The sequence below is a fragment of the Desulfitobacterium sp. PCE1 genome, from assembly GCF_000384015.1.
In the GTDB taxonomy this organism is placed as follows: domain Bacteria; phylum Bacillota; class Desulfitobacteriia; order Desulfitobacteriales; family Desulfitobacteriaceae; genus Desulfitobacterium; species Desulfitobacterium dehalogenans.
Genome location: NZ_KB913023.1, coordinates 2,262,010 through 2,319,680, shown reverse-complemented (window position 1 = coordinate 2,319,680; position 57,671 = coordinate 2,262,010). Strand labels below are relative to the sequence as shown.

Genomic DNA, 57,671 nt, shown 5'->3' with positions numbered 1-57,671 from the left:
CATAAAATCCATGCTGTGCTTAAGGTTTGCTTTGTGCTCATCCCAGGCTTTGACAGGGTCGTCTTGATCCGCTCGAACGGATCTGAAGATAGCATCCCAAAGCTTTTCCACGGCACCTTCCGGGCTGGCATCGGGGAAGACTTTTTGGGCCCAGGCCAGGGTTGGCACGGAAACCACACACCAAGCGTTTTGATTGCTCATAAGGCGCTCCCGGTGTTCTTTTAAAGCAATAGATTGGGCCCTTTGAGCTCTTACCATACGTTCGGGATCAACCTCTTTCATAAGCTCCGGATCGGATGCCGCGATACTTAAGAAAGCTGCTCCTTGCCGGGCATAATCGACGAAGAAGGTTTTCTGCCATTCGGGGAATTCATCAAAAATTTCATCCGGCCCATGGAGATAGCGAGTTTTAGAAGAGATCTCATCTCCCCAAAAAATAACCACATCCTTCGCACCTTCCTGATAAGCGATCTCAGAAATTTTGCGGGTGAATTCTGCACATTCAATAGGGGACTTAATAACCAGAATTTGCTTAGGTTGGAGATTGATGCCGGCTTTAATGACAAGGCGTGCGTATTTATCGAGAAATTGCTTATTCATGCAGGTTAGCTCCTTTCCAATCTCGTGGGAATAAATTACCTCTAGTGAAAGATTATAGCATATCCTCCTTATGGAAAAAACTCATAGCCAGTGAAGATGAGGAAATTTATTTACTGAAAGAGTTAAAACACTATTGACATATGGTCATGGTGACCGTATAATATAGTTAAACAGATTACATAACGAGCTAAGAAAGATGATGAAATAAGTTAATGAAGACGTTTGTAATCTGCTTTAAGATAAGTGTCGCGGTATATGGGAGAAGGATAGAAAAGGAGGTGACCAATTTATGAATTATCTGAAGGATATCATTGAAATAGCAAACCACTTTGAACCGAAGAAGAAAGCATTACCTTATCTGGAACTGGATTCTATGATGCTTTCACAGGTGGTGGAAGTAGCTCAACGAGTCAGTCAGAATGATATTAATAACACCCATATACAGAATTGGGTGAAGAGGAAGTATCTGCCTAATCCTCATAAGAAGAAATATACCCGAGAGCAGGTTGCCAACATTCTTTTAATCAACGATCTAAGAAATATCCTATCCCTCGAGGAAGCATCCCAATTATTGGGGTTTGTTAACCTCAACCTTGCTGATAATACCGATGACCGAATTAACCCTGCCAAGCTATACGGGTATTACAGCGAGATCTTTGATCTCTCCCAAAAGGATTGGGTTACTTCTCTTGAACAACTGCCCAAGGAAGTCAATCAAATTTTAGCAGGCGAAGATCTTAGCGTAGATGACAAAGATAAAGTGGCTGCGACCCTAGTCATTTTAAATCTTTTGGCCAGGGCAAATCTCTATAAGCAAATAGCTCAACAATGGTTGAAGAATATTTCTCCAACCAATATTCCACAAGAGCCCCAATAAAAAAATGATATACATTATAAAATCGAGAGGAGGGAAGAACTTATGGTGACTGGCGGGGTAGTGTCTTTAATTATTCTGGGTTTATGTTTCTTGTTTTTGGAGATTTTTATTCCTGGTGGAATCTTAGGGATAGCGGGGCTGGTTCTTTTATCGACAGGAATTTTCCTGACGGCAGAATCTGCTTTACATGGGGTGGCTTATGTCTGCAGTTTTTTGCTTGTCCTGGGAATTCTTATCGCTTTAAGCTTTCGATTTCCCCGCACGCGGCGGTTTTGGAAGCGATTTTCATTAAATGCCAAACAATCCAATAATGAGGGCTATGTCGCTCCTACTCCGGATCTGGAGAGCTATGTGGGTTATGAGGGCGTGGCACTCAGTCCCTTGCGTCCAGCTGGAACGGCAGATTTTAATGGCAAAAGATTGGATGTTGTTACGGAAGGAGGTTTCGTCGAAATTCACAGTAAAGTAAAAGTTATTGCAGTGGAAGGGACACGGGTTATCGTCCGGAAAATTTCTTAGTAGACTATAAAAATCGGAGGTGAAGCCCTTTTGGGCGAATGATATGACCATTGGAAGTTTAGTGCCAATCATTCTTTTAGCGTTAGCTTTTATTCTTATCAGTATCGTATTTACCTTTATTCCCGTAGGCCTTTGGATTTCAGCTTTGGCCGCAGGTGTTAATGTAGGGATCTTTACTTTAATCGGAATGCGATTAAGACGTGTTACTCCTTCTCGGATCGTCAATCCCTTAATTAAGGCCCATAAAGCCGGTTTACATGTGACCACCGCTCAGTTGGAAGCCCATTATCTGGCCGGCGGTAATGTGGATAAAGTCATCAATGCTCTGATTGCAGCGGAACGTGCAGCTATTCCTCTCCAATTTGAAAGAGCTGCCGCTATCGACCTGGCAGGCCGTGATGTATTAGAAGCAGTTCAAATGTCCGTTAACCCTAAAGTCATTGAAACGCCTATTGTCTCTGCTGTGGCTAAGAATGGAATCGAGCTTCGTGTCAAAGCCCGGGTAACAGTTCGTGCCAATATCGATCGTCTCGTCGGTGGAGCAGGAGAGGAAACCATTATCGCCCGTGTCGGAGAGGGAATTGTCACCAGTATCGGTTCTTCTCAGTCTCATGAGCAAGTTTTGGAAAACCCAGACATGGTATCTCGTACGGTTTTGGCCAAAGGCTTAGATTCAGGAACGGCCTTTGAGATTCTCTCTATTGATATTGCCGATGTGGATGTGGGTAAGAATATCGGCGCCCAACTGCAAACAGACCAAGCGGAGGCAGATAAGCGCATTGCCCAAGCTAAAGCTGAGGAGCGTAGAGCTATGGCGGTAGCCAAAGAGCAGGAAATGATTGCCTATGTTCAAGAAATGCGTGCAAAAGTTGTTGAGGCCGAATCTGAAGTGCCCAGAGCTTTAGCAGGAGCATTAAAAGAAGGCAAACTGGGAGTTATGGATTATTACAATATGCAAAATATTATGGCTGATACGAGTATGCGGGATAACATTGCTCGTTCCAGCAACCCTAACACTGACCCCAACCCGAAAAAGTAGGGTGGTGAAGATGGCATGGATCTATTCTCATGGTTACCTATTATAATTTTCATCTATGCAGTAGCTACAGTCTTCAGTTCGGATAAGAAAAAACCACAAAACCGACGTCCATCCAATACTGGACCTCAGGGACCACAACGCAGCCGTACTCCTTATTCACGGCAGGAAACAAAGTCTACCCGGCCAAGTTGGCGAGAGATGTTTGAGGAGCTGGAACGGGAATTGTTTCCTAAAGAAGAGCCTGTAGGCCAACCTTCTCGTCCATCTACTGTCAAAAGATATCCGAGTACCGCTCAGGACTATCGTGGAGAAGGCACTGAAAGAGTTAAGGGCTTCTCTACGGAAGGGTCTTGGGGAACTGAAGGAACCGTTGGTGTTGAAGGGAGCGCGGGCAGCGAAGGGGCTTTTGGAAGAGAAGGAGAAATAAGAAGGGAATCACTTGGGAAACCTGAGCGTAAACCGAGGAACACTTCTCCTAAGCCCATAGATCATGAAAGAGCTGCTTTCCCAGCATTGTCTGAAAATCCCCTTGTCCAAGGAGTTATTTGGGCAGAGGTGCTGGGTAAGCCTCGGGCTTACAGCAAATTCTCTGATAAAAGAAGAGGTTAATCTGGAGCAAAGCATAGGTTTGAACAATAGTAAAGGTTACTGATTAGTCGCCTGAGTGTAAAAACTTAGGCGATTTTTCATTGTGACTCCAAAGAAGCTTGATTTATTTTCCATTAAGCGTACAATTATTGTAGCTTAAAGATTGTGAGGTGTTGAATGATGGTAAATAAAGAGTCGGTCATTGTTTTACAGTTCAATCAGTTTTTCAACGTCACGAAAGGCCGTATTTTTAGTTGACACTCTCATCTAAAACGGGACTTCCGTGACTACTACACAAGTCAAGGAGGGCTCCCATCTGAATTGCAAATATGAACTTAAAGAACTGGGTTGGAATGACGCTTTGAGCAATTGTTTTCACCCCTATTTAGAGCGTGGTTTCTATCCGGGCCGCATATCAGCGGAGTATCGCAATCGATTTAAAGTATGGACGGAATTTGGCGAAGTTTGGGCCGTTATTTCAGGGAAAATGCGTTATGCAGCTTTAGAACGCAGCGATTTTCCCGCAGTAGGAGATTGGGTCGTTCTGGAGTATAGGGCGGAGAGCATGATGGATCATGAAGATCAGGATGCCGTCATTCAGAGCATATTGCCCAGAAAAAGCAAGTTTTCACGCAAAGTCGCCGGAAAAACCTCGGAGGAGCAGATTGTTGCCACAAACATTGACACAGTGTTTCTCGTCAATGCTCTGAATCTTGATTTTAATGTGCGAAGAATCGAGCGTTACCTTACCCTTGCTTGGGAGAGTGGGGCAAATCCTGTCATCGTTTTGAGTAAGACGGATCTTTGTGATGATGTTCAAGAGAAAATCGGGCAAGTTCAAAATGCCGCTCCCGGTGTGGATATCCTGCCCATAAGCTGTGCCACAGGAGATGGGATCAGTGCCGTAACGGCCTCTATTCGGCAGGGGCAAACCATCGCGCTGTTGGGATCATCAGGAGTAGGGAAGTCTACTTTAGTCAACTATCTCTTAGGTCAAACTATTCAGCTTACCTATGAAGTCCGAGATAAGGATAGTCGGGGCCGCCACACCACAACTGCTCGAGAGCTTTTTCTTCTACCTCAGGGAGGGGTTTTGATTGATACTCCGGGTATGCGGGAGATTCAACTTATTGGTAGCGGAGAGGGCTTAAATGAAGCCTTTGAAGATATCACAGCCTATGCCAGGAACTGCCGTTTCTCCGATTGTCAGCATGAAAGAGAGCCCGGCTGCGCAGTGCAAAAGGCTATCACTGAAGGAATTATCAGCGAAGAACGTTATGAAAGCTTTAAAAAGCTGCAACGGGAATCCCGATATATTTCCCGCAAGACGAATCTTCATGAACAGCTTGAAGAAAAGAAGAAGTGGAAAAAAATCAATCAGCAGCTCAAAGAGCACTATCAGACTAAACGATAGAGTCCAGCTTCAACTAAATTGTTCAATGGAATTTATTATAAAGGCTTTATGGAAATGGTCATTTGACCATTTCCATACCTATTCATGTGAACAGTACAACTTGAGCTCTAAGTGATATAAATGATTAAGGGGGATTTCCAGTGGGGAAAATTCTTCTTGTTATTCTCGCTATAATTCTTATTGTTTTCATAGTCTGTGCCGCTGTAACTGCAATTGCTAAAATTCGATTTAGCCAAATGGTTGCTAAAGAAGTTACGCAATTTTATAAAGGAATAGAAGGTGCTCAAGGAATCGTTCAACTTTCAGACCTCGAAGAACATCCCCCTTCTGTCCAAAAATGGCTTCTGCACTCTCAAGTTGTGGGGAAAGAGCGGATGATAGCCACGAGGACAAAACAGGATATAAACTTAAGATTAAAGGCAGATCAGTCTTGGATGAAGGGTCAGGTCGAACAGTATTTTCGCATGGCCGAACCTGGGTTTATATGGTATGCTGATATTCAAATGGCACCTTTATTACATATATCTGGCCGAGATAAGTATATTGATGGACATGGTCATATGCTGATTAAAGTACTGTCCATGGTCACTCTGGCCGATAGTCAAGGAAAGGAAATGGATCAGGGGGCTCTCTTACGCTATCTTGCTGAAATGATGTGGTCTCCCTCAGCGGCATTAAATGATTATATTCATTGGCAAGAAATAAATGATACATCAGCTGAAGCAACCATGAGTTATGAAGGCGTAACCGCTTCAGGAGTCTTCACCTTTAATGAGCAAGGTGAAGTGCTCAGCCTCGAAGCCGAACGCTACGGAGAATTTGATGGAGAATACCGTCTGGAGACATGGGCTTGTGTCATTCAAGAGTATCAAGAACTGAATGGAATTAATGTTCCTTCCCAAGGGGATATCATCTGGAAACTGGATACGGGTGATTTCCACTGGTATCATTTTAAAGTCAAGGAACTGGAGCACAACAAGCCTTTTCGATATGAGCTATAAGAATGCTGGATGCAGGGAAATATTGAAGGTTAAACAGATTAGGGTCTGGACTCCTAGTCTGTTTTTATTTGTAAAGGCAGGATATAATGAGCCATAGAGGAAAACAAAGGAGGAATTAGGTGGATAAGCGAGACATTACAGTTAAAAGCCCTGAGTTCATATCCCATATTCCAGTTATGCAAGATTTGATTGCAGCTCGGGAGACTTTCTGGATTAATCCTTACTATAGATCAGTTGAAAAACTCCATGGGCCTCGACGGGAAATTAATCTCTCCGACATCCTCGATGCTGATGAACGGCTGCGGCGTTTTGCTCATTACATAGTTAAAGCCTTTCCGGAGACACAGCCGGCTCAAGGTCTAATTGAATCACCTGTCATCCCCATTGAGAGCATGCACAGATATTTAGAATCCCATTATGGCGTTCAGATACCTGGAGATATCTGGTTGAAATGCGATAATTATCTGCCTGTTTCCGGTTCCATCAAAGCACGGGGTGGGATCTATGAGGTTCTCAAGCATGCTGAAGGAATTGGAATAAGTCAGGGCTTATTGACCACAGAAGACGATTATTCCATTTTAATAAATTCTTCATTTAGAGACATTTTCTCTCACTATAGAATTGCTGTGGGATCCACAGGAAATCTGGGGTTAAGCATCGGTGTGATGGGAGCCCAATTGGGCTTTAAAGTCACTGTCCATATGTCTGCTGATGCAAAAGAGTGGAAAAAGGCTCTTTTGCGCTCCAAAGGGGTGGAAGTAATTGAATACACATCTGATTATAGTAAAGCTGTAGAAGAAGGACGCAGACAAGCTGAGGGAGATCCCCACTGTCATTTTGTTGACGATGAGAATTCCAGGGATTTATTTTTGGGCTATGCTGTAGCTGGACTGAGACTTAAGGAGCAATTACTAGAGTTGAACCTGCGGGTAGATGCTGATCATCCACTTTTTGTTTATTTGCCCTGCGGGGTGGGAGGTGGACCGGGTGGAGTAGCCTTTGGTCTAAAGCAAGTTTTTAAAGATAATGTACACTGTTTCTTTGCTGAGCCAACTCATTCCCCTTGTATGTTATTAGGGTTGGCTACGGGGCTCCACGACAGAATTGCCGTTCAAGATATTGGACTGGATAACAAGACCGAAGCAGATGGGTTGGCAGTCGGCAGAGCGTCTAGCTTCGTAGGAAAGATCATGGAAGGTTTGTTGAGTGGAGCCTTCACAATTGAGGATGAAGAACTTTTCCGCTTGCTTCAGGCTCTCGATCGGACACAAGGGATACAATGCGAGCCCTCATCCTTGGCAGGAATGGCTGGTCCAGCACGGCTTCTAAGATGCCAAGAAGGTCTTCAATATCTTAGGAATCACCAGCTTGAAGACGCATTGGAGAAAGGAACCCATCTGGTTTGGGCAACCGGTGGCAGTCTCGTCCCTAAGGAAGTGATGAAGAACTATCTGTTTCGGAAAAAATAGAAGATAACTCCAGGTAATGCTATATGTTTTAATTTGCTCTTAAATTTTCTTTGGGAGGATGGTACCCATGTCTCGTCAAACCGTAAAGACCAAAATTGTGTTCTCTGATTCCTTTGACCCTTGGTATAATCTGGCCTTGGAAGAATTCCTTTTCCATAAGGTGGAGAAAAATCAGATCATCCTTTATCTTTGGCAAAATCAAAATACTGTTGTCATAGGAAGAAATCAAAATCCCTGGAAAGAATGCCGCTGCACCCTTCTTGAACAGGATGGGGGAAAACTTGCCCGCCGCCTTTCCGGAGGAGGGGCAGTTTTTCATGATTTAGGCAACCTCAATTTCACCTTTATTATGGATCGGGAGCTTTATGATTTGCATCGACAGCTCCAGGTCATCTTGGGGGGAGTGAACAGCTTAGGTATTCAAGCAGAATTTACCGGTCGCAATGATCTGACAGTGGATGGGAAAAAGTTTTCAGGGAATGCTTTTTACTTTGAAAAAGATAAGGCTTACCACCACGGTACGGTTCTTGTCCATGTAGATGGGGAAAAAGTAGGGAAGTACCTTCAAGTATCCAAGGAAAAAATGGCGGCCAAGGGAGTACAGTCGGTTCAATCCCGCATCACCAACCTCCGCAATTATTTACCGGATTTGTCCATTGAGGAGATGAAGGGGACCTTGATGGAAAGCTTTCAAAGCTTATACGGTGCGTGTTCGGACCCGATGCATATAACAGACGGGGATTATGATCTTAGTGGACTTTATGAAAAATATTCTTCCTGGGATTGGCGGTACGGTAAAACGCCGCAATTTGACCTTGTTCTGGAAACCCGTTTTCCTTGGGGCGGGATAGAATTAGGCTTCACTCTGCGCCAAGGCAAGATTATTGATTCAACTATCTATTCCGATGCTATGAATGCTCACCTCATCCAGGAGATTAGTGCTTCATTTCTTAACCGAACTCTGAATAGTGCTGAATTGCTCTTTGCCTTAGAGTCACTTCAGACTCAGGAAGAAGATCAGATGATTCTTCAAGATATGAAAGAATGGATTGATAAAAAGGTAAAAGACGTATAAGGGAGGAAGAGAGAGTGAACCATAAAAAAATCACCAAAGAAGTCCTCCTGCCCGACGGAACAAAACTGCCAAAACTTGGCCAAGGGACCTGGTACATGGGGGAGAAAAGCCGCTTATGGCAGCAAGAGGTCAAAGCCCTGGCTATGGGGATCGAATGGGGAATGACCTTGATCGATACGGCCGAGATGTATGGAGACGGAGCGGCTGAGGAGTTAGTAGGAGAAGCGATCAAGCCTTATCCTCGGGAAACCCTTCATATCGTCTCGAAAGTCTACCCTCACCATGCTGGGCGCAAGAATATTTTCAAGAGCTGTGAGGCTTCCCTAAGGCGTCTTGGCATAGACTATCTTGATCTGTATCTGCTCCACTGGCGGGGGAATATCCCTCTTGCGGAAACGGTGGAGTGCATGAACGAATTAGTAGCTCGGGGAAAGATTAATCATTGGGGCGTGTCCAACTTTGATACGGAAGATATGAAAGAGCTTTGGCAAATACCCGGAGGGGATCGGTGTTCAACAAATCAGGTGCTCTATCACTTAAATTCCCGGGGGACTGAATATGATTTACAGCCATGGCTCAAAGCGCATCAACTACCGATGATGGCCTATTGTCCCATAGCTCATAATCCGAGCACAAGGCAAAGAATAGCCCAAAGTCCATTAGTTCAGGAGATTGCTCAAAACTATGGCTTAACCGTAGAACAAATACTTCTTTACTTTGTCTTACGGCAGGAGAATGTCATGGCCATACCCAAGGCTTCTCAACTTAACCATGTCAAGGATAATGCCCAAGTTTACAATATCTCGATCCATGAGGAAGATTGGCATAGAATTGACAGCGCTTTTCCCGCCCCTCAACAAAAAACTTATTTAGATATATTATGAGTATCCCTTTAACGGAAGCACGCTGCCTCCGGTCTAGTGTTTGGTAATCTCTTGAGCGAAGCGGGCTATTCTCCCTTCTTATCCATCGAAATGATCATCGTGTAGCCGAAGAGTATGCCGCAGATGATCACACCATAGCTTTCATAAGCCCAAGGTTTTAATATCAAGGACAGATAGTTTCCCACAGATGAAAAAAATATAAAAAGAGAAAACGTAAAGAACAGGGACGGAAGCCCGACAATGAGCAATCTCTCCCATTGGATTCTCCATTTCCCGGGTTTCTTATATCTGCGGATAAATTCCGGAAGTCCAAGCAGCAAGCCGATGAATACCGACAGGGCGATGTAAAAAGTCCATGCGGGATACGGATTATACGGTGTACTGTTTAAAGACTTCAGTTCGAAGCTATAGGTTATTCCCAACTGGATAAGGATAATCAAAAAGACTGTATAGAGTAAATAAAGCAAAATTCTCTTTCGCATAGGCCCTCCTAAAACAAAAATGAATAGCTATAGTAATTACTTTCTCTATAGATCCTACTATGTCCTTCTTCACTTGGGCGTTCAGGGTTATTCATATATCGCTTAAGGAAATTAGAAAATCACTAGATTGACGAGCATTCCTGTTCCGAAGGCAAAGGCAATCGTAAAGGCCAGGTAGAGCAGAAAGTGTCTTATCCCCAGCACAATTTTCAAAGCACCAAGGTTTGTAATTAGCATAAATATGCTTGACATCCATTTTAGGCAAATGTATAATTTGAACATAGGCAATTGTCTAAAAGGAGTTGATATCATGAGCACGATGAAAAAACTGCCGGACGCGGAGTTTGACATCATGAAGGTAATTTGGGCGAACGAACCGCCCATTACAGCCAATATGATTATGGAGCAGCTTGGTAATGAAAAAGAGTGGAAAGTGCAAACTGCTATTTCCATGTTGCTCCGGCTGGTAGACCGCGGCTTTTTACGCACGGAGAAAAACGGAAAAGAACGAACCTATTATCCTTTGGTCAGCAAAGAGGACTATTTGAAGTTTGAAACAAGTAATTTTATGAAGCAGTACCATGACAATTCATTTCTTGACCTTGTTCACACACTATACGAAGGTAAGGCGGTAACTGACGAGGATATTGACGAATTGCTCCAATGGGCAAAGAAACGGAGGGGTTAGTGTGCAAAGTTTTATCGTTACGCTTCTAACCTGTTCAATTACCATGTCGGCCATTGCTTTGTTTTATATGGCGGTTACGCCATTGCTGGCAAAGCGGTATTCCGCTAAGGGGCGGTATTACGCATGGTTGATTATTGTGATTGGATTAATTATCCCTTTCCGGCCCAAGTTTACAATCCCTTTGTCAAGATAATTCCTACTGAAACAGCGACACCTACTATTCAAATAGGCAACAGAACACAGATCGCAGGCCCGGTTGAAAGCGCTTTGTCATCCTCGGACGTATCTCATATTTCATTATCATGGTGGCAAATTGCGGCGGCGGTGTGGCTGGCCGGAATGATAGCTTTTCTTGTCTATCATACGGTAAAGCACTATCGTTTTATGAAGATGACAAAGCGCTGGTGCGAAACAATTACAGACGAACAGATATTGAGCCTGTTCCAAAACCTAAAGGCAGAGTTAGGTATATCAAAGCAAATTAACCTTTATCAGTGTTTAAGTATTGGCACTCCTATGCTAATAGGATTTTTCCAACCTAAAATACTGCTGCCGACCACGAAGTTTCCAAAGGATGAGCTTCGGTTTATTCTCAATCATGAGCTTGTTCATTACAAGCGCAAAGACCTATGGTATAGGTGCTTAGTGCTGTCTGCAAAAGCAATTCACTGGTTTAACCCCCTTGTATATCTGATGGCAAAGGCGATTGATGCACTATGCGAAATGTCCTGTGATGCCGAGGTGGTACGCAGTATAGATGTAGATATGCGCCAGCAGTATAGCGAAGCAATTATCGGTGTGGTTCAATATCAATCAAAAGTGAAAACCGCACTTTCTACCAGTTTTTATGGAGGCAAAAAAGGAATGAAAGAACGGATTTCTTTAATTATGGATGCAGGCAAAAAGCGAGTTGGGGTAATCATAGCCTACGCTATTTTGTTATTGACATTAAGTACAGGTGTTGCATTTGCGGTTAGTAGTGATGCTGTTGAAATGGCTTAGAAAACGAAAACCAAGAATTACCAACGCCAATATCATTTGTTAATGGTAGTCCAATAAGGAAAGATGTTGTGTTATTAGAAAGTATCTCTTTTGAACTTTCAGATACAAATCCAACACAGACATATTTGATTGCAGAAGCTTATGAGGATTTGATATTTTCATTTAAAGGAGTCAGTGCACCAATAAACTTTACTCTTATAACACAAAATGAAGGTAGTCATTGTGCAGGATTTAGCGGTGATACCTGCAGGGTATATATTAAAAGCGAGTCTAATTCTGAAAATGTGTTTGAATGGTCACGTGGTTTCATAGACTCTGATAGTACATATAAGCCGACAGAGATAGTCGATTATAGTAGTGGAACCTTAGAAATTTATCAAGTGATAAAATAATACACTTAAAATGGGGGCAGTGTCAGGACTTTGTAGCTTAGATAGTCCCGGCACTGTGCTTTCCTCTTTTTCCGATGATGCTGTTCCCGTCTGCTCACTGTTTTGTGGCGGTTTTGCCTGGGCAGAAAGATTCGGTGCGGCTGTTCACAGCCTGTGAAAAGGAAAATTGCCGGCATAGAGAATGCAATCAGCAGCGCTATTAGTTTCTTTTTCATGAATATGACCATTCCTTTCCAACGCTTCATAGAGCAAAACCTGCTTGTGGCCGATCAAAAGGAAGGCTACAGGCAGGCTGTATTACTTAGTTAATGCTAAAAGTCACTTCAACACTGCCGCTCCCCAGAGTATTGGCCCATCCGGTCACATTGTCAACGGTGCCGAGCCTTGTGTAGCTGTACGAAGTGGGAAAACTTTCATAGAACAGCACCAGGCAGTCGGAGCCGTAGAGCATTAAATCACCGGTCTTGATACTCCCCACCCGTTCACTGGCGGCAGGAAGCTTTTCTGAAAAAAAGTAGAACTTTTCATTTCCGTTCAGTTCACCCATGATCAAGGTCAGGGCCAGCTTCTTCAGCAGCGCCCGTGTCGAATCATTGTCATATAAGGTTGCCCTAAAATTTTTGTTGCCAATGCGAAGGGTTAAGCTTGGCATGGCATTACGTTCTGTTTGCGTATCCTGCTCCGCAGGCGGTGGTTCCTGTGTGCCCGATTCTGCCGGAGCAGAGGAAGGTGCGGCGGTACTTACAGAAGGGGCGGATGCTGGTGAGTTTGACGGAGGGTTATTCGAACAACCGAGCAAAGCAATCACGCATAGGGTGGCAATCACCAGAGACAGTCTTTTTTTCATTTTATTTCATCCACTCCTTTTCTTTTCGGACTAAAGTGCCTTTCCCAGCTCATAGGCTTCCTGAAGGGCAGGATGACGTTGAATTAGTCACTCTAGTTCCTCCTTGGGACTTTCGATTTCTTTGATCAACTTGGCCGGAACGCCGCCCACAACGGTGTTGACCGGAACATCCATGGTCACCACTGCTCCGGCAGCGATAATTGCTCCGTCGCCAATGGATACACCGGGCAGAAGGGTGGCGTTGGAGCCAATCCACACATTCTTGCCGATCACGATAGGGGCCGGGTGCATGGTACCCCGCTTCTCCGGGGCGACCTCGTGATTGAGGGTAGCTAGAACCACATTATGACCGATCAATGCACCATCCCCGATGGTGATGCCGCCCTGATCCTGAAATTTGCAGCCGGAATTGATGAATACATTTTTGCCGAGGGCTTTGCTCCAGACAGGCTCTTGCCGGTAATGAATTATCGGGATGGCTTCGGGATGATTCTGAAAAGCTGAATATCGTGGCGACCTATAATTAGATTTATAATGCCGCGCTCATGGTAGAGGAAGGGATTGGGTATGCGCTGTGTTTGGATAAACTGGTGAACACCACCAGCTCCAGCGGTCTTTGTTTTAAGCCACTGGAGCCACGAGTAGAAGCGCATTTAAATATCGTTTGGAAGAAATATCAGGTGTTTTCGAAAGCGGCAGAGAAATTCTTGGAGAAAATGCGCCAAGAAATCTGAATTCAAGGGGTACTTATTTTCCCTCGAAATATTTAGAAATAGATATCTATATTAGAAGGGGTTAAATCATGTATATAGAAACAGAACGATTAATCTTGAGGAAACCAGTTAGAGAAGATTTTGCTGAGTATTGGCTTATGAAAAACGATACTATGGCGACGATGTATACAGGTGGCATTACTCCTTACACCTATGAAGAAAGATATAGGATGTTTCAAGAGGAGTGGGTGGATTCCGCCCAAAACTCTGAATTTACTGTTACAGAAAAAGGGAGCACTATGTATATTGGGTATTGCGGCGTTAGGTATTGTGAGTGTTATGGGTGAAAATGAGTTATTATATGGGCTGTGCCCAAATTCATGGAATAAGGGTTACGGTTATGAGGCGGCAAAAGCCGTATTGGATTATGGTTTTTCCGTACTGAAATTTGCATGTATCGCCGCTGCTGTTAACCCCCAAAATATTTACTCCGAAAAAATCTTAGCTAAACTGGGGATGAATTATGCCGGTAAGTTGGCAATGAGTGGCATGGAAAAGCTTCGAAAATATGTGTTGGATGTTGAGCAATATAACCAGCGAAGAGTATAAGGATGTGACATAATGGTATGAACAGTATGCTCTTAGGGCAAAAGGAGAGTACGTAATGAAAAAAGTAAAAATTTCAGTTATAAGAAAAGAATTTTATCCTGAATTTGCTGATGAATATCTGACAGATGGTGCCGAGGTAGGACCGTGTTTGCTTTTAAATGTAGGCGATGAATTCATCTATGATGGAGGTGCTGAAATGCCTCTGAATTTTTGCCCCTGGGCCTGGATTGATATTTATCGCGGCGTAAACGCGTTGTCAGCGGGTGCTTCTTATGTTCCTTGGAATAAAAAAGATGGTCTACAGATATTATGCTGCACAGATGGTATCCGCCCTGTTATTTTTAAGGTTGAATCACTTAACGATTGATTGAATCAGCTTATGTATATCGGCTGCGTTGCGCGATAAGCTTTTACTGAGGTGATTGTATATGGCCAGAAGTACAAAAATTGCCCTTGAAAACAGAGATAAATAGATATCTCTTGGATTGAATATTGCCTATTATCGCAACGGGAGGGTATGACTCAAGACCAACTTGCGGAAAAGGCCGGGATGAGCAGTTCTTATCTTGGCGAGATAGAAGCTCCCAATATGATAACAACGATGTCATTGGAAGTATTGTTCAATATTGCGAACATGCTGCGCATAAAGCCATCTGAATTTCTTGAATTTAGGGACTAAAGCCACTGGGGCAATTGATGGTGGCGGGAGGAATGTATCGGAATGGCTTCGGGATGATTCTGAAAAGCTGAATATCGTGGCGACCTATAATTTGCTTTTTAAAGCCGTTGTCAGCCTGGTGACGGATCAGGTTGTGGATATCACCGTAAGCAGGAACTCACAGCTGCTTGAAGAGGAGTAAGGACCCTGGAAAAATGTCTCAGGGAAGGGGGTGAATATATTGCCTATTTCAACGAACCGTTTGATCAGGTTATCTTTCCTGACCAGCGGCGGCAAATCGGCAGGGATCACGCTCTCCAACCCTAAACAGGGCCTGACCCAAGAAGTGGTTCAGAATGTGACGGAGGATTTGTACGATCCTCTTGAGCCGTAACGGAACAAGCCGGGGAGAATGAGAAGAATTTCCGCTGCAGCAGCCGGCAGCGGGATTCTTCTTTCTCTAATTCAAATAATTAATCGGGGAAAAAGAGGATTTACCGATTGAATACAGAAAATTAGGAATAGTATACAATTTGCAGCGTTGCCCCTTTCTAAATATTATTAGAGTTCAATTCATAAAAATGATCTTACAGAAGGTAGTGAGGTGAGGTAAACATGAATGGCTTTATTTCAAGTGGTCTTTCTTTGCTGGATAGCCAGGAACTGATTCTCTCCTCTTTTTATCTTGATGAAGAGACTTTATTGGCTGATGCTCTGCAGATTATTTTAAATGAGGGCCGTACACATATACCGGTAGTAAGTAAAAAAAGGAAATTTATGGGCGTCTTAGGTACTGCCGATATTATTGAAAGTTTAACCCAGGGGAAGTTTGATCCTAAGGCGCCCATTGCCTCCTATATACGGCCGGCAGATTGGCTGCTTCCGGAAGAGAATAGCCTGCTTTTTAATCTCAATATCCTGATTACAGAAGGATGGCCCACAGCCTTTGTGGTCGATACCAAGGGAGAGTACCAAGGAGAATTCAAATTTTATGATAATCTGTTCCTTTTGTACCAACTGCTGAACGACTTGGATTTCTATATCAGCCAAACCATCGAAGCTGTTCATAATGCTGTTGTGGCTATTGATGCTCAAGGGCGTATCGTTTTCTTTAACCCATCTGCGGAAAAATTGCTGAGTTTTAATGCCGAGGAAGTACTGGGTAAACCCATTAAAAACTTTTTCCCGAACTCCTTAACCTATAAAGCGCTGGCAACGGGTGAAGAACTGCGGGGAATTCCTATGAGCTACGGCGAGCTTAACACCAAAGCAGACTTCCTGCCCATCATATTAGGGCACAAGGTTCTTGGCGCAGTGGCCGTGTTTAAAGATATTACTGAACTGGAAGAGGTGAGCCATCGTTTAAATTCCAATGAAAAGCTGATGGCAACACTGGAGGCTGTGGTTGAGAATTCTTATGAAGGCATGGTCGTCATCGATGATCAAGAGAATATTGTCTTAATGAACCAATTCTTTTTGGATGTCATAGGGGTTAAAGTACAGGATGTCATCGGCAAAAAGATTAATGATATCAGTCCTAATTCTAATCTCCCTCAGACCCTAAAATCAGGTAAAGCGCAATTCGGCGAGACCTGGCATCTTAAGGGGCGTGATTTTATCATCATGCGGGTCCCCATTGAACGGGAAGGTAAAGTCGTAGGGGCATTGGCCAAGACCCTCTTCAAAAATATGGAAATTGCCAAAATGTTTGCGAAAAAAGTCATGCGCCTGGAAGAGAATCTTGCTTACTATAAAGAGGAGTTAGGCAAGTTCCATTCCTCTCAATTCGTTTTTGATGATATTATCGGCGAAAGTCCCAGAATGAAAAAAGCTAAATCCTTAGCACATCGTGCCTCGCAAACAACCTCTACCATTCTGATCCTGGGTGAAAGCGGTACAGGGAAAGAAGTCTTTTCCCACGCTATTCATAAATCAAGTAATCGCAGTAATGGGCCTTATATAAAAGTGAATTGTGCAGCTTTGCCGGAAGACCTGCTGGAATCAGAACTTTTTGGTTATGAAGAAGGAGCGTTTACGGGGGCTCGGAAAGGCGGAAAGCCCGGTAAATTTGAACTTGCTGACAAAGGGACTATTTTTCTTGATGAAATCGGCGATATGTCTTTGGGTATGCAGGCCAAGCTGCTGCGGGTGCTGCAAGAACGTGAAGTTGAGCGTTTAGGTGGGACAGAACCCATAAAAGTCGATGTGCGGATTATTGCAGCTACGAACAGGGATCTGCACAAAATGGTGATGGAACATAAATTCCGCCTTGATCTCTATTACCGCCTTAACGTTCTTGCCATCGATCTGCCACCATTAAGAGAGCGTAAAGAGGATATTGGTTTTATTGCCAAAGGACTAATTGAAAAAATCAATAAGAGACTGGGTACGGATATTCAGGGCTTGAGACCGGAAAGTATTACTCATTTATGTGCTTATGATTGGCCGGGCAATATTCGTGAACTGGAGAATATCTTGGAACGGGCCATAGTAATTTGTGATGAAGCCTGGATTTTGCCGAAGCATTTGGCTTTGCCGGGAGTCATGGAAACAATGTCATTAGGTACGGAGCAGACCCTGGAGTATGCTTTACAAGCAGCAGAACGTGAAATTATTGATAAAACTCTCCGCCGCGTTCAAGGCAACAAGGTACAGGCTGCACGAATCTTGGGGATTCACCGCTCTGTTCTATATAAAAAGCTGGCTAAATATAATATTCAAGGATAATTCAACCAATGTCTTTGCGTGGAGTCACTGTTGCTGTTTTGAGACAGTGTCCTTTTTTGTGGACATAGGGATGTAAAAGGCTGGAATTCCAGCCTTTTTTAATTTCTTGTCAAAATAATGTCCGTTTTTTGAGACATATAAACTTTGAGTTCACATGTACAAATAGATGAAATATTTTAAAAATTTAGAAAATAAACCAATGAATTCAGGTCCTTCATGAACTTGAGATAAAAATCCAATTCACATTGGCACGTAATTTGCATTATAAACAGATAATTTATAAGATTCAGGTATTTCTAGGGATACCAAAATAGATACTCTGCAAGGAGGTCGCGTTCATTGAACTTTAACCTTACGGAAGATCAAATAATGATGAGAAAAATGGTAAGAGATTTCGTAGAGGAAGAGGTAATTCCCCAAGCAGCTTATACCGATGAAAGTCACGAGTTTCCTTTGACGTTAGTACATAAGATGGGCGAACTGGGACTTATGGGAATCCCTATACCGGAGGAATATGGAGGGGCCGGTTCAGACTTTATTTCTTACACCTTAGCCATTGAGGAACTCGCCCGGGGTTGTGCCTCCACTACCATAATCATGGCGGTTCATACAACCATTGGCACTTTTCCAATTTTTTATTTTGGTACGGAAGAACAAAAACAGAAGTATTTGCCGAAACTTGCCAGAGGAGAGATGCTTGGAGCCTTTGCACTCACGGAACCCAACTCAGGGTCCGATGCTTCGAGTTTAGTAACAACTGCAAAGCGCCGTGGTGATCATTATGTGATCAATGGCAGCAAACGCTTTATTTCCAATTCAGGCTATGCCGGGGTCTATACAGTGCTGGCTTCTACCGACCGTACGAAAGGTTCACGTGGAATTACAGCTTTTCTCGTAGATGCGGGTACCCCCGGTTTTATCATAGGGAAAAAGGAGAAGAAGATGGGGCTCCACGGCTCATCCACTTGTGAATTGATTTTTGAGGATATGGTTGTCCCTGTTGAAAACAGATTGGGGGAAGAAGGACAGGGGTTTAAAATCGCTATGGCATTACTTGACGATGGCAGAATAGGAATTGGAGCCCAGGCCGTAGGTATTGCTCAAGCTGCTTTTGATGCTGCCTTAGCCTATTCCCAAGAGAGGGTTCAATTTAAGCAAGAGATTATGAATTTCCAAGGGATTCAATTCATGCTTGCGGACATGGCTACTCAACTGGAAGCTGCTCGTTTATTGGTTTATCAAGCCGCAGCCAACCGGGTTCAGGGGTTGCCTTATAGTAAAGAGGCATCGATGGCCAAATTATTTGCCAGTGAAATGGCAGTAAAAGTAACCAATGATGCCATGCAGATATTCGGGGGATATGGTTACACCACAGATTATCCTATAGAACGCTATCTACGGGACGCCAAGATTACACAGATCTATGAAGGTACAAACCAAATTCAGCGGATTGTCATCGCCAAACATTTAAGAAATAAAATTTAAAAACATAAGGAGGAAAAATTCATGAAAACGATTATGGTCATCGGAGCTGGCCAAATGGGCTCCGGAATTGCCCAAGTGGCTGCTCAAGCAGGATACGCCGTGATACTCAATGATATCAAGGAAGAGTTTGTGGCCCGAGGTCTTAAAGGTATTGAAAAGAACTTGGACCGTAGTGTGGAAAAGGGCAAACTCTCTTCCGAAGAAAAGCTAAACATCCTCGGACGGCTTAAGGCCAGTGTTTCTCTTCAAGATGCGGCTCAGACCGATTTAGTCATAGAGGCAGCTGTCGAAAATATGGCTATTAAATCGGAAATTTTTCAAACCCTAGATAAACTTTGCCCAGAGCATACTATATTGGCTTCCAACACATCCTCATTGCCTATCACAGAAATCGGAGCTTGCACCAAGCGTCCGGACAAAGTGATTGGCATGCATTTTATGAATCCGGTCCCTGTGATGAAGCTTGTGGAAATCATTCGCGGACTGGCAACCAGTGATGAGGTCTATAGGGAGATTGAAAACCTGAGCGTTGCTATGGGGAAAACCCCCGTAGAAGTCAATGATGCCCCGGGCTTTGTAGCTAATCGTATTCTGATTCCGATGATTAACGAAGCGATTTGGACGCTTAACGAAGGGATTGCCAAACCGGAGGCTATCGACGATGTCATGAAGCTGGGAGCCAATCACCCCATGGGCCCTTTGGCACTGGCGGATCTTATCGGTTTGGATACTGTACTTGCTATTTGCGAAGTGCTTCATGAAGGGCTTGGAGATAAGTACCGACCTTGTCCCTTATTGAGAAAATATGTCAAGGCAGGTTGGTTGGGGAGAAAAACGGGAAGAGGTTTCTATGCCTATTAAAGGGTAGAGATATTTAGAAAAAATGAGGGGAGACGAAGAAGTATGATTTTTGATTTAAGCGAAGACCATGTCATGATGAGGAAAATGGTAAGGGATTTTGCTGAGAATGAGTGTGCAGCAGGCGCTGAAGAACGGGATGAAAAAGAAGAATTTCCTCGTGAGATATGGAACAAAATGGCGGAATTGGGTCTGGCGGGAATCACCTTTCCCGAGAAATACGGCGGTGTGGAGTCTGATTATTTGTCCTACGCCATAGCGATTGAGGAATTATCACGGGTAGACGCCTCAGTTGGAGTAACTGTGTCCGCTCATTCCAGTTTATGTGCTAATCCTATCTACCTCTTTGGTACGGAAGAACAAAAACAAAAATATCTTGTCCCATTGGCAAGTGGAGAGAAAATGGGGGCATTTGGCTTAACTGAACCCATGGCCGGTTCTGATGCCTCAGGAACCCGAACCACCGCAGTTAAGGATGGCGATGATTATATCATCAATGGCACCAAAATTTTTATCACCAACGCCTATGAAGCCGATACATATGTGGTTACTGCCCAGATGGATAAAAGCAAAGGGAATAAGGGAATCGCTGCTTTCATTCTAGAAAAAGGCATGCCGGGCTTTACTTTTGGCAAGAAAGAAAAAAAGATGGGGATCCGCTCCTCGGCCACTTATGAATTGGTCTTTGATAATGTTAGGGTCCCGGCGGAAAATCTCTTAGGCCAGGAAGGACAAGGGTTTAAAGTAGCCATGGTCACCTTGGACTTCGGCAGAATCGGCATTGCCTCCCAAGCCTTAGGCATTGCCCAAGGGGCTTATGAGCAAGCCAAAAAATATGCTAAAGAAAGAGAACAATTTGGCCAGCCCATCGCTCATTTCCAAGCCAATCAATTTAAATTAGCGGATATGGCCACTCAGATCGAGGCTGCCCGTTTATTGGTTTATCAAGCGGCTTACCTGGCTACCCAGCATAAGCCCGTCTCCAAAGCTTCGGCTATGGCTAAACTCCATGCTTCAGAGACAGCCATGTGGGTAACCACTCAAGCGGTCCAAATGCACGGTGGTTATGGATACACTCGTGAGTATCCTGTAGAGCGGATGATGCGGGATGCCAAGATCACTGAGATTTATGAGGGAACAAGTGAAGTACAACGTATTGTCATCGGCAGTCATGTCTTAAAAGAGTAGGAGGATACCCTATGAACATTGTGGTATGCGTTAAACAAACGATTGATACAGAAGCTAAAATTGCCTTGAACAAGGATGGAAAAATAGATGCAAATGGGGTCACTCTGGTTATCAATCCTTTGGATGAGTACGCCATCGAAGAAGCTCTCCGAATGAAGGAGAAATTTGGCGGTGAAGTAACCGTTATTACCCTTGGGGGAGATCAAGCCACAGCGACAATCCGCAGTGCCCTAGCCATGGGAGCCGATAAAGCGATTCACATTAATGACCCTGCCCTAGGGGAAGTGGATGAAGGAAGTGCCGCTGCCATACTTGCCAAAGCGGTGGAGACCATTCCCTACGACATCATTCTGGCAGGAGTCATGGATACAGATAATGGCTCAGCTCAGGTCGCCGTGCGCATGGCCGAGAAATTAGAGCTTCCTTCGATCAGTAGCGTCACCAAACTTGAGCTTAACGGCAGTCAAGCAACAGCCCTGCGGGTTATCGACGGAGGTCTGGCAACTCTTGAGGTGTCACTACCGGCTGTCATCACCGTAGTTCAAGGAATTAATGAGGTGCGTTATCCATCGGTAGCCGGAATTATGAAAGCGAAGAAAAAACCACTGACAACCCTTAAACTAAGTGACTTAGGACTTGATCCCTCTGATTTAGTGCTTCAGGCAAAAGTTACCCAATATACTCTGCCTAATCCAAGACAAGGGGGCAGAATCCTTCCTGGTGAATCGGCGGAAGCCACCCATGAATTAGCACGAATCCTTCGTGAAGAGGCTAAAGTACTCTAATCGGTAATGAACACAGTAAAGGAGTGAGTTATATGCCAAAGGGAATCTGGATATTTGTCGAACAAGCTGATGGGAAGGTTCGTAAAATATCCTTGGAAATATTAAGTCAAGGACGGAAAATCGCTGACCTTACAGGGGAACCACTGGTAGCGGTCATTGCAGGGGATGGGATCTCCAACTTGGCACAGGAAGCCGCCAGTTATGGAGCTGACCAGGTCTTCTTACTGGACTCCCCTCAATTGGCCCAGTATACCACCGGCGCCTATACTTCCGCTCTGGCAAAGCTTATTCTGGAAAAGGAGCCTCAAGCCTTCCTGTTAGGTCATACGGCAGTGGGAAAAGATTTAGCTCCTCGTCTTGCCCAACGTCTAGGGATCGGCCTTGCCTCAGACGTTATCGATATTGAAGTGGATCCGGAAAAATTCCTTCTCTACAAACGCCCTGTTTATACAGGCAGTGCCTATAGTTTTGTAGAGATCTTAAGTAGACCAAGTCTTGCTACGGTAAGGGCTAAATCTTTCCCAATATCAGAGCCGGACCTGGCAAGGCAAACCGAAGTCATCGAAGCAACGGTAAACATCGACCCGGCAGATCTTAAGGTCATTTTGAAAGATGTGGCTCTCATAGTTACCAGCCGACCAGCCCTAACTGAAGCAGATTTTGTTGTCTCCGGTGGTCGGGGCATGAAAGCGGAAGAAAACTTTGCTATTCTTGAAAAATTAGCCGATGTTGTCGGGGGAGCAGTAGGAGCTTCAAGAGCGGCAGTGGATTCAGGATGGATTGATAATCAATTTCAAGTAGGACAGACAGGGAGTATTGTAGCCCCCACCTTATATGTGGCCTGTGGTATTAGCGGAGCTATCCAGCACATAGCCGGCATGGGAGCGTCCAAGTACATTATTGCTATCAATAAAGACCCTGAAGCTCCTATTTTCAACGTTGCCGATTATGGTATCGTTGGGGATTTGTTTGAAGTCGTCCCTCTTCTCACTGAAGAGTTTCAGAAATTAGTGAATGAGTAAGAGATTTGGACAGGGGAATTCACCCATTTAGAGCAGCTTGGAAGCGGGAGTTCACCACTGTAAACGGAGAGGACTCAAGTTGGAGATGGGGTGCTGTCCTAAGACGGTACCCCCATCAATAAAAAATAGAGGTAAGATAAAGGGTAATGGTCATGGATTGGAAAGGGGAGTATGGGATATGGCGACACGGGAGCTTTATTGGAATATTGAACATCACTGGCTGATTTACCCTATGTTGATCATAGCTCTCGGCTTTTTTTGCTATGGTTTTTATCAGCGTTATAAATTGTGGCAAATAGGACAGCCAGAGAACCGCAGGAAAAATATGGTCAAAAGAATTGGTGATATCTTTGTTTATGGATTAGGACACAAAAGAATCTTAAAAGAAGGTTTCCCTGGGATAATGCACCTTTTTATCTTCTGGGGGTTTGTGCTGCTGTTTTTTGCAACCATTATTGTGGCTATGCAGGCCGACTTCGGGATCAATATGTTTAACGGCGGTCTCTATATCTTTATCAAGATAACTGCCAATGCTTTTGGGCTATTGGCCATCATTGGCTGTCTGATGGCCATCTGGCGGCGTTATGGTCAGCGTCCGGATCGCCTTGATAATAAAAAGGATGATGCCATTGTCTTAGCTCTTATCCTCACTATTTTACTCACTGGCTTTGTCATCCAAGCTGTCCGCATGGCAGCTATCGAAGATCCCTGGGGTATGTATGCTTTTGTTGGGTATGCTATGGCACCGCTTTTCAAGGGCTTAAGCAATTCAACCCTGGAAGGAATTCATGCTTTTCTCTGGTGGTTCCATTTCATTTTAGTGATGTTTTTTTTCGGGTATTTTCCCTACTCCAAGCTTTCCCATATCTTCCTTGCGCCCGCCAATCAATTTCTACGGCACCATGGTCCCATTGGCATCCCGGAGAACATCGATTTTGAAGATGAGGGTCTCGAAACCTATGGAAAAAGCAAGCTTAGTGAGTTCAGCTGGAAGACTCTTTTCAACACGGATGCTTGTTTGCGCTGTGGAAGGTGCCAGGATAACTGCCCGGCTTATTTAAGTAGTAAACACCTGAATCCTAAAAAGATTATTCAGGATATGGGTGCTTATATGGAAGAGACAGGTAGAGCGCTGAAAAAGGCTCACAGGGCAAAGCCTGCCCTTGAGGTCGCCGCACAAGGAAGCGAAATTGCTGCCGCCGCAGAAGCTCTCACTGAAGAAGAGCTGGGTTTGCCTTATCTCATCGGTGATGTGATTCCCGAAGAAGATCTTTGGGACTGTACTACCTGCCGCTCCTGTGAAGAACAATGCCCAATCTTTATTGAGCACGTGGACAAAACCATTGATATGCGCCGTAACCTGGTGCTCATGGAATCACGTTTTCCTCCGGAAGCTCAATTAGCATTCCGTAATATGGAAAACAACAGCAATCCTTGGGGAATTGGTTGGTCCTCTCGAGGAGATTTTTTGAAAACTGTAGGATGTTTAACCCTGGAAGAAAATCCGGAGGCTGAAATTCTCTATTTTCCAGGTTGTTCCGGATCCTTTGATGCACGGAATCAAAAGGTCTCGGCAGCATTGGTAAAACTATTGAAGGCAGCGGAAGTCAATTTTGCTATTTTAGGCAGTGAGGAAAAATGTTGTGGTGATTCAGCCCGCCGCTTAGGGAATGAATATCTTTTCCAAGCGTTGGCTCAGGAAAATATTGAGACGATGAATGGATACGGAGTAAAAACCATCATTACTCAATGCCCTCACTGTTTTAATACTCTTAAGAACGAATATCCTGAGTTTGGCGGGAACTATCAAGTGCTTCATCATACCGAATATTTAAACGAACTATTAGCCTCCGGTAGATTAAAGCTTAATAAAGCAGGCGGTGGTTCGGAAAGGGGGTTAAATACTCGATCCGTTACCTATCACGATTCCTGTTATCTTGGCCGCTATAACACAATCTACACAGAACCCAGAAAATTACTTCAAGCTGCCGGCTTCCATATTACCGAAATGGCTCGTCATCACGAGAAGAGTTTCTGCTGCGGTGCAGGTGGCGGAAGAATGTGGCTGGAAGAGCATCATGGCCAACGTATCAATGAGATGCGCACGGACGAAGCCATGGCAGCAGGCACAGAAGTGGTGAGTACAGGATGCCCATTCTGTTTAACCATGATCAATGACGGTATAGCTGCCCGTGAGGCCGTGGAAAGAGTGAAGGTATTGGATATTGCAGAGATTCTCGTTGAAAGAATGTCTTAAGGAAAAGCAAAAACAACAGAAAAAACGGAATAATTGACCAAGCGTCGAAAAGTTTTTCGACGGATAATAGGTCAAAAAGCAAGAGGGGAGATTAAATTATGTCGAATAATAATGGGGGATGGGCAAATCCTTCGCCCGCAGGTCTGGTCGCTCTAGGGGTTGCTTGCTTTACTTTTTTTGCTTTGTTAAGCGGCAAGGTTACTGCAGGAGCAATGCCTCTGCTGGGATGTTGGTTGATCGGCGGCTTTGTTACTCAAGTCATTGTCGGTGCTATTGAGTTAAAAGAAGGTCAGATTCTCGGTGGGAACGTTTTTCTATATTTTTCAGCATTTTTTATGCTTGTCGGAGGATTGGAGTTTTTTGTTAAATACTTCGCGGCAGCTCAACAATGGTCAATACCCCTAGATACTCGTATTGATGGCTGGGCTTGGCTCGTCCTGGCATTTTGTCTTGTGATGTGGACTCCGGCTTACTTTAAGGGAACAAGTATCCTAGCTATGATCGTTATTCTTGTAGATATCGCCGTTGTCCAGGTTGCTTTCCTCGATTTAGGAGTCCTCAGCCCCGCATTCAAACCTGTAGCCGGCTATGCTCTTCTCTTTGCAGGAATTCTGGCCATGTATCTTTCGGCAGCCTTAATTTTAAATACCACATACGGTAAAACGATACTTCCTCTTACAAAGCCTTGGATCAAAGAAAATGCCCCCGCACCTGTTGGCAATGCTAAAAAAATGTAAGGTCTTATTATTATAATTTGTTAATACTATAGAATTTAGGATTAGGGTGGAGGAGCGTTTAATCAACTAACCATGTTGTTTTATTAGGGCAAAGAACAAGGAGGAGCTGGATTTGAATATTTTAGAAGAGTATCAAAGCAAACTGACTTCACCGGAAAAAGCTGTGAGTGTGGTTAAATCAGGGGATTGGGTGGATTATGGCTCCTTTACCGGTCAGCCCGTTATCTTGGATAAAGCTTTGGCAGCTCGCAAAGATGAGCTTGAGGATGTAAAGATTCGGGCTGTCACGGCAGTGAGGATGCCCGAGGTGGTCAAGGTTGATCCGGAGGCTAGGCATTTCGTTTATAATAACTGGCATTTCAGTGGTTTAGACCGTAAACTGCACGATCAGGGAGTTTGCTGGTACAGCCCGATCCTCTATAATGAACTGCCCAGCTATTATCGACGTTTTCTTGATGTGGACGTAGCCATGATCCCGGTAGCTCCCATGGACGAGAAAGGCTTTTTTAACTTCGGGCCTCAAGTTTCTCATACCAAAGCAATGTTGGAAAAAGCAAAAATCATTATTCTTGAGGTGAATCCGAAAATACCCCGTTGCCTGGGCGGTCTGGAAGAGGCCATTCATATTTCTGCAGTGGATCATATCGTGGAAACAGAATGGGAGTTGCCTCAGATTCAACCCGTTCCTCCTACCGAGTTGGATAACAGAATAGCCGGATTTATTATGCCTGAGCTCGTAGATGGAAGCTGCATTCAGCTGGGTATTGGCGGTATGCCTAATGCTATGGGTAAGATTATTGCTCAATCCGACCTCAAAGATTTGGGTGTCCATACGGAGATGATGACAGAGGCCTTTGTGGAAATGGTGGAAGCCGGACGTGTTACCGGTGCCAGAAAACAGATTGACAGATATAAACTAACCTATACTTTTTCTATGGGAACTCAGAAAACTTATGATTTTCTTCATAACAACCCCAGTTGCGCGATTTACCCTGTAGACTATGTGAACAATCCTTGGATCATAGCCAAGAATGATCATGTTATCGCGATCAATAATTGCGTCGAAGTCGATTTATTCGGCCAAGTATGTTCAGAATCCTCTGGCACTCGTCAAATCAGCGGAACAGGCGGACAAGTGGACTTTACTTTAGGCGCCTATCATTCCCAAGGCGGTAAATCTTTTATCTGCTTAGAGTCCACCTACAAAGCTAAGAATGGCGAGATAAGATCGCGGATTAACCCCATATTAACTCCCGGTGCTATCGTCACAACCCATCGCGCCATGGTTAATTATGTGGTGACTGAGCACGGCATCGTCAATTTGAAAGGTAAGTCCACCTGGGAACGTGCCGAAGCTCTGATTTCCATCGCTCACCCCAATTTCCGCGATGACCTGATTAAAGATGCAGAAAAAATGGGTATCTGGAGAAGGACTGCTAAGCTTGCTTAATACTGTCAGAAAGTATGAACTTGCGTTACATACTTTCTAAGCATAAGTGCAACCAACGACTTCGCCTTATTTGCGAGCATGCATTTAAGGCTCGGCGAAGCCGGGTTTTCTTTATAAAATTTAGGTGTCATTACCTTGAGGAGGAACGTCATGAGAGAAGTAGTGATCGTCAGTGCTGTTCGTACACCCCTTGGATCCTTTGGGGGAACTTTAGAGAACTTTACAGGAGCCGAACTGGGAGCTATCGTGATCAAGGAAGCGATCAAACGGGCCGGAATCCTGCCTGCACAAGTAGAAGAAGTCATTATGGGGAATGTACTCAGTGCTGCGGCAGGTCAAAACCCTGCCAGACAAGCAGCAATTAAAGCAGGAATTCCTCAAGAAGTGCCCGCCTGGACCCTGAATAAGGTCTGCGGTTCCGGACTTAAATCGGTAATCTGTGGGGCGCAGGCGATCCTGGCCGGTGATGCGGATATTATTGTTGCCGGCGGCATGGAGTGCATGTCATCATCAGCCTATGCCCTCCTTAAAGCAAGAAAAGGATATCGAATGGGCAATGACAGCCTGGTGGATACCATGATCACGGATGGTCTAACCGATGCTTTCCATAATATTCACATGGGATTGACCGCCGAGAATATCGCTGAGCAATTCCAGATTTCCCGGGAGGATCAGGATGCTTTGGCACTGCGCAGTCAAAACCGTGCTGAGGCCGCTATCCAATCCGGATTATTCGATGAAGAGATTGTTCCTGTGGAAATCCCTCAAAAAAGAGGGGAGCCTTTGGTGTTCAGTCAGGATGAGTTCCCCCGTTTCGGCACTACTGCCGATACTTTAACCAAGCTGAGGCCTGCCTTTAAGAAAGAGGGTACGGTAACTGCGGGCAACGCTTCAGGGATCAATGACGGAGCTGCTGCAGTGGTCGTCATGTCCAAAGAGAAGGCTGAGGAATTGGGATTAGCGGTCCTGGCCAAAATCACTTCTTGGGCTTCTGCTGGGGTGGATCCTCTGATCATGGGGACCGGACCGATCCCTGCGACACGAAAAGCCTTGGCAAAAGCCGGATTGACCATTGCCGATATTGACATGGTGGAGGCCAATGAAGCCTTTGCCGCCCAGGCCGCTATCGTTACCCAGGAGCTGGGATTGGATGTGGAAAAGACCAATGTCAATGGCGGCTCCATCGCCTTAGGGCACCCCATCGGTGCTTCCGGCACCCGCGTCTTGGTCACCCTTCTTCATGAATTGAAACGGCGGGATGGACATCGAGGGCTTGCGACTTTATGCATCGGTGGAGGTCAGGGAGTCAGCCTGATTGTAGAGAGATAGGGGGAGAAGTATGACGTATTCGAATATCCTGGTTGAATATCATGAGCAGATTGCCACTGTAACGATTAACCGCCCCAAAGCCTTAAACGCTCTTAATACGGTTACCTTGCAGGAACTCAGTCAGGTCGTTCATGATTTGGCCAATAATTCCTCCATACGGGTCGTGATTCTTACGGGAAGCGGCGAAAAAGCCTTTGTAGCCGGTGCCGATATTGCCGAAATGAACACGAAAACCCCGATGGAAGCAAGGTCTTTCAGCCAATTAGGACAGAGGTTGATGAATCTGATCGAGAGTCTGCCCCAACCGGTCATTGCCGCCATTAATGGTTTTGCTTTGGGTGGAGGTTTGGAACTGGCGATGGCCTGTGATATTCGACTGGCCGGTGAGAATGCCCGATTCGGGCAGCCGGAAGTGAACCTGGGTATACCGGCGGGCTTTGGCGGCACACAACGGCTCCCGCGTTTAGTAGGGAGCGGACGAGCCAGTGAAATTCTCCTTACAGCCGATCTGTTTGATGCTCAGGAGGCTTTTCGCATGGGCCTGGTTAACCGGGTTTATCCCAAAGAAGACCTTCAGGAACAAGCTATGGCTATGGCCAAGAGGATTGCCGCCAAAGCGCCAATCGCCGTACAATTAACCAAAAGCGCAATTTATAAAGGGGCAAATATGGATCTCATCAGTGGGCAGGATTATGAAGCAGAGGTATTTGCTCTGACCTTCCATACCGAAGACCGTAAACATGGTTTCAGGGCTTTTCTCGAGAAAACGCAAACTGAATTTCTGGGGAAGTAGGGGAATATAATCATAGAACCTCTTAGTTTTAGAGAGGAAATGCTACAATTCTATAGAATATTAACCCAGGATATGGCCTGGGTTATTTTCTTTCGGGAGGGATGATTGGATGTTTCCAAAATCAGAATGTGAGCGTCGAGTTAAAGGGTTTCAAGATATTCTTGTACAACAAGGAGTAGATGGGGCGCTCTTGGTTCAACGGGCAGACACCCTGTATTTTACAGGGACAGCCCAAAACGTTCATCTGTATATACCCCAAAAAGGGAACCCCCTGGTGTTGGTCTATCGAAATATAGAAAGAGCTCGGGCTGAGTCTTCTTGGGAAGTCTTCCCGCTGGCGGGTATTTCCAAGTTGCCTGAATCGATCTCTGAGCATGGCCATCCCTTCCCCAAGGTCATGGGGCTGGAATATGATGTTTTGCCTGTTGCGAATTATCTTAGATATAAAAAGGTGTTTGACAAGACGGATCTGGTAGACGTTTCCTACCCATTGCGGCTTTTACGCGCTGCAAAATCTGAATGGGAGATTGCACAGATTGAAGAAAATGGGCGAATCTATACACAATTATTGGAATATGCTTCAACAGTGCTTCGTCCCGGCATGAGTGAAATTGAGTTTGAAGGACTTCTGGAGGCAAAAGCGAGAACGCTGGGACATGAAACCATGCTTCGTACCCGAGCTTTTGGCTTTGAATTTCATTTTGGCGGGGTGGTAGCTGGACCACAAGGGGCAATTCCCGGCTATTTTGATGGGCCGGTTGTCGGCTTAGGAGCATCCTTTGCTCATCCTCTAGGTCCCTCTCATACTCCAATTCAGGCTGGGGATATGATCATGATGGATTTAGTCATTGCCCAAAAAGGGTATCAGATGGATGCCACGAGAATGCTGGTGATGGGGGAGCCTTCGGAAAAAATGGAGGAAGCCTATAGGATCAGCTGTGAAATCCAGGAGAGGACTCGCCTGGCCCTTATCCCAGGACGAAAGGCCGGGGATGTCTATGCTGAAATCTTGAACTGGGTTGAAAAGGAGACTCCTTATGCAGATCATTTTATGGGGTTTCAGAATAATCGAGTGCGTTTCATAGGTCATGGGGTAGGACTGGAGTTGGATGAACTCCCGACCATCAGCAAAGGAGCTCAGGAGATATTAGTTCCGGGAATGACGATAGCTGTCGAACCTAAATTCATCTTTCCTGGGGAAGGAGCCATTGGTGTAGAGGATACTCTCGTCATTGAGGGAGAAAAAGGTGCTCGTTTTCTTACCCAGGCTCCCAAAACAATCATTAAAATTTAGTCAAATCATTGTGGTATTTTTTATCCTTCTCAGTCCTTCTTATGGAATGCTGCCAACTTGCCAAAGTACTCGCTCAGGACTATACTCTAGTTACATATATTACGGGAAGGGTGATTGTTCCTGTTTTCTAAGCTTAAAATTTGGTTTGGTCCGAGAATTCTCAAGACCGGACTGGGTGTAACCATTGCTTTATTAATCTGCCAGATATTTTCAGTGGAGCCGGCGAGCTTTGCAGCAATTACTGTGGTCATCAATATGCAGCCTTCAGTGAGCAAAGCCCTCTCTAACGCCTGGGAACAGATCACTATTAATATTTTGGCTGTGGTTTTAGCTATTGCCGTTGGACTGACAGTAGGAACCAACCCCTATATCATCGGCTTGGTTGTTATTCTAATGATCGCTGTTTCCAATCGTATGGGGTGGAGAGGTGTGAATTTAGGGATTGTTTCCATAATTTTCATCCTGGATGCTCCTCCCGACCAATTTTTAGAACATGCTATTTCACGAGCTTTATGTATTTTTATTGGTTTGGCGGTAGCTCTTACCATCAATCGGGTTCTTGCTCCTCCGCGCTACAAAAAGTATTTCAAAGAAAAATTATATGCTCTTGTTTATGATTCATCGGAGTTCTTTCTGAATAGCCTTAAACACTATGTGGATTCAACATCACTTAATAGCTATGAAAAGGTTAAGCCGACCTTGTTGGAAAAGCGGCTGGAAGAAGTGACGGAGCTTTACGAGCATGCCCGGGAGGAATTTAGCTCTAAAGATAAAATGCAGCTTATGGAACGACTCCTGGAGCTTTGCCGGGGATTTATCGAACGTGGAGAAAATATAGAAGAAATGACCCGCCAAAGAGTTAAACGGCGCCAGGCGCCTGATTCACCTCCTCAAATGGGTCAAGAAATAAGTCATGAGTTTCAAAGCCTTTTGGACTATATCCTTGTTGGAAAAGGGATCTTAGGAGCACTTCGGGATAGTTTGTACCTCAGCTTTACCTATGTCCCCGCCACACCATTGAGAACTCTTGATCAAGATTTTTGGAATGAGTTTGACCAAAGGATGGATCAATGGCAAAAGCATTTCAGCGGTGTGTACTTCCTGCGGGCCACTATGGAGGTGGCTGTGGTGGCCACGGAAATGCGCTGGGCATCCAAGCGGATGAGAAGCAGTTACGAGCTAAGCACTAAGAAGAAGAATTTACAGCCTTTAGAACAAACCACACCCGAGTTGGAATTGACTGTGACGACAAAAGCAAAGTGACACAGTAAGGGCAGATGCCTTCATGGCATCTGCCCTTGCTGTGTCATAATCTTGCTTCGATTCATAATCATTGCTTGTCCTGTTGAAGTAATTTACTGCAGAAAGGCTCTAAAGGCGCTGTCCTAGTTCATACATAATAAACAGGTTCCATACTAAAAGTATGGGGATCCCAAATACAAAAGTATTGTGTTTGGTTTTATGTCGAAAAATCTGCATTCCCAAGAAAACTCCCAGCGCGCCTCCTAAAAAGGCTAAGGTAAAGAACCATTTTTCAGGAATTCGCCGGCGCTTCTTACGGGCAAGATATTTATCCCGTCCCATGAGAAAAAAACAGAACCCATTTATTATTAAGTAAAAAATCCCCATTGGCCAAAGGTTAAGTAAACTAGCCAAGAAACTACTCCTTTTTGTCGAAGGCTGCGAAAGATGTTTTTAGGACGGAACAACCGGATGTAAAGTAGGCAAGGCGTAATGTGTCAGCGATTTCCTGATCAGAGATTCCTAACCGACGGGCTTGGCTCGCTAGGCTGGCAACTCCTTCTGAAGCTCCTAGGACAGTATCAAGAGCAAGAGCTATTAATGTCCTTGTTCTCTCATCAAGGCTGTTCTCTTGAAAGGAGAGGGAAGCTATTTTCTCAATTTCTTGAGCGAAGGTAGAGTCATATCCTTCCAGAGCTCTTAAGAAAGGGGGTAAAGCCATAAAAAAACCTCCAATTCATTTTATTTACTTCTACAGTATAACTAAACAGAGAAGAAAGCAAAAGAAATGACTCATATTATTTTTTCAATCTTCGGGTATTCTAAAGATGATGAGATAATTAAAATGTAAAGGAGGAGTTATATGTCCAAGCCCAAGGAAAAGAAAAATACCGTTGAGGTTATACGTAAGAAGAATCTAAACCCAGGAGATAAAATTCCCCTCTTTGATGCCCATGACAATGATAAGATCGGTCAAGGTCATTCCAAAGAACGAATTTAAGAGGATTATATTTCTTGACAAAATTCTCACTAAAGAGTAAACTTAAACCCGAGCTGACATTGAGACGCACTTTTAAGTGCACGCGAACAATGGAAAAACACCTGCTTATGGACGGCAGGTGTTTTTATATGCAATCAATTAATTCTGTAGGACTTATCGAAAATATGCTATTATGTTTTCGAAGTTTGAATTATTTCGAATGGGGTGCCCTATGCGCTTATTTATCGATTTGATGTGGTTTTTTAAGAAGGAAAAATTGAGCTATATTACCGGAATTATTCTCCTTATCGTACTTGCGCTGATCAATCTATGTCCTCCTTATATTGTCGGCAAGGTTGTTGATGGGGTAACCAACCAGACCTTAACTATGGAAACCCTTTGGCCATGGCTCTTGATACTCCTGTGCTTAGGTATTTTGTCCTACATTCTTCGCTACAGCTGGCGTATCCTGATTTTTGGAGCGGCGGCTCGTCTAAGCCGATTGTTGCGCCAGCAGCTATTTAAGCATTTTACCCGTATGTCACCCAGCTTTTATCAAAAGTATCGGACCGGGGATTTAATGGCTCATGCCACCAACGATATACAAGCGATTGAAGTGACCGCGGGGATGGGAGTATTGACCTTGGTGGATTCTTTAGTTACTGGCGGGTTTGTTGTCTTTTCCATGGCCGTTTTCCTGAGTTGGAAATTGACACTCATTACCTTGTTGCCTATGCCAATTATGGCCTGGGTCTCCAGTTATTACGGAACATTGCTTCATGACCGTTTCTTCAAAGCTCAAGAGGCTTTCGGCGATCTTAACGATAAGGTTCAGGAAAATATTTCTGGAGTACGCGTCGTGAAGGCCTTTGGTCAAGAAGAGGCGGAAATTGAGTCCTTCCGTAAGCTGTCCGATGATGTAGTCAAGAAGAATCAGGCGGTAGCTATGGTTGATTCCCTCTATGATCCCTCGATTATGTTGATTGTAGGAATATCCTTTTTCCTGGCAATTTCCTTTGGAGCCTATGAAGTGGTAAATTTGCGGCTTACTCTCGGCCAACTTACTCAATTCACCCTCTACCTGGGACAGTTTATCTGGCCAATGCTTGCCTTTGGCTGGTTGTTCAATATTATGGAACGAGGAAGAGCCTCCTATGATCGTGTTAAGGCATTGCTTGATGTCGAGTCCGAAGTTCAGGATCAGGTTCCCCTACATGGAGTCACTGGAGGAAGCATGGCTGAGCCCAAAAAAATGACTAAGGGAGATATTTTCTATGCTCTCGATCAATTTACATATCCAAATCAGAAAAAACCTGTGTTAAAAAACATCCATTTCACTCTTAAGGAAGGACAGACACTTGGTGTAGTTGGCAAAACTGGAAGCGGCAAAACCACCCTTTTCCGCGCCCTCCTACGTGAATTCGCGGGAATGGAAGGACAGATTCGTATTGGCGGTATCTCTATTCAGGAGATGCCTCTAGATAGCTTACGAGGAATTTTTGGCTATGTCCCCCAGGAGCACTTTCTTTTCTCCACAACTCTTGCTGAAAATATTGCTTTGGGCAAACCCAATGCCCACCCTTCAGAAATTGAAAAAGCGGCTAAAATGGCCTGTATCCATGAAGATATCCAACGATTTGATGAGCACTATGCGACCCTTGTGGGGGATCGGGGAGTAACTTTATCTGGAGGACAAAAACAGCGGATTTCTATTGCCCGGGCCCTGCTTCTTAATCCAGAGGTATTGATTCTCGATGACTCTTTATCGGCTGTGGATGCTAAGACAGAAAAGCAAATCCTTCTGGAGCTGAAGAGCAATCGCAGTCAAAAAACCACATTGATCTCTGCCCATCGCCTTAGTGCTATTGAGCATGCCGATTTGATTTTAGTACTTCAGAATGGGGAAGTATTAGAGAGAGGTACCCATACAGAATTAATGGAGAATAAAGGCTGGTATGCTGAAACCTATCAGGCTCAACAATTGGAAAGTCTGATACAAGAGGGAGGTGGGCTTTCGTGAGTACACTTATTTCCGAAGATTTGGAGCACAAAGCCGGTCTCGCCGGGCAGGGGAAGACTATCCTCAGGCTCCTTAACTATTTGAAACCTCATATTAAAGCCCTGGTTTTTGCCTTTATATTGCTCGTTTTGGGTACCGCGGCCGATGTAGCCGGGCCCGTATTGATTAAAGTCTTTTTAGATGATTACCTAACCCCTCGCCTTCTTGATCCAATACCTTTAATTCTCCTTGGGGGAGGATATCTTCTGTTGGTTATCTTAGCTTCCTTCCTTCAATATCATCAATTGATCCGTTTTAATAAAATCGCCTTACTCATTATTCAACAAATCAGGGTGGATATTTTCAGTAAGGTTCAATATTTGGCCATGAGTGTCTTTGATCGGACTCCGGCAGGAGCCTTAGTCTCAAGGGTCACCAATGACACTGAGGCAATTAAAGATCTTTATATCGGTGTACTATCAACCTATGTACAGAATATAGTCTTTCTTTTGGGTATATTTATCGCTATGTTTAGCTTGGATGTTCGATTGGCTGCTTTCTGCTTGCTTCTTCTCCCTATAATCATTGGTTTAATGCAAATCTACCGCAAGATTAGCTCTAAGATATACAGGATTTCACGGGCAGAACTTAGCCGGCTTAATGCTATGCTCAATGAGTCCATCCAAGGTATGAATATTATTCAAATGATGAGGCAGGAAAAAATCTTTCAAAAGAAATTTGCTGGGATCAACGAGAAATATTATGGTGCGGCCATTGCCAATATTAAATTGGAAAGCACCCTTATGCGTCCGGCAGTGGATCTACTGTATACCTTTGCCTTGATTTTGGTCTTAGGTTTCTTTGGTCTGGAATCCATAATTGGTCCGGTGGAAGTGGGAGTGCTCTATGCTTTTATCAATTATCTGGATCGTTTCATTGACCCGGTGAATATGATCTTAATGCGACTTTCTCAGCTTCAGCAAGCTATTATCGCCGCGGAAAGGGTCTTTGAAGTGCTGGATGATGAACGAACCACTACCGCCTTTGGATTGAATTCTTTTCAGGAAGCAGATGACAGTCCTACTCATACTATAGAAAAAGGTGAGATTGAGTTTCGAGATGTCAGTTTTTCCTATGACGGTGTCACCGAAGTATTAAAAAATATCTCCTTCACTGTTCGCCCTGGGGAGACTGTAGCCCTAGTGGGTCATACTGGGAGCGGAAAAAGCACGATTTCCAATCTCTTAATGAAATTTTACCCTGTTGATGAAGGAAAAATCCTGATTGATGGTATACCCTTAAAAGACTTTTCACAAGAGGAACTGCGCACCCGGATTGGCCTTGTCGCCCAGGACCCTTTTCTATTTGTAGGAGATATTGCCGATAATATTCATCTCAATCGACCCCAACTCAAGGAACGGGAGGTCAAGGCTGCGGCAGAATTTGTGGAGGCTGATAAATTCATCAACAGGCTGGAAAAGGGGTATCAGGAACCTGTCAATGAAAGGGGATCGACACTCTCCAGTGGTCAACGGCAACTCATATGTTTTGCCCGGACCATTGCCGGAGAACCTAAAATACTTATCCTCGATGAAGCTACGGCTAGTGTCGATACAGAGACGGAGGATGCTATTCAAATAGCCTTAAACAAAATGCGCCAAGGGCGCAGTACGATCGCTATTGCTCATCGCCTTTCTACCATACAGGATGCCGACCTTATTCTTGTCTTACATCAGGGACAAATTGTAGAGCGAGGCAATCATAACGGACTCCTCGCTCAAAAAGGCTTGTATTACAAAATGTTTCTGCTCCAACAAGGGCCAATTAGAGGTCATTAGTCTTCAAGCTGCCGTTGCGCATGTCGCGTTAGGATGACTGCTCCCAATAGGGTAAGCAGTACAATGATTTCAAACACTTGTTTGCTCTTACCCATATTCATGATCAGTCGATACATACCCGGAAGGTCTTCTTTGATTGCTTCTAGTTTTTCAGGGAAGGTTGCATAGGGTTTCGTTATTTCCTGATAACTTTGGCAGAGCAGCTCGTTCTTTCTTTGAATAATCCGATCAGTTTTCGGTGTACGGGTAAAGGGCTGAGCAGAGCGGGGGTGGCCAAAGGTAAAGGATACCGTATTTCCGTGTACCTTGACATCCTTTTCAGAATACCCCGTTTTTTTCATACCCTCCAAAAAGGCATCCCGCATCTCTGCAGATTCCAGGGTAATTTTAATGTCCATAGTGAGTTCAGAGGGCTCCGAAAACTCACCCAAAACAAAGCCCGTAAGCCACCAATGCCGGCCTTCCCGAGTAAAGAGAACCCGATTCCCTTTTTTGAGGGTGAAGGCCATATGAAGGCAATCCTCATTGCCTGCCGACTGATAGTAGATTCCTGTAAAGATTTTGGGAAACTTCACACCGACTCCATTGGTGTAGACCCCGATTTCTCCCCCGGTGACCATATCGTATTGACCTTTCCAGATACCTACCATCCACTTTTTATTCTTATAAACAAAGTAGATAGGGTCACTGTCAATGATCATCCCCATGGGGGCAGCCGCTTCGTCATAAAGCCGACAATAGCCAATACTTCTTTGCCAAGGGTCCATGGTGGAGATGAAGATATCTTGGCTTGCATCATATGCATACCCGGCGATTGCAATAGCCTTATCTAATTCAACGTCCCCTGTCCCTTGCGATATAAGGTTTAAATCCGACATGCAAATCCCCCTCCAGTACATATTATTGAGTTCATGCATAGAATGGTGCATAAATTAGTCAATTAATGGCATTGGAGGGGGAGAAATTGAAGAAAGATGCTCATTTTTATGCGGTTTTGGCTTTGAGTAGAGCCTGTGGATTTAAGAAGAAAAGCGCAAATCGTATTGCCTATGCTTCCCAATTTGTCGATGATGCTAAAATTAACTTGATTTTTCTCCAAAATATTGCCCAAAACGAAGTGCTGGATTCAGTGGACAATACACCGGCTTTCTTCAATATCGCGACCTGTCATTCGTATTTTCGTATGGACACCTTTAATTATGAGTCCATGGTGAATAATACGACCGCCTTTCACTTTGTACCGGGCTGCAGTGGGAAGCGATTTACCAAAAAACTTCGCTGCAAAGAAGAGTCACCTATTATCCTTGACATACTCGCTGAAGCATTCCAGGAAGATAATCTGATTAAATTTGGTATGGTTTTACACTCCTTTGCAGATACTTTTTCTCATCAAGGGTTTAGTGGAATGTTAAGTAAAGTCAATGCCATTGATAATTGTCAAGTTAAGACTTTGATTTCTTTACAGCATAGAGAACATTTTACAGATTTCCTCAGGGATTTGGGTGGGGAGAAAATCGAAAAATATTTTGATAGGGTAATGCCTGCCTATGGTCATGCTCAAGCTATGGATTTTCCTGATCTCCCCTATTTGGTCTGGTCCTATGAGTACGACCATAGCGATGATTTTCGAGGATCTCACAAACGAGTGGAAGTGGATAACCGGGAAAGATATCAGCGAGCATTTCACAAGATTAAACAGCATCTTGATCATTATTTAACTTTGTATCCACACCATCGGGATCAAAGTATAAAGTTCGATAATTTTGACCTTCTTTGGCAGGCCCTTATATTTAAAGGACATGATCAAGCCCGGATAAAGAATTGGCAGAAACTCATGCTTAAACATGGTTTATTTGAAAAAAATGATAAAGCTCTATGGACTTATGAGGATGACACATGGTTGCGGCAGGCTTTTGTTAATTATAACCCCAAAAAATTTAATAACAGACGAGTAAAGGGTGCTGTATGTGTCGATAATTTTGAAAACACCCATTGGTATCATTTTATACTCGCTGTTAAATGGTATAAGAAAAAATTCCAACATTATTGCAATGAACACCAGTTATTTTTTCCAGCGTAATATTTCAGCCATTTTATAAGGTACCCCAGAAAAATTCTCGGGTACTTTTTTTGATTTAATGGTTTTGAGATACATATTCCACCATAGATCGATTGAGGGGAATGAATTCAGCACTGATTTCAGGAGCTTCCAACCACTGACTTGAGGGGGAGTCGGGGTTAAAATAATCCATGAATGCTTTAAAGTTCTCACCGGAATAAGCTTCGCGAAATCCCTGCAGATTAAAATGAGCCACGAAATTACAGTTAAGGTTAAGGTGGTAGTATAAATCTTTATTGATAAGTTCAGAATTTTGTTTATCCATGACTTTCTTAAAATTATTAAAGACTTTTTGTTGTAGTTCTTCCGACATTCTGTACATTGTATTCCTCCCGGTTAAAATCTCTCTTAAGTTAAAGTCTAGTCCTGTTGATTAATTTAACCCTTTTACAATAAAGTATGAGGGCAAAGGAAAATGCCCGCCTGATTTGCATCAAGGGGCATTTCTATGGTTAGAAGCATTCTGGGTAAGGAGTCGAAAGAAAATCATGGGTGTAAGTAGTTGTGATCGGGATTTTTGGGAATAACAATCCAAGCGATAAGATAGGCGAAAAATCCCATGCCCGCACCAAAAATTGCAATAACAACAGCCAGCCGTATAAGAGTTGGATCCACATCAAAATACTCGCCCAAGCCACCACAAACTCCAGCCAACATTTTTTCTCTTCCTGAACGGTAAAGACGTTTATTCATATTAATACCCCCTCCCATAGTACATAATGTTACTTCTTCATTCTAAAGTACGCCGGAGAAAGAAAAAAGTTTCAGTGTGAAGCTTTTAATTAAAGTTTTTTGGTTAATAGATACATAGTTTTTATTTATTAGTAAACACTAGGGTTAAGATTTTAGGGAGGTGTCTTAATGCAAGTCCAACTTAGCCAAAAAGAACAAATGTTTCTTGAAGACTTAAAGAGTCACGAAGAGTTATGTATCCAAAAATATAGTAAATATGCAAATGAAGCCGAATGCTCAAATCTTAAGCAGATCTTCCAAACCCTTGCTTCTCATGAACAGCAACATTATGATACCATCAATCAGATGATTGCCGGTCAAGCTCCGTCCATGAGTCAAGGTCAGGGACAACAAAGCCAAGGGATGCAACAGCAGGGACAAGGGATGCAACAACAGGGACAGGGTATGCAGGGAATGTCCGGAACCCAGTCTCAAGGGAGCAAGAATTACAGCCAAAACGATTTTAATATGGTCAACGATATGCTCTCTACTGAAAAGTATATCTCTGGAACCTATGATACAGCAATTTTTGAATTTCAGGATAAAAATCTTAGGCAAGCTCTCAATCATATTCAAAAAGAAGAGCAGGAACATGGCGAAGAACTCTTTAATTATATGAAATCTCACGGTATGTACAATGTTCAGTAAGTAATACAATGGACAATTAGATAATGATATAAAGGGGCTGTTGCTGCAGCCCCTTTGTTAATGTCTGGGAATGCTTATCATAGGAGAAGGCTTTGCAACGGCCTTTTTGCTTTTTAATATTCTCAATTGAGAAGGTCTTTGTTATAATGATAACCATGTGAGAGGTTTGTAGAATGAGGAGATGAAATCGTTGGAATTACTAGAGCTCTTTTTAGCATTTTTCCGTGCTAGCAATTTAGCATTTGGTGGTGGTCCAGCCATCATTCCATTAATTCAAGCAGAAGTGATCAATCATGGTTGGATGTCTATAGAGCAATTCTCTGAAGGCTTGGCTATTGTAACCTCATTACCGGGTCCCATTGCTACTCTTTTGTCCGGTTATGTTGGTTACCATGTGGCGGGATGGCCGGGGGTATTGGCCGCTTTGCTGGGAACTTTAGCTCTTACCTCTATTTTAGTTATTGCTTTGACGGGTTTTTTGATGAAGCATAGCAATTCTCCTATACTTAAAGGTGCTTTAACCGGGGTTCGGCCTTTGGTGACTGTCCTGGTTGCTAAAACAGCATTGGATATGGGCTTAAGTGCTTTTCCAAGTATTTGGAGTTGGGTCATAGCTGGGGGAGCCATTATCTGCCTTTACAAGCTCAAGCTTCACCCAGGAATTGTGATTGTTCTGTCGATGATCTTTGGAATCATTGTCTTTCAGTAAGAGTGTTGCTCGGAGGTGATAAACTATGTTAAAGAAGTTATGGGAAGTGTTTATTGGCTGTGCTCGTGCAACCAATTTGGGTTTTGGCGGAGGTCCTGCCATGATTCCCTTAATTCAACGGGAGGCAGTTACTCGATATAAATGGCTAACGGATGAGGAATTTGCGGATGCTTTAGCTATTGGGAACTCATTACCGGGTCCCATTGCCACTAAGTTGGCAAGCTACATGGGGTATAGGGTGGCAGGTTGGCCTGGTGCTTTTGCAGGTCTCTTGGGTACTCTCCTTTCAACGTTTGCTGTGGTGATTTTAGGGGATCTGCTAATACGGTACTCTCATACACCGGCACTGAGTGCTGCTCTCATCGCCGTAAGACCTGTAGTGGTGGTTCTAATTGCTCAGTCTGCTTATGATTTGGGTAAAAATGCCTTCCCTAAAAAATATCGAAGTACCTGGGCCATTGCTGTAATAGCCCTCGCCATAATATTCATGACGAACATTCATCCTGGTATCCTAGTGATAAGTGCTATGGTCTTTGGGTATTTTGCCTACGGAAGAAAGAAGGATTGATTTTGAAAAAGTGACTTCGCATTGAAGTTGCTTTTTTTTGTAATACTAAGTGAGTAAAACAGTGTCAGGACAAGGTGATAAACTTGATGAAACTCCTTATAGGTTTAGGATTCTTAGCTCTTTTACTGGCGCTACTTATTGTATACTTAGAAAAAAACAATCCAGAAAAGACCGCCTCTTGGCTGTCCTTTCTTGCCATCAATCCTCTGCTCGGATTGCTAATCTACATGGTTTTCGGCTGTACTCCAATTAAAAGAAAGTTATTTCAGCAGAAACATATACCGGGAGAACGATTGCCTCGTTTGTCTCATCAGCAAAAGCAGGCATTCTTGAAAGAAGAGATCTATATCCAAGAGTCGATAGGCTCAAAAAGCCTGTCAAGACTCTTGTTAAGTAAGGCTTTTGCGCCTTTATCTCGAAATAATTCCGTTTCCCTTCTCCATAATGGACAAGAAAAGTTCAAGGCATTACTCCAGGATTTAGAAAGGGCCCGAGATCATATTCATATGGAGTACTATATTTTTCATGACGATGTTATTGGTAGGACTATTCAACAGATCCTGATACGTAAAGCCTGTGAGGGAATAAAGGTGCGTTTAGTTTTCGATGGGCTGGGCAGCCGTAGTCTCTCGAAGGATTTTTCTAAGAAGCTGAAATCTGCAGGAGTAGAAATACAGTGGTTTTTACCCCTAAGCTTTCCGAAAGCACTCTTTACTTTGAACTATCGTAATCATAGGAAACTGGTGGTCATTGATGGCAGGATTGGTTATCTTGGAGGCATCAATATTGGAGATGAATACTTATCCCGTAGTTCCAACTATGGATTTTGGCGGGATACCCATCTACGTATTGAAGGAACCAGTGTACACACCATCCAGGAGACCTTTTTCAATGACTGGTATTATCTTACGAAGGAAATTCATAGGGAATATCGTTATTTTCCTAAGTGCAAGACGGACGGGGAAAAGCTTGTACAAATTATTGGAGGAGGACCGGATTCGAAGTATGAAGCCATAAAAGAACTGTTTTTTACTATGTTATGTACTGCTCAAAAGGAAATAGTGGTGACTACTCCTTATTTTATACCGGATGAAAGCATGATTATGGCCTTAAAAACCGCTGCCTCCAGGGGAGTATCGGTTAAAATCATAGTCCAGGGAAAACCTGACCATAGGCTTACTTTCCTTGCATCTTCCTCATATTTCAACGACTTAATTCCATCGGGTGTCGAGGTCTATCAATACCAAAAGGGGATTCTGCATAGCAAGGTATTAACCATTGATAAAGAAATAAGTGTTGTAGGATCTGCCAATTTTGACATACGAAGCTTTCAAATTGATTTTGAATTGAGTGCAGTGATCTTTAGTTCTGATTTTGCAGAGGAATTGGTTCGCGATCAAGAACAGGATTTAACGGATAGTATTCAGATGACACAAGAGGATCTCCAAAGCAGAACACCTCTCTTTTCTTTTCAAATCGCTTTAGCTCGCCTTCTTTCCCCTTTACTGTAGCTGGAATTCTGTCTTATAGGCAGGATTTCTTTCTTTTATGGGGAATAGAAAAAGAGAATATCGTCAGATATTCAAGCGTTCCATCGTCTAAATTAGTCAGAAAGAGAGAGGAGGTTTCCTCATAGTGCAAACGGACTCCTTTGATGAGATTTATGAAGAACTTTTTCCTATTCTTTACCGTTTTGTACGTTTGCGGGTACCGCAAAGTGATGTTGAGGATGTAACCGCTGAAGTGATTACTAAAGTTTGGCGAGCATTACCAAGTTTCGAGGGTAAGAGTTCGTTGAAATCTTGGTCACTTCGTATAGCTTATCATCATATTGCTGATTTCTACCGAACCCGTAAGGGAAAAGGGATACAAATAGTATCTTTAAGTGAGGAAATAAAATCGACCCAGGCAACAGAAGATCATAGTGACCATTTATTAACCGTGTTAAGCGTAAGCGAAACGCTGTCCAAGCTTTCTGAACAACAAGTTGCAGTAATACAACTTAGACTTATAGAAGGATTCAGCGCAATCGAAGTAGCTCAGATTCTTGGGATAACTCAACAGGCTGTGGATAGTCTCCTGTATCGTGCAAAGAAAAGCTTCCGAAAGTATTACGAGTTGGAGAATGCAGGGGGAATTCGATGATGAAAAAGGATGCATATACCCTATGGGAGCAGGAGGGCGATTTAGAGGCTATGAGGCTTTTCTTTCATGAACTTCGCTCTGATTCTGAGAAAAAAGAACGGATTAAACAGCTTGCTCTAGAGAAGATTCGTGAGGAAGAGCTTAGTGCTTCTCTCGGTCAATCACCGAGGAATATTCTTATTCCAGATCTCCCGCCAAAGGAGTCTCTTCGGGAAAAAGTTCAGAGAAGGCTAAAATCTTTTTGGTGGAGATGGCAATGGAAACTGGCCCTCCCGGTAGCAGCTATTGTTATGTTCGCTTTTATTGGTATTGGTATGGAAAGCCTTAAGGACTCCTCCCAAGGATTTAGGACAGGTTTCATGGCGAAATTCACCGCACAGGATTCAACGGCCAATACCAGTGTTGGGATGAACAATTCCCCAAAAGAAGCGGCTCTAAAATCCGAAATGGAGAATGGGAACAACTATGGTGCAGGTGCCACGCCTAGGATGGGTATCATGGCGGATGATGTAAGGAGTTCAGCTGAAGAAATAGCTCCTATTATGCCTGTTCCGGAACCCCAGACTCCTCCAGCCGATGATAGCTTGGCCAAGAAAATCACCTATAGTATGAATGCAAGCCTCCAGGTTGAGGATGTCTCGCAAGCTCTTGCGCTGGTTACTCAGGAGATAACTGGCCTCGGGGGATATGTGGTTCATTCTTCAGAAAACAACCATCAAAGCAGCAGTTCTGCTTATGCCACCTTTAAGATTCCTTCCCAGCAATTGGAGGGTTTCAAGGGTCGTCTGGAGGAGTTTGGCAAGGTTTTAAATAGCTCTACCGATTCCGATGACGTTACCAATGAATATTATGATACTCAGTCAAGATTGAAGAATTTACTGGCTCAGGAAACACGCTATCTGGAGATTTTTAAAGAGGCCAAAACAGTGGATGAGATTCTGCAGATCGAAAGTTATTTGAGCAGTACACGCATGCAGATCGAACAGCTGCAGGGGCAAGTCAAACTTTGGGATCATCAGGTTGCCTATTCCACGGTAAGCATTAACTTTCAGAACACTCCCAATCCTGTCAGCGTGGATGATCCTTGGCGACCTGTTGCTTGGGCTAATACTTGGCAGGCTGCCAAAGATGCTGTTCTAAAAACCATCAGCTCTACCTGGAACGGTATCAACTACCTTGTTGTAGGAATTGCTTATGCCTTGCCTTACCTTCTTGGAGGTGCCGGTCTCTTTGGAGCCTATAAGGCGGTTAAGAAAGTCAGACGTCAAAAATAGTATAGAGCAATATAAAGAGCTTACGTATAGATGCGTAAGCTTTTTGTTTTGTTTGGCGGCAGCATCAAGAGTTAATTTTCATCAACTCATCTTCATGGTAATATAGTGTTATTACTGGGAAAAGTTATTCAAGGAATACATAATACCTTATGTTATAGGAGTGAGATGCCAAAGAATGAAAGGAGAGGACATATAATAATTCTGGATAAGCATAATATATGGAGAGAATAAGGAGGTATTTCACTTGAAAAAGTGGGATGTGATAAAGAGGATCGGAAGGTTTATTGGCATCGCTTTAGGAGCGATCATCGCCGCTTATAGCGTCCAGGGCTTCATCGTACAGGCGGGCCTTGGGGGAGGCGGCATCGGCGGGATTGCTTTACTTTTATTCTATACTTTAGGATTACCGATCGGCATTGTAAACTTCGTTCTCAATATTCCTCTGTTTATCCTAGGTTGGAAAGAAGTTAATCGAATATTTGTTATCAAAACTTTTTTCGGAATTATTGTTTATTCCATCGCTTTAGATTTTTTCAAAGGGATTCAACCCCTAGAATTAAATGATGTATTTCTTGGTGCACTTTATGGCGGTGTACTCGGAGGAGTTGGCTCAGGCTTTGTATTCCGCTTAGGTGGAAGTCTGGGGGGAACAGATATCATCGCTAAAGTTATCCAGCGCCGTTTTGGCTGGGCTATGGGGACCACGATGCTGGTGATCAATGCTCTGATTATTATTGCATCTTGGGCGGTCTTAGGTCCTAAAATGGCTCTTTATACTTTAGTATCCATGTTTACTTTCAGCAAGCTAGTGGATGTAATATCCAGTGGTCTCCCTGCAAAATCAGTAACCATCATATCGATTCAATCGGAGCAATTGATTCAGCGCATTCTCCAAGAATTGGGACGAGGAGTGACATTTCTTCACGGACAGGGAGGATATTCTGCAGCAGAAAAAAATGTCATACTATGCGTGGTGAGCATATCTGAGTTGGGACATTTAAAGCGAATCGTTCGGGAAGAAGATCCTCATTCTTTTATTATCGTGCAGACCGCTTCTGAGGTTGTCGGGCAAGGATTCGCTCTTGAATAGCGGATTTAGTGATCGTGACCATCTATTTGCCATTGACCATTCAACTTGATTAAGGTTACATTCTGTGAGATGTTTCTTCCGTCAAGAGTTAAATAGGTCACAGCCACTACAGCTGTACGGGCATCCTTAAATGTGCATTGAGTTACATTTACCTTTTCGACACCGATATTATGGAAGGATAAATCATGATAAACTAGCTCCGCTGCTTGGTTAGGGGTTAGGTCACTTTGAGCAGCGGTAGGAGTCGTCGCACCACACCCCGCGATAAGGAATCCCATAAATAACATGAGTCCTGCCCAAGTTATTATTTTTGCCGGCTTGTTAAGCATATTGGCCACTCCTTAATAATTATTAATTTTCTCCCATGATCTCAATATAAGTTTGCTTGCTCATATCGGGCTCACCTAACCAATTGAGGGAAGAGAGAATAGTGCCCATTGTTTTTAACTGTTCTTCGTTAAAATGAGTATCCTTAGTGAGGAAAACGATTCTCAGCACCTTTTGATTGGGTGTGTGCAACCAGTATTCCTTGCCGGATAGTTTGGCCGATTCTCCGAAAGAGGCCCCCCAACTATTCAAGATTCCTTTAAAATCTCCGATGTGGGTGTTATTAAGGGAATAAGTATAAAAATCAAAGGTGCTCATTTCTTTACTTTTCTGAAGATAATGCTCAAGATCGTCGATCTGCCATAATTGAATATATCCTCTCAATGCGAACTGTTCGTCATTTAAATAAGCACTGTAGTGTAGCTGGTGGCGATTCTCTATCCGATTCTCCACAATTTGCATGGTGGCGGGTAATTGTAGCCTGATTTCTTTATTCAGGACATGAGAATTCATTTTTGGAATCGTCGTATTTGCGAACCGACTTGGTTGAGGATAAAATATGAGACAGACCAAAATGATGAGTATTACCCAAGGGATGATTTTTTTCACATTGATCCTCCCGGAAAGGTTTTAGTACATCTTATTTAGACTTATCTTTTTTTATACGTACAGAATGGATAAGTTTTTAGAGCTTAAAAATGGGTTCTTTCGCCATGTTATAATGTTAATTATGGATATACCAATCACGAGAGGAGCACTTGAGGTGAGTATGCGTTTTATATTGGGGCGGGCGGGTACGGGAAAAAGCACACTCTGCTTGAATGAGATACGTAGAGAAAGCCAGGAGAATCCTGAGGGCTTACCTCTCATTCTTCTCGTTCCTGAACAGGCTACCCATCAAATGGAGATGAGCTTGGCTCATGATCCTCAATCCGGTGGAATACTCAGAGCTCAAGTCTTGAGCTTTCGTCGTTTAGGTTGGCGAGTTTTTTCGGAATTAGGTGGGGGAGGAAAGACACCGATTGGAGAAGTGGGCAAGAGAATGCTCTTGCGCCGCCTGCTTTTAAAATATCGTTCTGATTTGCGGGTGTTTGCTCGTTCGGCTACCCGTCCCGGAATGGCTGACCTCTTAGCTCAGGCCATTGCGGAATTTAAAATTTACCGTATCACCCCGGACCAACTAAGAGGAATTCAAGATTCTGATGAACTACTATTACAAAAGACCTATGAATTAGCGTTTCTCTATGAGGAATTGAATAAGTCCTTAGGATTCGATGTAAGGGATCCTGATGACGAACTGAACCTGGTGGCTGAAAAAATCTCTCAGGCTCCTTTTCTCCATGGGGCGAGAATTTGGGTGGATGGGTTTAAAGGATTTACACCTCAAGAGTTTTATATTATTCAATCCATGCTGGGAACGGTTTCTGAGATAACTATTTCATTACCCCTTGATCCTGAACTGATTAAAGGGAGAAATCCTCAGTTTAAGCCCGGTGAGGAACTTTTTTATGAGCCTTTTCAGACTTACCAAGGGCTTGTTAATTTAGCCCGAGATTCTAAATCCCGCATCACCTATGTTGAACTTACGGAAACCCATCGGTTTCAGAATGCAGGGCTAAAGCATCTTGAGCGTTTCTATAATGCTTATCCTACTAAAGCATTTAAGTCAGGGGGCTCCACAGATCTCTATCCTCCGGGAATCGCCCTATTTCCCGCAGCCAATAAAAGAGCTGAGATCGAGGGAATCGCACGGGAGCTTAGACGCCTTGCCAGGGAGGAGGGCAAGATGTGGCGGGATTGTAGCGTCGTAACCCGCGATTTAGCGGGCTATCAAGGGATAATCGAACAGGTTTTCCATGCTCATGATATACCTTATTTCTTAGACCATAAACGTCCGGTTATTCATCATCCTCTGTTGGAATTGCTTTTATCGGCTATCGAAGCGGTTCAAACCGATTGGGCCTATGAGCCTCTTTTTCGCTGTTTAAAAACTGATTTCTTTCCGTGCAGTAAAGACCGTATTGATCGATTGGAAAACTACTGCCTTGCTTATGGAATCCATGGCAGTGCATGGAGAGGCAATCACCCCTGGAAGTATTACCCTGACCCTAAGGACATAGAAGAAGCAGAAAATCTTAACGAAGTCCGACGGATTATTTATGAAATACTTAGCCCTCTTGAACAAGCCCTCCGTCCTCACCATGAAGCTTGCGGCAGCCCTGTAACCGTTGCTCAAATCACTGAGGCAATTTATGAGCTCCTCATCCGCCTGAAGGTTCCCGAACATCTTCAGGATTGGGCTGAGGTAGCCCGTAGCCGGGGAGATTTAGCAGAGGCACAATTGCAAAACCAAATTTGGGACGCTGTGATACAAGTCTTGGATGAAATGGTGGCAAGCTTAGGAGAGGAAGTTATGGATCTGGCTGACTTTGCGATGATTCTTACTTCTGGTCTAGAGAATTTGAAGCTGGGCTTGATTCCTCCCGGCTATGATCAAGTTTTGGTAGGCTCACTGGATCGATCCCGCAATCCTGAAACGGCGGTTCTCTTTTTATTAGGAGCCAATGATGGAATCCTACCGGGAAAGCCTTCTAATGAAGGAGTTTTTGATGAATTAGAGAGACTCCGTCTAGAAAGAAAAGGGATCATACTGGCCCCCAAAGGAAAGGTGCAGGTGTACGAGGAACACTATTTTATCTATACTGCACTTACCCGTGCTAAAGAACGGTTATATATCAGCTATCCTCTTACCGATGAGGAGGGTAGAGGGTTAACGGTGTCTCCGGTGATTAATCGGATGAAGGCGATTTTTCCTGGGTTACAAGAAAGGTATCTCAGTCTTGATACGGAAGATTTGGATCTCATTCCTCATCCCTACGCTTTGTTACCGGCTTACGCCCTTCATCTTCAGAAACTCCGTCAAGGGACATCTCTTTCTCCTTTATGGCAAGCAATACGGTCTTGGTTTCTTACCAAAACTGAAGCTTTTCCCCAAGTCCTTTTGCTGGAAAAAGGGATCAGCGATCAAAACCATGAAGAGAAACTGCCTCAACCTTTGGCCAGGCAACTTTATGGAAAACGTTTAGTTACCAGTGTTTCCCGACTGGAACAATTCGCACGTTGTCCCTTTGCCCACTTTGCTCAATATGGACTTAAGCTGAAAGAGCGCTCCAATTACCGTCTTTCCCCACCGGATATGGGGCAATTCTTCCATGCAGTATTACATGATTATGCCGTTGCCTTGAGAGAGAGGGAGCTTGATTGGGGAGAGCTCAATAAAGAGCAATCCTGGCAGTTGGTTAATGAGGCAGCCGATCAAATCGTCCTGCAATTGCAGAACAAAATCCTTTTGAGCAATGCTCGTTATCGCTACTTAACCCATAAGCTTAAGCGAACCGTCCATCATGCGGTTCGAGTCTTAGGGGAACATGCCCGCCAGGGAGAGTTCGTGCCTATCGAATTGGAAGTAAAATTTGGCCCTCAGGATACATTACCGCCGTTGGAAGTGGAACTAAGTGGCGGCAGCTCTCTTATTCTCAGAGGTCAGATTGATCGTATTGATGGGGCCATTCTCGGTAATGAAATCTACTTAAGGATTCTTGATTATAAATCCCGAGAAGCTCATGTCAACTTAAATCAGATTTACTATGGACTGGATTTGCAGCTTTTAGCATACCTCGATGCGGCCTTGCAGGGTGCACAGATTCTATTATCATCCTCAAGTCTACCGGAGGCATTTATGGACTCCATACCCAAAGATACCTCTCAAGATCTTAAAAGCCTAAACAATATTCACCCTGCAGGTTTTTTATATTTTCCAGTTCTTGAGCCTCAACTGAAATCAAAAACACTGCTCTATCCTGAGGAATTAGAAAAGGATCGTATTAAAGCGGTTAAAGTCAAGGGCTATTTACTGGCCGACCGTCAGGTCCTGATGGCCATGGATCGCGACCTGGAGAATTCTAACTTGCTGGGCGTAAAATTCAACAAGAATGGAGAATTCAAAAAGGGCTCTCCAACTCTTACGGAAGAGCAGTTTGCCCTCCTCAGAAGGCATCTCCAGTATTTCCTGCGTCGCAGCGGTGAGGCCCTCTTAAATGGTGATATTTCAATTACTCCTTATAAGCAGGGCAAGAATACAGCCTGCCAATTTTGCTCCTACAAACCACTATGTCATTTTGATCCCTATCTGCCCGAGAATAAATATCGGAATTTACCGGTTATACAGGATGAAGATTTTTGGAATCGTGTGGAAAGCCAAGATTCTGAGCAGTACGTTTCGGTGCCTGATAGTTTGGCATCCGACCAAAAGAGTCCTCTGAAGGATACAGACAATAGTCAAAGGACGCAGGAGCTCATCTGGTTAGGTGAAGATGAAGCAGGTGCCGGAAAGGAGGATAACTTACATGAGTAATCCAAAGTGGACCCCCGCACAGCAGGCCGCCATTGACTTGAAGGGGCAGATTCTCGTGGCAGCAGCCGCTGGTTCAGGTAAGACTGCGGTCCTTGTCCAAAGACTCTTCAATCGTATTACCGATGCAGACGAGAAAGTCGATGTGGATCGATTTCTTGTAGTAACCTTTACTAAAGCAGCAGCAGCAGAAATGCGGGAACGAATAGGGAAAGCTTTGGATGAAGCTCTCTTTTCAGCGACGGAACCTGCTCAAGTTGAACACCTACTGCAACAGAGAGCCTTACTTTACCGAGCCAGTATTACTACCCTTCATTCATTTTGCATGGAGCTGATTCGTCAGTATTTCTATCTCATCGAGCTGGATCCTGCTTTCCGCGTGGCGGATGAGGCGGAAGCGGATCTTCTTCGTCAAGATACTCTTGAAGATCTGTTTGAAGCTTATTATTCAGAAGAGACGCCTGCATTTCAAGGTTTAGTGGATGCCTTTGGCACAGATCGTGATGATCAACCCTTGATGGAATCCATCCTCAGGCTCCACGAATTCGCTATGAGCCAGGTCCATCCTGGAGAATGGCTGGAGGATCTGCCTGCAGCTTATGATTGGAACAGCCTTGATGACCTTATGCAAAGCCCATGGGGACGGGTGGTTCGGCAGGGGATTCAGGATAAAGTAGAGGAAGGCTTTGTCTTACTGGAGCGGGCTTATCAGATAGCAGAATCGCAGGGCGGCCCTATTCATTATGCTCCCGCTCTACAGGATGATAAATCCAGGCTGGATTTTTTACAGAAAGTAGTGGAGAAAGGGACCTGGAGTGAAATCGAGACTGCCTTTATGGCAGCGGCAGCTTTCCCAAGCCTCCCACGAGGAAGCAAAAAGGGGTCAATGGACTCCTTGATGGATGAGGAAGAAATAAAGCGATTACGAGAAGAAAGTAAAAAAGCACGTGATGAAGCCAAAAAGAAACTGGACGAAATCAAGAATACGGTGTTCTCTGTGCCCTTGGCTGGGCAGATCCCTTTTCTAAAAAAGATGGCGGAGTTGATTGCTACTCTAGCTCAAGTTACCCAACAGTTTGCCCAAAACTATCAAATAGCTAAAAGGCAAAAAAATATAGTGGACTTTTCAGATCTGGAACACTATGCCTTACATCTATTGACAAAGGACAAACAGCCTACAGATATTGCCTTAAAACTTCAGGAGTATTATGCGGAAGTTCTCGTGGATGAATATCAGGATATCAATCCGGTTCAAGAGCGAATCTTACAGCTGGTTTCCCGACAACATGAAGAGGATGCCAATCTGTTCATGGTGGGGGATGTTAAGCAGAGCATCTATCGTTTCCGGATGGCAGATCCCGGACTTTTCCTTCGTAAGTATGCGGATTTTCCTCATTATAGAGAGGGGGAGGAAGCTTCCCCCAATTTAGTCATTGATCTCAACCAGAACTTCCGTAGTCGGCCTGAGGTGATTCAAGGAATTAATTATCTCTTCTATCAGATCATGACTGAGGGGGCAGGGGAGATTGCCTATGACGAGCAGGCTGCCCTGAGACCGGGGGCTAAATTTGTCTCTAGCTCAGAACTTAGAACTGCCGAGGGCCCTATTGAGGTTCATTTATTTGATCCGAAGACTATCGATCTTTCAACAGGCCAAGATGGAGGAACTGAAGACGAATTCGTGGGATTTGATCAGGATAGAGAGTTGGAGTCAGGTGATGATGAGTCTTCTATAGAAGAGGCGGAAAGCGCCCGTATTGAAGCACGTTTGGTTGCAGCTCGTATTCAAAAGATGGTCTTAGGGCACGAGTTTCAAGTTTATGATAAGGAACTGGGTGATTATCGGCCGGTACAGTATTCAGATATAGTTATTCTCATGCGCTCCTTAGCATCCGTGGCCTCAGTCTATGCTGAAGAATTTCAAAGTGCAGGAATTCCTGTCTATGCAGAAACCAACAGTGGTTATTTTGGTACCAATGAGGTCGATACAATTTTATCCTTACTTAAAATTATTGATAATCCACGTTTAGATATTCCCTTTGCGGCAGTACTCCGTTCCCCTCTGGTAGGCATGAATGGAACAGAGTTAGGGAAATTGCGTTCTCTACTCCCAAAAGGAGATTTTTACGAGACTATGGTTCTGACCTTTTGGGCAAGCAATGCTCACCAACAAGAGAAGCTTGGGAATGGATTCTATTCAGAAGTCAGGGAGATTTTAGCAAAACACCAGGAGATCTTACCTCAAATCGAGATTAAAACTAAGCATATCCTCGATACATCACCTGAGATAAAAGGGAAGGTTGATTCCTTTCTTCCCAAGTTGCATGAGTGGCGGCAGCGTTCGCGGCGGACCTCTCTGGCCGACTTGCTATGGCATCTCTATGAAGACACTGGTTATCTGGCCTATGTAGGAACCTTACCTTCCGGTGCTCAACGTCAGGCGAATTTACGAATCCTTTATGATCGTGCCTGTCGTTATGAAGCAACCAATTATCGGGGCTTATTCCGTTTCCTGCGTTTCCTGGAGAAATTTCAAGCCCAGGGTAAGGATCTGGGCAGTGCAAGTACCGTAGGGGAAAAGGAGAATGTGGTCCGTTTCATAACAGTGCACTCCAGTAAAGGTCTGGAATTTCCAGTCGTCTTCATGACCGGGTTGGGAAAGAGATTTAATACTCGCAGCCTTAGCAGTCAACTTTTGCTCCACTCACAATTAGGAGTTGGAATCCCATTAATAGATATTGAGAACCAGGTTCGTTATCCATCCATTATTCAATACGCCGTGAAAGAACGTCTATGGCAAGAAGCTCTTGCCGAAGAGCTGCGGATCTTTTATGTAGCTCTCACCCGGGGAAAGGAGCGCCTATTCCTCTTTGGTCATCACCATAAGCTGATTGAAGCTATCAACAAGTGGCAGAGCTTATCTTTGTCTTGCTCCGGCATTGCCTTTCCTAACGGCCAGTTGCGTGGTGCTAAGACCTACTTGGATTGGATTGGGCCGGCTTTAATACGTCATCCTGAGGATTTGTTCAAACTTGGCAGATCTCCCTTAGAGAGTGTACTTCCCGATGGCTCATCTCAATGGAAAGTGATCGTTCATGAAAGGATTGCCGGAAGGGCGCTTTCTCAAGATGGGGAAACTGTCCAAGATAAAGCAATTCATGAGGAAGCCGAGACTACTGAGACACAAGTACCTGAAACTATGGGCATAGATATGGAAAATTTTAAGGAGGAAGTCTTTAAACAGCTTGACTGGCAATATCCATACTCTGAAGGGGCCAATCAATCCGCCAAGACCAGTGTCAGTGAATTGAAACGACAGTTGCCATGGTATAGTGATCATGAATACGAATTCCAACCTTCCTTGTCCACTCCCGGTTTTCTGCGTCCTCAATTCATTTTATCTCAGAAGGAATTAACTCCCGCAGAAAGAGGGACGGCAGTGCACGCCGCTATTCAACATTTACCCTTGGCAGATTGGCGGGATATTTGGGATAGTCTTTCCCAAGAAGTCCGCGAAAGCATGCTTAAGGAGTATATCGACTCATTAGTCCGGCGGGAAATTCTGACTGTAGAGCAGGGGAGGGCGGTAGCCCTTGCCTTATTAAGGAATCTGTTGGATTCAATCAGCGGCAGGCATCTGTTTGAAGCTGAAGAAGTACGAAGAGAGGTTCCCTTTAACCTTTCACTACGTCTCAAAACCCAAAAAGAACCTGTTCTTGTGCAGGGAATCATCGACGCAGTGCTTCTGTCCCATCAGGAGCATTGGGCACGAATCATTGACTTTAAGACCGATAATTTGGCGGGGGTGTCTGACCCGGAACCAACCTTGATCGATCGCTATGCACTTCAGCTTGGGGTGTATGCTTTAGCTGTAGAAAGGCTTCTCAAAATCCCTGTTCGAGAGTGTGTAATCTATGCCACGTCGGTTCAGCGTGAGTTTGTCATGCCGAAAGAAGTTATTCAGGCTGCCCTGGAATCGGTGGTTATGATGTGAGCGCCGGCAGAGGGGAAAAGGCTTGTTTGGGTCGCGTAGCGTAGCTTTACGCACAACGCTCTCTCCATAGCTCCAGGGCTGGTCAACTCGCTTTCTTAACAGCTACGCCAAACCCCGCTGTTTTCTGCATGTGAACCGGTGGCTGCGCTACGTTAAGAAAGCCTCGTTGACCTGACCGCCCTTCCGCTAAATCCGTTCGCTCTTGTGCGTAAAGCTACGCTTGTGGGTCCTTTATATTCTCTTTTGGGTTTTTTATCCGGGGCGGAGAGCCTATCCTACATCCGCATGTTCAGATCCCGGAAGACAGCCCAAGGATTTTGCTTTACGAAAGGGAGCGAATTTAAGCGAGCGGAAACAAAACTTCGCGAAAAGCACGCAGCGGAGGGCTTTTCGCGTTAGTTTTGTCCGCGCAGCTTATAGAGCGACCGATGCAAAGCAAAATCCTGGAGAATTCCAGGAGACTGAACTTTCAGACCTTAATAAAAAATCCCGATGATATGTGTCTCCACTTATCATCGGGAAAGAGGTGTGTTAGCACCAGAAAGCTTACCGTCCTCTTTAACGAGTTCCGGCCAGCATCATCCGGTCATTGTTCATATGAACACCACTGGCTTTTTCAAACATATCCAGCAATCTGCCAATGGTCATGTTATGACGTTCAACGCCACGAATATCAAGAATGATTCGACCTTCATGCATCATAATTGTCCGATTGCCTACGGCAAGAGCCTGTTCAAGATTATGGGTAATCATTAATGTTGTTAGTTTGGAGCTTTGCGCCACTTTGCAGGTAAGCTCCATTACTTTTTCGGCAGTTTTGGGATCCAGAGCCGCGGTATGCTCATCCAGCAATAAAAGTTTTGGGTTCTGAAGGGTAGCCATAAGCAAGGTCAGTGCCTGACGTTGTCCGCCGGATAAGAGCTTAACTTTTGTGGTTAAGCGCCCTTCAAGTCCTAACCCCAGTTTGGATAGTTCATTACGAAAGTAATCTCGTTTATTAACATTTAAGGCCCAGCGCAGACGACGGGACTCACCCCGGCGCAAAGCCATAACCAAATTTTCTTCAATGGTCATCGAGGCGGCAGTGCCTGATAAAGGATCCTGAAACACCCGGCTGATGAGTCCCGACCGTTTATGGGAGGCCCATTTGGTAATGGTGGTGCCATCAATAGAAATTTCTCCACTATCAGGGATAAACACCCCGGCAATAGCGTTCATCATGGAAGACTTGCCTGCGCCATTGGAACCAATCACAGTGACAAAGTCTCCAGGGGCGAGCTCAAGGGAAAGACGGTCAAGGGCTTTCTTTTCGTTGATAGTTCCCTTATTGAAGACCTTAGTTAGATTCTGAACTGTTAGCATAGGAATCCCCCTTCCTCAAAATGCCGCCATTAAACGCGGAGAATTTCGATTTTAAACTGGGTGAGACGAGGGCGATAAGAACAATAACAGCGGTGAGAAGTTTTAAATCGGTGGGCTCTAGTCCGAGTCGGAGGACGATGGCGATAATGGTTCGGTAAATAACGCCGCCACAGATTACGGCAAGTATTGTCCGACCAATAGAGGAGGTTCCCACCAGAACCTCACCGATAATGACGGAGGCCAGTCCTGCCACAATCATGCCGACCCCCATGCTGGCGTCGGCAAATTGTTGGTGTTGAGCGACAAAGCTGCCGGAGAAAGCAACGAGACCATTGGATAAACCCAAACCGAGAATTTTCATTACGTCGGTATTTACCCCTAAGCTCCGGATCATCAGTTCATTATCACCGGTGGCCCGCAAGGCCAAACCGATTTCGGTATTAAGGAAGAGGTAGATCAGGATACCGAGGATAATAATCGTTAAAAGGCCTAAGATCAGGGTTCCATATTGATTCATACCGGGAAAACTTTTAAAATCAGTAAAAATAGTCCGTGTCTTGAGCAAAGAGATATTGGCTTTGCCCATAACGCGTAAATTGATAGACCATAAAGCGGTCATGGTTAAAATTCCGGACAGGAGAGCGGTGATCTTAAATTTGGTGTGAAATATCCCGGTGAAGATCCCGGCGATACAGCCGACAAAAAAGGCAATGGCCGTGGCCAACCAGGGATTATAGCCTTGAAAGATAAGGGTGGCTGCGGTGGCAGCTCCTAAAGTGAAGCTGCCCTCCACAGACAAGTCCGCATAATTCAGTACTCTAAAAGTTAGATAGACTCCCAGGACCATGATGGCGTACATAAGTCCGAGTTCTAGAGTTCCTACTACAATTTTTAGGGAGAACATGATCAACACACCTCAATATTTTATCTCTAATTTAGATTATTTAATGATTGCTTTGCTCTTAATGTCGGCAGGGACTTCGATTCCGAGTAAGTCAATCGCTTCTTGATTCAAGACGATATCAAAGTTTTTCTGACCCTCGACAGGCATATCGGCAGGTTTAGCCCCATCAAGGATGCGAAGAGCCATTTCACCGGTCTGTGCCCCTAAGTTCTTGTAGTTGATACCAATGGTTCCCAGTCCGCCGGCATCGACAACGCTGCTCTCTCCGGAAATGAGAGGAATCTTGTTGGCATTGGCCACTTGAACGACGGATTGAGCGGCAGATACAACCATATTATCGGTAGGAACATAAATAGCGTTGACTTTTCCGATCAAGGATTGGGCTGCCTGCAGCACGTCGGCGCTGCTGGCCACCGTGGTCGTAACGATTTCCAAGCCAAGAGCAGGAGCTTCTTCTTTGACAATGCGTACTTGAACTTCAGAGTTTACTTCAGCGGCATTATAGATGACACCGACGGTTTTGGCGGTGGGTACCAGTTTTTTCAGGA

General features: G+C 44.2%; 58 protein-coding genes and 2 pseudogenes (2 of these 60 only partly in view). 45 read left to right on the top strand and 15 right to left on the bottom strand.

Annotation, left to right across the window (positions count from 1 at the left end; genetic code table 11):
• Positions 1-600: the 5' portion of an aminopeptidase gene (locus DESPCE1_RS0111490; RefSeq protein WP_019850552.1), read on the bottom strand. The gene continues 630 nt to the left of window position 1, outside the view; 600 of the gene's 1,230 nt are visible here — the first part of the coding sequence; the start codon lies at positions 598-600; its stop codon lies beyond the left edge, outside the window.
• A gap of 289 nt (positions 601-889) precedes the next feature.
• Here DESPCE1_RS0111490 and DESPCE1_RS0111485 point away from each other — a divergent pair, with 289 nt between their 5' ends.
• The 9 genes from DESPCE1_RS0111485 to DESPCE1_RS0111445 all read left to right on the top strand — a co-directional run bounded on the left by DESPCE1_RS0111485 (position 890) and on the right by DESPCE1_RS0111445 (position 9,466).
• Complete coding sequence (locus DESPCE1_RS0111485) at positions 890-1,477, top strand: DUF1836 domain-containing protein (RefSeq protein WP_014794171.1); 588 nt, start codon at positions 890-892, stop codon at positions 1,475-1,477.
• 42 nt (positions 1,478-1,519) lie between these two features.
• Positions 1,520-1,996, top strand: a complete 477-nt coding sequence (locus tag DESPCE1_RS0111480; RefSeq protein WP_014794170.1) for an NfeD family protein — start codon at positions 1,520-1,522, stop codon at positions 1,994-1,996.
• Positions 1,997-2,039: 43 nt separating this feature from the next.
• The gene (gene floA / locus DESPCE1_RS0111475; RefSeq protein ID WP_019850551.1) at positions 2,040-3,035 is read left to right on the top strand and encodes a flotillin-like protein FloA; all 996 of its coding nucleotides are present in this window, start codon (positions 2,040-2,042) and stop codon (positions 3,033-3,035) included.
• Positions 3,036-3,050: 15 nt separating this feature from the next.
• Complete coding sequence (locus tag DESPCE1_RS0111470; protein WP_028305545.1) at positions 3,051-3,644, top strand: hypothetical protein; 594 nt, start codon at positions 3,051-3,053, stop codon at positions 3,642-3,644.
• Between the two features lie 295 nt (positions 3,645-3,939).
• Positions 3,940-5,037 (top strand): ribosome small subunit-dependent GTPase A, encoded by a 1,098-nt coding sequence (rsgA, locus tag DESPCE1_RS0111465; protein WP_028305544.1) that lies wholly within the window; start codon positions 3,940-3,942, stop codon positions 5,035-5,037.
• A 140-nt stretch (positions 5,038-5,177) separates the two neighbouring features.
• Complete coding sequence (locus DESPCE1_RS0111460; protein ID WP_019850548.1) at positions 5,178-6,038, top strand: DUF6544 family protein; 861 nt, start codon at positions 5,178-5,180, stop codon at positions 6,036-6,038.
• A 134-nt stretch (positions 6,039-6,172) separates the two neighbouring features.
• Positions 6,173-7,507 carry a D-serine ammonia-lyase gene (locus DESPCE1_RS0111455; protein WP_172637655.1) on the top strand — a complete coding sequence of 445 codons (1,335 nt, stop codon included), beginning with the start codon at positions 6,173-6,175 and terminating at the stop codon, positions 7,505-7,507.
• A gap of 67 nt (positions 7,508-7,574) precedes the next feature.
• Entirely contained in the window at positions 7,575-8,582 is a 1,008-nt protein-coding gene (locus DESPCE1_RS0111450; RefSeq protein WP_019850546.1) for a lipoate--protein ligase, read from the top strand.
• 14 nt (positions 8,583-8,596) lie between these two features.
• A complete protein-coding gene (locus tag DESPCE1_RS0111445) occupies positions 8,597-9,466 on the top strand; it encodes an aldo/keto reductase (RefSeq protein WP_019850545.1) in 870 nt (289 codons plus the stop codon).
• 65 nt (positions 9,467-9,531) lie between these two features.
• Here DESPCE1_RS0111445 and DESPCE1_RS0111440 read toward each other — a convergent pair whose 3' ends face one another.
• The gene (locus DESPCE1_RS0111440; RefSeq protein ID WP_019850544.1) at positions 9,532-9,948 is read right to left on the bottom strand and encodes a hypothetical protein; all 417 of its coding nucleotides are present in this window, start codon (positions 9,946-9,948) and stop codon (positions 9,532-9,534) included.
• Positions 9,949-10,059: 111 nt separating this feature from the next.
• A complete protein-coding gene (locus DESPCE1_RS24015) occupies positions 10,060-10,185 on the bottom strand; it encodes a hypothetical protein (protein ID WP_019850543.1) in 126 nt (41 codons plus the stop codon).
• Positions 10,186-10,258: 73 nt separating this feature from the next.
• Here DESPCE1_RS24015 and DESPCE1_RS0111430 point away from each other — a divergent pair, with 73 nt between their 5' ends.
• From DESPCE1_RS0111430 to DESPCE1_RS23775, 3 genes are all read left to right on the top strand, one after another.
• On the top strand, positions 10,259-10,636 hold the full coding sequence (locus DESPCE1_RS0111430) for a BlaI/MecI/CopY family transcriptional regulator (RefSeq protein ID WP_011459856.1): 378 nt from the start codon (positions 10,259-10,261) through the stop codon (positions 10,634-10,636).
• 123 nt (positions 10,637-10,759) lie between these two features.
• A complete protein-coding gene (locus DESPCE1_RS23780) occupies positions 10,760-11,638 on the top strand; it encodes a M56 family metallopeptidase (RefSeq protein WP_242835390.1) in 879 nt (292 codons plus the stop codon).
• 68 nt (positions 11,639-11,706) lie between these two features.
• Complete coding sequence (locus tag DESPCE1_RS23775; protein ID WP_019850542.1) at positions 11,707-12,030, top strand: hypothetical protein; 324 nt, start codon at positions 11,707-11,709, stop codon at positions 12,028-12,030.
• Between the two features lie 301 nt (positions 12,031-12,331).
• On the opposite strand, the gene DESPCE1_RS23770 is transcribed toward DESPCE1_RS23775, so the two are convergent.
• Together DESPCE1_RS23770 and DESPCE1_RS23010 are read right to left on the bottom strand one after the other, a co-directional pair.
• Positions 12,332-12,877 (bottom strand): cyclophilin-like fold protein, encoded by a 546-nt coding sequence (locus DESPCE1_RS23770; RefSeq protein ID WP_019850540.1) that lies wholly within the window; start codon positions 12,875-12,877, stop codon positions 12,332-12,334.
• Between the two features lie 87 nt (positions 12,878-12,964).
• Positions 12,965-13,309 (bottom strand): annotated as a pseudogene (locus DESPCE1_RS23010) (DapH/DapD/GlmU-related protein); the annotation flags it as partial.
• A gap of 2 nt (positions 13,310-13,311) precedes the next feature.
• Here DESPCE1_RS23010 and DESPCE1_RS23760 point away from each other — a divergent pair.
• The 20 genes and pseudogenes from DESPCE1_RS23760 to DESPCE1_RS0111315 all read left to right on the top strand — a co-directional run.
• Positions 13,312-13,611, top strand: a pseudogene (locus tag DESPCE1_RS23760) (LysR family transcriptional regulator); the annotation flags it as partial.
• A gap of 68 nt (positions 13,612-13,679) precedes the next feature.
• A complete protein-coding gene (locus DESPCE1_RS23755; RefSeq protein ID WP_242835389.1) occupies positions 13,680-13,937 on the top strand; it encodes a GNAT family N-acetyltransferase in 258 nt (85 codons plus the stop codon).
• Complete coding sequence (locus DESPCE1_RS23750) at positions 13,897-14,199, top strand: GNAT family N-acetyltransferase (protein WP_242835388.1); 303 nt, start codon at positions 13,897-13,899, stop codon at positions 14,197-14,199. Before DESPCE1_RS23755 ends, DESPCE1_RS23750 begins: the two co-directional genes overlap by 41 nt.
• A gap of 55 nt (positions 14,200-14,254) precedes the next feature.
• On the top strand, positions 14,255-14,566 hold the full coding sequence (locus tag DESPCE1_RS0111400; protein ID WP_019850536.1) for a TIGR04076 family protein: 312 nt from the start codon (positions 14,255-14,257) through the stop codon (positions 14,564-14,566).
• A gap of 150 nt (positions 14,567-14,716) precedes the next feature.
• Positions 14,717-14,878, top strand: coding sequence for a helix-turn-helix domain-containing protein (locus tag DESPCE1_RS23745; RefSeq protein WP_019850535.1), 162 nt, complete (start codon positions 14,717-14,719; stop codon positions 14,876-14,878).
• Positions 14,862-15,059, top strand: a complete 198-nt coding sequence (locus DESPCE1_RS21355; RefSeq protein ID WP_019850534.1) for a hypothetical protein — start codon at positions 14,862-14,864, stop codon at positions 15,057-15,059. The genes DESPCE1_RS23745 and DESPCE1_RS21355 overlap by 17 nt, the downstream gene beginning before the upstream one ends.
• Before the next feature lie 39 nt (positions 15,060-15,098).
• Positions 15,099-15,251 (top strand): DUF2922 domain-containing protein, encoded by a 153-nt coding sequence (locus DESPCE1_RS22550; protein ID WP_019850533.1) that lies wholly within the window; start codon positions 15,099-15,101, stop codon positions 15,249-15,251.
• Between the two features lie 221 nt (positions 15,252-15,472).
• Complete coding sequence (locus DESPCE1_RS0111380; RefSeq protein WP_019850532.1) at positions 15,473-17,584, top strand: sigma-54-dependent Fis family transcriptional regulator; 2,112 nt, start codon at positions 15,473-15,475, stop codon at positions 17,582-17,584.
• A 339-nt stretch (positions 17,585-17,923) separates the two neighbouring features.
• On the top strand, positions 17,924-19,069 hold the full coding sequence (locus DESPCE1_RS0111375) for an acyl-CoA dehydrogenase (protein WP_019850531.1): 1,146 nt from the start codon (positions 17,924-17,926) through the stop codon (positions 19,067-19,069).
• Positions 19,070-19,090: 21 nt separating this feature from the next.
• Positions 19,091-19,930: a 3-hydroxybutyryl-CoA dehydrogenase gene (locus DESPCE1_RS0111370; protein ID WP_019850530.1), complete on the top strand. Its 840-nt coding sequence runs from the start codon at positions 19,091-19,093 to the stop codon at positions 19,928-19,930.
• A 42-nt stretch (positions 19,931-19,972) separates the two neighbouring features.
• Positions 19,973-21,115 carry an acyl-CoA dehydrogenase gene (locus tag DESPCE1_RS0111365; RefSeq protein ID WP_014794144.1) on the top strand — a complete coding sequence of 381 codons (1,143 nt, stop codon included), beginning with the start codon at positions 19,973-19,975 and terminating at the stop codon, positions 21,113-21,115.
• 11 nt (positions 21,116-21,126) lie between these two features.
• Positions 21,127-21,900 (top strand): electron transfer flavoprotein subunit beta/FixA family protein, encoded by a 774-nt coding sequence (locus DESPCE1_RS0111360; RefSeq protein WP_014794143.1) that lies wholly within the window; start codon positions 21,127-21,129, stop codon positions 21,898-21,900.
• Between the two features lie 32 nt (positions 21,901-21,932).
• Positions 21,933-22,922, top strand: a complete 990-nt coding sequence (locus DESPCE1_RS0111355) for an electron transfer flavoprotein subunit alpha/FixB family protein (RefSeq protein ID WP_019850529.1) — start codon at positions 21,933-21,935, stop codon at positions 22,920-22,922.
• 178 nt (positions 22,923-23,100) lie between these two features.
• The gene (locus DESPCE1_RS0111350; RefSeq protein ID WP_019850528.1) at positions 23,101-25,179 is read left to right on the top strand and encodes a heterodisulfide reductase-related iron-sulfur binding cluster; all 2,079 of its coding nucleotides are present in this window, start codon (positions 23,101-23,103) and stop codon (positions 25,177-25,179) included.
• A 98-nt stretch (positions 25,180-25,277) separates the two neighbouring features.
• Positions 25,278-25,916, top strand: coding sequence for an acetate uptake transporter family protein (locus DESPCE1_RS0111345; RefSeq protein WP_014794140.1), 639 nt, complete (start codon positions 25,278-25,280; stop codon positions 25,914-25,916).
• Between the two features lie 112 nt (positions 25,917-26,028).
• Positions 26,029-27,366 (top strand): acetyl-CoA hydrolase/transferase family protein, encoded by a 1,338-nt coding sequence (locus DESPCE1_RS0111340; protein WP_019850527.1) that lies wholly within the window; start codon positions 26,029-26,031, stop codon positions 27,364-27,366.
• Between the two features lie 150 nt (positions 27,367-27,516).
• Positions 27,517-28,695 carry an acetyl-CoA C-acetyltransferase gene (locus DESPCE1_RS0111330; protein ID WP_014794138.1) on the top strand — a complete coding sequence of 393 codons (1,179 nt, stop codon included), beginning with the start codon at positions 27,517-27,519 and terminating at the stop codon, positions 28,693-28,695.
• Between the two features lie 10 nt (positions 28,696-28,705).
• Complete coding sequence (locus DESPCE1_RS0111325) at positions 28,706-29,488, top strand: enoyl-CoA hydratase-related protein (protein ID WP_019850525.1); 783 nt, start codon at positions 28,706-28,708, stop codon at positions 29,486-29,488.
• A 109-nt stretch (positions 29,489-29,597) separates the two neighbouring features.
• On the top strand, positions 29,598-30,782 hold the full coding sequence (locus DESPCE1_RS0111320; RefSeq protein ID WP_019850524.1) for a Xaa-Pro peptidase family protein: 1,185 nt from the start codon (positions 29,598-29,600) through the stop codon (positions 30,780-30,782).
• 114 nt (positions 30,783-30,896) lie between these two features.
• Positions 30,897-32,045, top strand: coding sequence for an aromatic acid exporter family protein (locus tag DESPCE1_RS0111315; protein ID WP_019850523.1), 1,149 nt, complete (start codon positions 30,897-30,899; stop codon positions 32,043-32,045).
• A 108-nt stretch (positions 32,046-32,153) separates the two neighbouring features.
• Here the strand turns inward: DESPCE1_RS0111315 and DESPCE1_RS0111310 are convergent, their stop codons facing one another.
• Positions 32,154-32,411 carry a DUF1294 domain-containing protein gene (locus DESPCE1_RS0111310; protein WP_033422444.1) on the bottom strand — a complete coding sequence of 86 codons (258 nt, stop codon included), beginning with the start codon at positions 32,409-32,411 and terminating at the stop codon, positions 32,154-32,156.
• A 31-nt stretch (positions 32,412-32,442) separates the two neighbouring features.
• Complete coding sequence (locus tag DESPCE1_RS0111305) at positions 32,443-32,745, bottom strand: carboxymuconolactone decarboxylase family protein (protein ID WP_019850521.1); 303 nt, start codon at positions 32,743-32,745, stop codon at positions 32,443-32,445.
• A gap of 141 nt (positions 32,746-32,886) precedes the next feature.
• Between DESPCE1_RS0111305 and DESPCE1_RS23285 the strand changes: the two genes are divergently transcribed.
• From DESPCE1_RS23285 to DESPCE1_RS0111290, 3 genes are all read left to right on the top strand, one after another.
• Positions 32,887-33,024: a hypothetical protein gene (locus DESPCE1_RS23285; protein WP_019850520.1), complete on the top strand. Its 138-nt coding sequence runs from the start codon at positions 32,887-32,889 to the stop codon at positions 33,022-33,024.
• Positions 33,025-33,235: 211 nt separating this feature from the next.
• The gene (locus DESPCE1_RS0111295) at positions 33,236-35,023 is read left to right on the top strand and encodes an ABC transporter transmembrane domain-containing protein (RefSeq protein ID WP_019850519.1); all 1,788 of its coding nucleotides are present in this window, start codon (positions 33,236-33,238) and stop codon (positions 35,021-35,023) included.
• Positions 35,020-36,840 (top strand): ABC transporter ATP-binding protein, encoded by a 1,821-nt coding sequence (locus tag DESPCE1_RS0111290; RefSeq protein WP_014794130.1) that lies wholly within the window; start codon positions 35,020-35,022, stop codon positions 36,838-36,840. Before DESPCE1_RS0111295 ends, DESPCE1_RS0111290 begins: the two co-directional genes overlap by 4 nt.
• Here DESPCE1_RS0111290 and DESPCE1_RS0111285 read toward each other — a convergent pair.
• Positions 36,837-37,718 carry a DUF4474 domain-containing protein gene (locus tag DESPCE1_RS0111285; protein ID WP_019850518.1) on the bottom strand — a complete coding sequence of 294 codons (882 nt, stop codon included), beginning with the start codon at positions 37,716-37,718 and terminating at the stop codon, positions 36,837-36,839. The two genes, DESPCE1_RS0111290 and DESPCE1_RS0111285, sit on opposite strands and share 4 nt — an antisense overlap.
• 86 nt (positions 37,719-37,804) lie before the next feature.
• On the opposite strand from DESPCE1_RS0111285, the gene DESPCE1_RS0111280 reads away from it, so the two are divergent.
• Complete coding sequence (locus DESPCE1_RS0111280) at positions 37,805-38,920, top strand: DUF6765 family protein (RefSeq protein ID WP_014794128.1); 1,116 nt, start codon at positions 37,805-37,807, stop codon at positions 38,918-38,920.
• 55 nt (positions 38,921-38,975) lie between these two features.
• Here DESPCE1_RS0111280 and DESPCE1_RS0111275 read toward each other — a convergent pair whose 3' ends face one another.
• Positions 38,976-39,281: a hypothetical protein gene (locus DESPCE1_RS0111275; RefSeq protein WP_014794127.1), complete on the bottom strand. Its 306-nt coding sequence runs from the start codon at positions 39,279-39,281 to the stop codon at positions 38,976-38,978.
• Between the two features lie 164 nt (positions 39,282-39,445).
• Positions 39,446-39,652 carry a PspC domain-containing protein gene (locus DESPCE1_RS0111270; RefSeq protein WP_014794126.1) on the bottom strand — a complete coding sequence of 69 codons (207 nt, stop codon included), beginning with the start codon at positions 39,650-39,652 and terminating at the stop codon, positions 39,446-39,448.
• A gap of 168 nt (positions 39,653-39,820) precedes the next feature.
• Between DESPCE1_RS0111270 and DESPCE1_RS0111265 the strand changes: the two genes are divergently transcribed.
• The 7 genes from DESPCE1_RS0111265 (at position 39,821) to DESPCE1_RS0111235 (ending at position 46,125) form a co-directional block, all read left to right on the top strand.
• Positions 39,821-40,339: a spore coat protein gene (locus DESPCE1_RS0111265; protein ID WP_014794125.1), complete on the top strand. Its 519-nt coding sequence runs from the start codon at positions 39,821-39,823 to the stop codon at positions 40,337-40,339.
• A 181-nt stretch (positions 40,340-40,520) separates the two neighbouring features.
• Entirely contained in the window at positions 40,521-41,048 is a 528-nt protein-coding gene (locus tag DESPCE1_RS0111260; protein ID WP_028305541.1) for a chromate transporter, read from the top strand.
• Positions 41,049-41,073: 25 nt separating this feature from the next.
• Positions 41,074-41,616 (top strand): chromate transporter, encoded by a 543-nt coding sequence (locus DESPCE1_RS0111255; RefSeq protein WP_014794123.1) that lies wholly within the window; start codon positions 41,074-41,076, stop codon positions 41,614-41,616.
• 86 nt (positions 41,617-41,702) lie between these two features.
• A complete protein-coding gene (cls, locus tag DESPCE1_RS0111250) occupies positions 41,703-43,127 on the top strand; it encodes a cardiolipin synthase (protein WP_019850517.1) in 1,425 nt (474 codons plus the stop codon).
• Between the two features lie 124 nt (positions 43,128-43,251).
• Complete coding sequence (locus DESPCE1_RS0111245) at positions 43,252-43,761, top strand: RNA polymerase sigma factor (protein ID WP_014794121.1); 510 nt, start codon at positions 43,252-43,254, stop codon at positions 43,759-43,761.
• Complete coding sequence (locus DESPCE1_RS0111240) at positions 43,758-45,035, top strand: DUF4349 domain-containing protein (RefSeq protein WP_019850516.1); 1,278 nt, start codon at positions 43,758-43,760, stop codon at positions 45,033-45,035. Before DESPCE1_RS0111245 ends, DESPCE1_RS0111240 begins: the two co-directional genes overlap by 4 nt.
• A 244-nt stretch (positions 45,036-45,279) precedes the next feature.
• The gene (locus DESPCE1_RS0111235; RefSeq protein WP_014794119.1) at positions 45,280-46,125 is read left to right on the top strand and encodes a YitT family protein; all 846 of its coding nucleotides are present in this window, start codon (positions 45,280-45,282) and stop codon (positions 46,123-46,125) included.
• Between the two features lie 5 nt (positions 46,126-46,130).
• Here the strand turns inward: DESPCE1_RS0111235 and DESPCE1_RS0111230 are convergent, their stop codons facing one another.
• The gene (locus DESPCE1_RS0111230) at positions 46,131-46,454 is read right to left on the bottom strand and encodes a DUF4878 domain-containing protein (RefSeq protein ID WP_014794118.1); all 324 of its coding nucleotides are present in this window, start codon (positions 46,452-46,454) and stop codon (positions 46,131-46,133) included.
• A gap of 22 nt (positions 46,455-46,476) precedes the next feature.
• A complete protein-coding gene (locus DESPCE1_RS0111225; RefSeq protein WP_014794117.1) occupies positions 46,477-47,061 on the bottom strand; it encodes a hypothetical protein in 585 nt (194 codons plus the stop codon).
• A gap of 160 nt (positions 47,062-47,221) precedes the next feature.
• Here DESPCE1_RS0111225 and addB point away from each other — a divergent pair, with 160 nt between their 5' ends.
• Together addB and addA are read left to right on the top strand one after the other, a co-directional pair.
• Positions 47,222-50,866 (top strand): helicase-exonuclease AddAB subunit AddB, encoded by a 3,645-nt coding sequence (addB, locus tag DESPCE1_RS0111220; RefSeq protein ID WP_014794116.1) that lies wholly within the window; start codon positions 47,222-47,224, stop codon positions 50,864-50,866.
• Positions 50,859-54,857, top strand: coding sequence for a helicase-exonuclease AddAB subunit AddA (gene addA / locus DESPCE1_RS0111215; RefSeq protein ID WP_019850514.1), 3,999 nt, complete (start codon positions 50,859-50,861; stop codon positions 54,855-54,857). Before addB ends, addA begins: the two co-directional genes overlap by 8 nt.
• Before the next feature lie 558 nt (positions 54,858-55,415).
• On the opposite strand, the gene DESPCE1_RS0111210 is transcribed toward addA, so the two are convergent.
• The 3 genes in view from DESPCE1_RS0111210 to DESPCE1_RS0111200 are tightly spaced (at most 36 nt apart) and all read right to left on the bottom strand, a layout consistent with a single transcriptional unit that may run on beyond the window.
• Complete coding sequence (locus DESPCE1_RS0111210) at positions 55,416-56,219, bottom strand: ABC transporter ATP-binding protein (RefSeq protein WP_014794114.1); 804 nt, start codon at positions 56,217-56,219, stop codon at positions 55,416-55,418.
• The gene (locus tag DESPCE1_RS0111205; protein WP_014794113.1) at positions 56,194-57,123 is read right to left on the bottom strand and encodes an ABC transporter permease; all 930 of its coding nucleotides are present in this window, start codon (positions 57,121-57,123) and stop codon (positions 56,194-56,196) included. The genes DESPCE1_RS0111210 and DESPCE1_RS0111205 overlap by 26 nt, the downstream gene beginning before the upstream one ends.
• Positions 57,124-57,159: 36 nt before the next feature.
• On the bottom strand, positions 57,160-57,671 hold the 3' portion of the coding sequence (locus DESPCE1_RS0111200; RefSeq protein ID WP_014794112.1) for an ABC transporter substrate-binding protein. The gene runs 514 nt beyond the window's last position; the window shows 512 of its 1,026 coding nt (coding positions 515-1,026); the start codon falls outside the window, past its right edge — the gene reads right to left on this strand; the stop codon is at positions 57,160-57,162.

Coding starts and splice junctions, on each gene's coding strand:
- DESPCE1_RS0111470 (WP_028305545.1), top strand. CDS start 3,051: ATGGATCTATTCTCATGGTTACCTATTATAATTTTCATCTATGCAGTA.
- addB (WP_014794116.1), top strand. CDS start 47,222: ATGCGTTTTATATTGGGGCGGGCGGGTACGGGAAAAAGCACACTCTGC.
- DESPCE1_RS0111350 (WP_019850528.1), top strand. CDS start 23,101: ATGGCGACACGGGAGCTTTATTGGAATATTGAACATCACTGGCTGATT.
- DESPCE1_RS0111360 (WP_014794143.1), top strand. CDS start 21,127: ATGAACATTGTGGTATGCGTTAAACAAACGATTGATACAGAAGCTAAA.
- floA (WP_019850551.1), top strand. CDS start 2,040: ATGACCATTGGAAGTTTAGTGCCAATCATTCTTTTAGCGTTAGCTTTT.
- DESPCE1_RS0111370 (WP_019850530.1), top strand. CDS start 19,091: ATGAAAACGATTATGGTCATCGGAGCTGGCCAAATGGGCTCCGGAATT.
- DESPCE1_RS0111295 (WP_019850519.1), top strand. CDS start 33,236: ATGCGCTTATTTATCGATTTGATGTGGTTTTTTAAGAAGGAAAAATTG.
- DESPCE1_RS0111260 (WP_028305541.1), top strand. CDS start 40,521: ATGAAATCGTTGGAATTACTAGAGCTCTTTTTAGCATTTTTCCGTGCT.
- DESPCE1_RS23745 (WP_019850535.1), top strand. CDS start 14,717: ATGACTCAAGACCAACTTGCGGAAAAGGCCGGGATGAGCAGTTCTTAT.
- DESPCE1_RS23770 (WP_019850540.1), bottom strand. CDS start 12,877: ATGAAAAAAAGACTGTCTCTGGTGATTGCCACCCTATGCGTGATTGCT.
- DESPCE1_RS0111275 (WP_014794127.1), bottom strand. CDS start 39,281: ATGTACAGAATGTCGGAAGAACTACAACAAAAAGTCTTTAATAATTTT.
- DESPCE1_RS0111485 (WP_014794171.1), top strand. CDS start 890: ATGAATTATCTGAAGGATATCATTGAAATAGCAAACCACTTTGAACCG.
- DESPCE1_RS0111310 (WP_033422444.1), bottom strand. CDS start 32,411: ATGGGGATTTTTTACTTAATAATAAATGGGTTCTGTTTTTTTCTCATG.
- DESPCE1_RS0111265 (WP_014794125.1), top strand. CDS start 39,821: ATGCAAGTCCAACTTAGCCAAAAAGAACAAATGTTTCTTGAAGACTTA.
- DESPCE1_RS0111205 (WP_014794113.1), bottom strand. CDS start 57,123: ATGTTCTCCCTAAAAATTGTAGTAGGAACTCTAGAACTCGGACTTATG.
- DESPCE1_RS0111450 (WP_019850546.1), top strand. CDS start 7,575: ATGTCTCGTCAAACCGTAAAGACCAAAATTGTGTTCTCTGATTCCTTT.
- addA (WP_019850514.1), top strand. CDS start 50,859: ATGAGTAATCCAAAGTGGACCCCCGCACAGCAGGCCGCCATTGACTTG.
- DESPCE1_RS0111440 (WP_019850544.1), bottom strand. CDS start 9,948: ATGCGAAAGAGAATTTTGCTTTATTTACTCTATACAGTCTTTTTGATT.
- DESPCE1_RS0111330 (WP_014794138.1), top strand. CDS start 27,517: ATGAGAGAAGTAGTGATCGTCAGTGCTGTTCGTACACCCCTTGGATCC.
- DESPCE1_RS0111270 (WP_014794126.1), bottom strand. CDS start 39,652: ATGAATAAACGTCTTTACCGTTCAGGAAGAGAAAAAATGTTGGCTGGA.
- cls (WP_019850517.1), top strand. CDS start 41,703: ATGAAACTCCTTATAGGTTTAGGATTCTTAGCTCTTTTACTGGCGCTA.
- DESPCE1_RS0111210 (WP_014794114.1), bottom strand. CDS start 56,219: ATGCTAACAGTTCAGAATCTAACTAAGGTCTTCAATAAGGGAACTATC.
- DESPCE1_RS0111255 (WP_014794123.1), top strand. CDS start 41,074: ATGTTAAAGAAGTTATGGGAAGTGTTTATTGGCTGTGCTCGTGCAACC.
- DESPCE1_RS0111400 (WP_019850536.1), top strand. CDS start 14,255: ATGAAAAAAGTAAAAATTTCAGTTATAAGAAAAGAATTTTATCCTGAA.
- DESPCE1_RS23285 (WP_019850520.1), top strand. CDS start 32,887: ATGTCCAAGCCCAAGGAAAAGAAAAATACCGTTGAGGTTATACGTAAG.
- DESPCE1_RS0111240 (WP_019850516.1), top strand. CDS start 43,758: ATGATGAAAAAGGATGCATATACCCTATGGGAGCAGGAGGGCGATTTA.
- DESPCE1_RS0111305 (WP_019850521.1), bottom strand. CDS start 32,745: ATGGCTTTACCCCCTTTCTTAAGAGCTCTGGAAGGATATGACTCTACC.
- DESPCE1_RS23780 (WP_242835390.1), top strand. CDS start 10,760: ATGGTTGATTATTGTGATTGGATTAATTATCCCTTTCCGGCCCAAGTT.
- DESPCE1_RS0111345 (WP_014794140.1), top strand. CDS start 25,278: ATGTCGAATAATAATGGGGGATGGGCAAATCCTTCGCCCGCAGGTCTG.
- DESPCE1_RS0111365 (WP_014794144.1), top strand. CDS start 19,973: ATGATTTTTGATTTAAGCGAAGACCATGTCATGATGAGGAAAATGGTA.
- DESPCE1_RS0111480 (WP_014794170.1), top strand. CDS start 1,520: ATGGTGACTGGCGGGGTAGTGTCTTTAATTATTCTGGGTTTATGTTTC.
- DESPCE1_RS0111285 (WP_019850518.1), bottom strand. CDS start 37,718: ATGTCGGATTTAAACCTTATATCGCAAGGGACAGGGGACGTTGAATTA.
- DESPCE1_RS0111380 (WP_019850532.1), top strand. CDS start 15,473: ATGAATGGCTTTATTTCAAGTGGTCTTTCTTTGCTGGATAGCCAGGAA.
- DESPCE1_RS0111325 (WP_019850525.1), top strand. CDS start 28,706: ATGACGTATTCGAATATCCTGGTTGAATATCATGAGCAGATTGCCACT.
- DESPCE1_RS0111355 (WP_019850529.1), top strand. CDS start 21,933: ATGCCAAAGGGAATCTGGATATTTGTCGAACAAGCTGATGGGAAGGTT.
- DESPCE1_RS23755 (WP_242835389.1), top strand. CDS start 13,680: ATGTATATAGAAACAGAACGATTAATCTTGAGGAAACCAGTTAGAGAA.
- DESPCE1_RS24015 (WP_019850543.1), bottom strand. CDS start 10,185: ATGCTAATTACAAACCTTGGTGCTTTGAAAATTGTGCTGGGGATAAGA.
- DESPCE1_RS0111430 (WP_011459856.1), top strand. CDS start 10,259: ATGAGCACGATGAAAAAACTGCCGGACGCGGAGTTTGACATCATGAAG.
- DESPCE1_RS0111230 (WP_014794118.1), bottom strand. CDS start 46,454: ATGCTTAACAAGCCGGCAAAAATAATAACTTGGGCAGGACTCATGTTA.
- DESPCE1_RS0111320 (WP_019850524.1), top strand. CDS start 29,598: ATGTTTCCAAAATCAGAATGTGAGCGTCGAGTTAAAGGGTTTCAAGAT.